Origin of the sequence: Nitrobacter hamburgensis X14 (assembly GCF_000013885.1) — a bacterium.
Classification (GTDB): Bacteria; Pseudomonadota; Alphaproteobacteria; order Rhizobiales; family Xanthobacteraceae; genus Nitrobacter; species Nitrobacter hamburgensis.
The window spans coordinates 3013566-3071236 of sequence record NC_007964.1 but is presented as its reverse complement, the minus strand read 5'-3'; the positions used below and the strand labels follow the sequence as shown (position 1 = coordinate 3071236).

Genomic DNA, 57671 nt, shown 5'->3' with positions numbered 1-57671 from the left:
CGCTGCGATCCAGCGCTGCCAGATCCACAAGGCGCGCAACATCATGGAACGCCTGCCGAAAGAGCATCATGCGGCCACCCGTCGGGTGCTGCGCCAGGCCTGGGAGCTCGATGACGCCGACAAGGCTGAAAAATTGATCCGCAATCTCGCGCGTCGACTCGACCAGCAATGGCCTAGCGTAGCGGCCAGCATCCTCGAAGGCCTCGACGAAATCCTGACCATTGTCCGGTTGAAGCTGCCGAAGGAGCTTCGTCGATCGCTCGCCTGTACCAACATCGCCGAGAACATGATGGGCACCATTCGCCGCGTCACCCGCAACGTCAAACGCTGGCGGGATGCCGGTATGGCCTTGCGATGGGTCGCGGCCGGCATGATCGAGGCCAACAAGGGCTTCCGACGATTGAAGGCGCACAAACAACTATCGGTACTACGAGCGGCCCTTCAAGCTCACCACGATCGCATGACGATCAAACCAGTTGCCCACGTCACGAGGGCTGCGTAACATTCATTCCGCCAACGTCGGCCCGACGTAGTTCAACAGCGATCGGGACATCCCCCACTTCATCGCAAGTCGCCGGCAAATCCACCCTCGCCACGCGGCTCTGCCGCGACAGGGCTCGATCGGAAGCCCCCTCAAGCTGAACCGGGATGAACGCCGGGCGTGAAGACGGCGGCAGCGACCTGGTCGCGGTCTGCTTCTTGATCCATTTCCGAAGCAGGTTCGCATTGACCCCATGCTCGAGCGCAAGCCTCGATACCGAAACGCCAGGCTCAAGGCAGGCCGCGACAAGACGCTCCTTCGATACCGGGTCGTATCGTCGGCGACCGTTCCGACCAACAAGCCTGACCCGCAGTTTCTGATCATCGTCTGCCATCACAAGGTGTCCACCTATTTTGGTGGACACCTCATGCATCAGAGCACTCAACAGCAAAAGGTGCCGCGAAATTCGCGCTTACGGATTAACGACGGGGCGACCACTAAGCAGTCGTAACCGAGCGAACGGATCAACCGATATAGGCCATAACCGGTGGGACCAGCCTCATAACAAAAATATACGTGGTCAAATCTTGAGGCGATTCGCTGGATCGCCCGGCGCATACTCGCGTCCGATGACTCGACTTCACCGAAATAACGGATCTCTCCGTTTCGGCCGCCGTCTGCAACCGCGACCGCATTCTTCAGTTTGGCAACATCGATCCCGACAAAAGCTTATCTATAATCCTGCACGGCTCGTCCTCCTGTGGTGAGGATCGGCTCGGCCTGCCCGAGCAACCCTCGGACGCGCAGTGTAGGGCGAGCCACCTCACCATCGAAGACGGACATACGGTCTTACAGTTCAGGCGCGTCGCAACCCGCTACGACAAACTGCTCGCCAACTTCATGGACTTCGTCAAGCTCGTCGCCATCGCCATCTGGCTTAAATAGTTAAATCGTCGCTACGGCCTAGCTAAGCAGGGCCTGGACCATGTTTCCACAGATTAGGCGATTCGGCTCCCGCATCGAAGCTCAGCTTCGCCGATAGTCATCCTCGATGCGGATAATGTCGTCGTCGCCAAGATAGCTACCGGTCTGCACTTCGATCAGTTCCAGTGGAATCTTGCCGGGGTTTTCCAGCCGGTGGGTGGCTCCGATCGGAATATAGATCGATTCGTTCTCGTGCACGGTCTTGACGAGGTCATCGACCGTCACCTTCGCGGTGCCCCGGACCACGACCCAGTGCTCCGAGCGATGATGGTGTTTTTGCAGCGACAACCGCTCGCCGGCCGTCACCGTGATGTGCTTGACCTGATGCCGCTCGCCCCTGTCGATCGACTGATAGGCGCCCCAGGGCCGATGGACCCGGAGATGCTCTTCCGTGACCTGCGGCGCCAGCGCCTTCAACTTTATGACCAGGCGTTTCAGCCCGTTGGCGTCCTTCTGGCGCGAAACCAGCACGGCATCCTGCGTCGCCACCACCACGAGATCGTCGACGCCTTCCAGCGCGACCAGCGCCTTGTCGGTCGAAACATTGCAGTTGCGGGAATCCTCGAACACTGCGGTCCCTTGCGCCGCATTGCCCTGACCGTCCTTGTCCGACAACTCCCATACCGCGTGCCACGATCCGACGTCCGACCAGCCACAATCGACCGGAACCACGGCGGCATGTGCGGTCTTTTCCATCACCGCGTAATCGATCGAAATCGCCCGCGCCTTCGAAAAGGCGTCCGGGTCGAGCGTGACAAAGCCGAGATCCCGGCCGGCCTGGACCACCGCATCGGTCACCGCCCGAACGCTTTCGGGATCGACGCTACGGTATTCATCGAGCAGCATCGCCGCACGGAACATGAAGTTGCCGCTGTTCCAGAGATACCCCGCCTCGACGTAGCCCGAGGCGGTTTGCGAATCGGGCTTCTCGACGAACGTCGCCACCGCGCGCACATCGCCCGCAACCGCCGCACCCAGGCTGATATAGCCGTATTCGGTTGCCGCCCGCTCCGGCCTGACGCCGAAGGTCACGATGCGGCCGGCATTCGCTGCAGCCAATCCCTGACGGCAGGCTGAGACGAACGCATCCGTGTCGCGCACCACGTGATCCGCCGCAAGCGCGAGAACAACGGCCGCGTTGTCACGCATCTGCGCGAAGGCGGCTCCCGCGGCGATCGCCGGTCCGGAGTCGCGCCGTGCCGGCTCCAGCAGAATGTCCGCTTCAAGTCCGATCTCCGCGAGCTGTTCAAACACCATGAACCGGTACGCGGCGTTGGTGACCACGATCGGCCGCTCGAACAGCGCGGGATCGGAAACCCGCCTCAGCGTATCCTGAAACGTCGAACGCGGCCCGAACAGCGGCAGAAACTGCTTCGGGCGGTCCTCCCGCGAGGCCGGCCACAGCCGGGTTCCAGCACCGCCACACATGACGAGCGGAATGATACGCTCACTCACAAGACAATCTCCACATGCTGATCTGTCCATTAGAGTCTGATTCAACTGCGCTGAATTCAGACTCTAGCCTTAATCCTTTCGATTGAGCATGATCTTATCCGAAAACCGGTTTCCACTTTTCGGGATCATGCTCTAGCTCCCGATTCCGACGTTCGCATTTCCTTGCAGCCACCTTGATGCGAACCCGGATCATAGGGATACTCAAAACCTTATGATCATGACGTGTTTGGACTGAGACGTTCGTTTGACGGGGCGGGATCGGGTCATGAGGCAATCCTAAGAGCCGGACCACTAGCCGACCCGATGATAACGACAATACCACGCTGCAAAACGATGGATACCGTCTTCCAGAAGCGATGGATACCGTCTTCCAGAGAGGGGCGCGAAGCCGCGCGGCTCGATCCTCCGGAACCAGGTCGACCTGATTGACTAAAGACCGGAAGATCTCGGAAGTGCACGGCTTCGTCTCCTCGCCGTTAAGTTCTCGGCAAAGGGAAATGATTGATGAACTCGCTTTTCGGTTTCTTAGCCAGTCACTCAGTCTCGTGCAGCACGGCGACGGCAATCGTCGAGGACCGCACGCAGTGTGTCATCAAGGGTATATTCAGGGCGCCACCCCAGAAGTTCGCGGGCACGGGTGGCATCGCCAATGATGCGTGGCAGGTCGCTCGGGCGCCTTCTTTCCGGGTCATGCTCGATCGTGATCGGCACGGTGCTTTGCGTCAGGAGTTTTAGCAGAAGATCACCGATGCGGCGGGGAATGCCGGACGCAACATTCAAAATGAGGCCTGGTTCGAGGGAATCGGAGCGCTGGACGGTCAGTGCGTAAGCGCGCGCAACGTCGCGCACATCGAGGAAGTCGCGTTCGGCGTCAAGGTTGCCAACTCTCAGGACGGGTTCGATCTGCCCGGCTTCAATCCGCGCAATCTGCATCGCGAACGCAGGGATCACAAAGGCTTCGGTCTGGCGGGCCCCTGTATGATTAAACGGCCGCAGCCGTATCACCTTCAGCCCTCGCCGTACCAACGCCCCGAGTGCAAGATCGGCCGCGGCTTTGGTGACGCCGTAGTCATCGACAGGAGCCGGCACGGCGCTTTCGTCAAGCAGCCGACCGGACTTGGCTGTTTCGCCATAGATCAGGCCGGATCCGACATTGAGCAGCCAACAACGTGGCGCGTGATCAAGCAGCGCCTGCGCAAGATTGCGCGTCCCGCCGACATGCACAGCCCATGCTGTCCCGGGATCGGTGGAGGCTGCACCAACAGCGGCGATTGCCGCAAGATGCAGCACATGGGTGGGGTCGTTTCGGGCGATGGTCGCATGCACGGCGGCTGCGTCGGTGACATCGAGCGCTTGCATTTCCCCCAGCTGAGGATGCACGCCACCAGCCTTCGAGGTTGCGACGATCTCAGTCTCCGCACCGCAGATTCTGCGCAAGGCTTTCTCGATATGAGGGCCGACAAAGCCATCCGACCCCGTCATTAAAACCCGTATGGTCATGTTGTGCGCAGCATTACAGATGCTGATGGCGTTTAAGGCGCGCGAGATCGGCTTCAATCATTTCAGCAACCAAGTCTTCAAGGCGCGTTTCCGCCACCCAGCCAAGTCTGTCGCGCGCCTTGTCGGCATTGCCGAGCAGAACATCTACTTCAGCAGGCCGCATATAGCGCGGGTCTGTGACGACATGATCCTCCATATTCAGGCCGACATGATTGAAAGCCAACTTACAGAAATCTCGCACTGAGACGGTGCGACCGGTGGCAACGACATAGTCATCCGGCGTGTCTTGTTGCAACATTAGCCACATCGCTTTGACATAGTCGCGTGCATGGCCCCAGTCGCGCTTGGCATCGAGATTGCCCAGCGCCAACGTTGTTTCCAGACCCAGCTTGATCTGCGCAACGCCATCTGTGATCTTGCGGGTGACAAACTCGATCCCGCGCAACGGCGATTCATGGTTAAACAGGATGCCACTTGAAGCATGTAGCCCAAAGCTCTCGCGATAGTTGACCGTCATCCAGTGAGCATAGAGCTTCGCGGCCGCATAGGGCGAGCGTGGATAAAACGGCGTTGTTTCGGACTGTCGCGGCTCCTGGATTAATCCGAACATCTCTGAAGAGGATGCTTGATAAAATCGTGCCTTGGGGCAGGCGATCCGAACCGCCTCCAGCATATGGGCTGCACCAAGTCCCGTCACGGTGCTAGTCAGAAGGGGCTGTTGCCAAGATGATTTGACGAACGACTGCGCTCCCAGATTGTAAACCTCAGCCGGCTGCACATCTTGCAATACCCGGAGGAGTCCGGAGAGGTCGGTCAGGTTACCATCGTGCAGCGTGATCTTTCCAGCGACGCCGAGCCATTTCAACCGCGCATCGACCACGTCGGCCGACGCGCTACGACGCAGCAACCCGTGAACATCATAACCCTTCTCGAGCAGAAATTTTGAAAGATACGCTCCGTCTTGTCCGGTCACTCCCGTAATCAGCGCTCGTCTCGCTTGCATCGTTTACACTCGCTGTGGATTGATTCTCTCGAACTAGATAACGGAGCCGTTCACCAACGTCCTCTGTCCAACGCCGTTATGACGGTTCGAGGGGCCGCAAGCACTGTGGAAAATTGTCCCCGCTAAGGCAACTGCCGGTCTGCATCTCGTCCACCATCGCCGATGTGCGCGGCGTCTAAATCGGAATCTGGATCGACTCGTTCTCTGTGGTTCTCAAGGAGAAGATATCTGCGGCCTCGATAACAACTATCCCAAGAATAATCCATTTCAATTTTAGCCTACCATCATCGCTCAAACAGTGTCGCGAGACGTGACCTCAGCATAGGCGTCAAGAGTTTGGGCGAGTTCACCCTCGAACCTAACCTCGCCCTTGTGCATCAGAACACCCTTGTTACACCAGCGTTTTAGGACCTCGGCGCTATGTGATGCCAGGACGAGAATGCTCGCCTTCTCGACGAATGTCTCGACGCGGTGCTGGGCCTTGGACAAAAAGGCCGCATCGCCCGCCATGATCCATTCGTCCATCAACAAGATCTCCGGCTCAAAGCACGTCGCGACGGCGAACGTCAGGCGCGTCATCATGCCGGATGAATAGGTTCGGACTGGAATATCGAGATAGTCGCCCAACTCGGTGAATTCGACGATATCCGCCATGCGCTCCTCGATCTCTTCTGGACTTAACCCTAGAATAAGTCCGCGGAGACGGATGTTGTCATAGCCACTGATTTCACTGTCTATGCCCAGACTGATGTCGAACATCGGCGAGATCCGTCCGCGCGTACGGGCAGTGCCGCTCACAGGTTCATACACGCCTGCCATAACCCGCAAAAGCGTCGTCTTACCAGCGCCATTCGATCCGATGAGCGCCACGCGATCACCAACCTCAAATTGCAACGAAACATGTCGCAGTGCTTCGACTGTAATGCGATCGTTGGCATCTGTGGCAAGCTGGCCACCCGAGCCGCGAAACAGCAGGCTCTTCTTCAAGGACCGCGATCCGCCGTGATATATCGGAAACGAAACGCTGACGTTTTCAAGCGACAACGCCGCTCCTAGCGATGCTTCGATCGATGCTTTGGACATACAAATTCAGACCCAATAAGAAATCCGCGAGCGAAAGCGTGCAAAAAATGCTCCCGTGACCGCGGTGTTGATGAGGGTGATCAAGAGAATCGCCAAATAGCTTTTGCTGGAAGGCACTAACCCCAGCAGCGGTGCTCGGACGATTTCCACTAAATGATAAAACGGATTGAAATCCAAAACGAATGTGCGTCCCTGCAGCAGGCTTGGCATCCAGAAAATCGGTGTGACAAAAAATACGATCTGTACGAACGAAGCGATGAGCTGAGGTATATCGCGGAACCGCGCTGATACCATCCCGATGAAAAGGCTAATGATCGCGCCGTTTAACAGTACGAGTATCAGGCCAGGAATCGCCAGCAGCGAAACTGCGCCCGGCCAAATCTTGAAATAAAGAATCACGCCCAGATAAATGACGGCATTGTGCGCGAAGATGATCAGCTTGCTCCAGCAAGATCGATAGACATATACGGAGTAGGGCAGCCGTATTTGCTTGATATAGGATTCGGAGCCGGTGAAGAGCGTTCCTGCTTCGACTAGAAAACTTGCAATCAGCGTCCAGACCAAAAAGCCGACGCACAAAAACGGCAGAAGGTTGTCGACCGGGGTTTTGAAGAGTTTTGCATACAGGATGCCAAGCGCAACCACCATGATGGCCATGCTAGCCGTTAGCCATAATGGCCCAAGCAGCGAGCGACGGTAACGTTGCAGAATATCATTCCAGCCGAGCCGCGCCCAAAGCCGCCACAGCAGAGCGCCGGAAACGATGTCGGTGACCGCAACAGCCGTTGCATTGCCAAGGCCGCCTTGCGTTACGATTTGGGGCGGTGATGGCTTCCTGCTAGTATTGTCAAGAGCAAATGTCATGAGGCTAAACTATCCGACTGTGTTCGATCGATTGCGTTGGCAAGACTGAGTGACCTCGTCGTAGACTACCTTCATACGAGAAAGAAACCGATCATTGCTGTATTCTGTCCGCGCACGGAGATGTCCTGCTTCTCCAAGTCGCCCAGCCAGCGTCGGCTCGTCGAGGATTCGCCTAATCGCTGCAGCCAACGCGTGGGAATCATGGTGCGGAACGGTCAGCGACTCCTTTTCGTGGCGCGCGATATGCGGGACCGCGGTCGTCAGTGCTGTGTTGACGATCGGAAGGCCTGCGGCCATGGCTTCGAGTTGGACGATGCCAAACGCCTCCGCGCTCGTGACCGAGGGAAATGCCAGCACGCGTGCGGCGTGAAGATAGGTCTTCATGTCGCTCCGTGCCAATCGCCCGGCAAACGTGACGCGCGCTGTGAGTCCGGTGTCCGACGCCGTTCGTTTAAGGTCCATTTCGAGCGGTCCCTCGCCGATGATAATCAGTTGTGCATCCAGCTCCTGCATCGCGCGAAGAAGAACGTCGAGCCCCTTATACGGCACAAGCCGCCCAATCGTCAGGACCATGCGCGGATACTGGTCCCGAAGCCTCAAGGCCGTGTTGCGCTCCATTGCGCTAGGGGTATTCCAAAAGTCCACATCCACCCCGTAGGGGACAACTACGCACTTGTCAGCGAAGGGGGATAGAAGGGGAGAGTTGTCGACAATGGTGCGATCGGAAACGACGATGCGGTTGGCACGCCGCAAGGTCCTTTTGATCACCGGAGTCATCAATGTTTTCAACCACGAATGGCCTACGATATCTGCGTGCCAGTAAACGATCAGCGCGACGTCATCAGGTAAAAAGCTTGACACCATATCCGCGAGCGGGAACGGGGCATGATGGACCACGATGTCAACCGCGCTCGAACGCCTGAGCAGCACAAGCGGAAAAGCAGGGGCTATGGGAGTTGAGAATATCGTGCCCAATGACGAAAGTGCTTCCACCGGAACGTCATCGATCACGTAGCGGCGCGCCTTTCCGACCCGCCTGGCAACCAGAATGCCGTTTGTGACGTCGTTATCGACGAGCCGGCTGAGCGCAGCAATGACAAACGGAATGCCGCCGTCGATATCGGGTCGGTAGACTTTATAGCTATGAAGAATTTTCAACGAGCCCTGCATGAAACGATATCAAATCGGAGAAGACAGTCGGCGCGACCCTGTGAAAACCTGATGGGTCGAGTGTCGCGCTTGTTAACATATAGGGATCCTCAGTCACGATCCGACGGCCGGCTTTGACGAACCGCGCGTCCAATCTGAGTCGACTCCGATTTTGGTAATGCAATATAATGCTAACGGCCGGTACTCAAGCTCAGCCACACCGGGATTCCGACTAGGAGGTTTTCCGAAAACCGTGTCCGAAATGAAGCTTTTTGAAGTTGCTACACGCGATAGGTGTCTTCTACATATAAACGTGGCATAAATGTCACTCTGAGAGAGGTGGCGGTAGCGTGAGGTCTGCTAACCGACCGCATTTTGAATAGCTCGCGGCGAAATCGAGTTTTCTTTTGCCAAGATGCACACATAACGCTGCAACAACGAGCATATACGCGAGATAATGATGATTTCTGCAAAAGCTACGGTGGCGGAGCCTGGAGGGGCGGTCAGGGTAGGTATCGACAGCGACATTCTTTATTCTGGCATGACCGGGGTCGGGAATTATTGTTTCCATCTTCTCAAGGCATTATTGCGCGATGACGAGGACCTTTCCTTCTCCGGGTTCACCGGCATAAGGTGGCAGGCGGTTCGACTCGGCGATCTCGATGAGATCGAGCGCCTCCAAGGCAAGAGTTTCGTAGCGGTGCAAGCTAGAATTGACCGCTCATCTCAGCGCCTTTGGAGAGCGAAAAACATCCTCCAGACGAAACTGGCGCGGATCGACGCGGCACGGGTTATCTATCGCCACGTGCGTGCCGCACGTTTCGGCGTGCGTGGTCCCAACACCCCGCTCGATCTATTCCACGCCTTCAAATACCTTCCTGTTGGGGAACTTGCTGTGCCGACGCTGCCGGTCGTTTACGATCTGTCGTTCGTGCGATATCCAGAGGCGCATCCGCGGCAGCGGCTGCGGGATCTCGAGGGGTTGCCGGCTGCCATTGCGCGTGCGCCACTGGTTCATACAATCTCAGAGTTCAGTAAATCCGAGATTGCCAGCGTCTATGGTACTTCGCCGGACAAGATCTTTGTTGCCTCTCCGGCCGCCAGCAACATCTTTCAGCCGTTAGGAGATGGCATCACGCGCGCCGATCTCACGCCATTTGGGCTATCCCTGCATGGTTATCTTCTTGCGGTGGGGACGTTGGAGCCCCGAAAAAACCTGAGAACTCTAATTTCGGCCTACGCACAACTTACGCCAGCAGAGCGCGCTCGTGCCCCTCTGGTGCTCGTCGGCAAATCCGGCTGGGGCGATCTGGATTTGCCACGTGAAACCGACGCATTGAAGAGCGATGGCACATTACGTTTTCTAGGTACCGTTTCCGATATTCAACTTCGCAGCCTATATGAGGGCGCGATCGCCTTGTTGTTTCCCTCTATTTATGAGGGCTTCGGCATGCCGGTAGTTGAGGCGCTTGCGTGCGGCACGCAGGTGGCGCACAGCGCCGCCACCTCAATGGACGAAATCACTGATGGCACCGCCACGCTGCGCGCGCCCGCAACTGACGTCGCAGCCTGGTATGTCATCATAAAAGAACTGACTAGTAATTTGCAACGAATCTCACAAGACCGCGACGCTCGCGTCGCACGCTCGCGGAGGTTCGATTGGCAGCGAAGTGCGCAGGCCGTGAGGGCGGCCTACTCGCAGATCGTTGTGTGAATGCATGGTTTCCACCGAGCCATTGAGTGCCACGTTTAGAGTCCCCTTTCTGGGATCAGTAAACCCCTCGCCTTTAGGCGACGGGATGCATTAGCATCCGGCGATGCAAACGGCGAAGTCTGGCAGTCATACGGTGTGGGACTGCAAATACCATATTGTGTGGGTGCAGATTCCGATGAAGTCGCCCGGGCATTCCGAGATGATGCCGCCCATGGATTCCGACATGATGTCGCCCAGGGCGCGTGCCTCGCTGGCTGCTAAAGTTGTGCCATTGCTTGTTGTGAATGGTCAATCTTTTTTGGTGGACCTTTCGCGGGTGCGGCGCAGGCTGTCTCCAGTGAGATCGACGCGGTGAGCGTTGTGGACGAGGCGGTCGAGGATGGCGTCGGCGTAGGTTGGTGAGAGCGGCGGTGCAAAATTAGTCCACGGTAGCGGCGGGATGGTCCCGCTTCGGGCGGCGTAAAAGCCGGCCACCTATTTTCCTTCTGCGACGAATGCAGGAGGGTTGGGGATCTATACCGTGGAATTATATCTGAAGGTTCGTCTGGCCTGTTCTGAAGGAATGAGTCGGCGTCAGGCTGCAAAGCATTTCAACATATCGCGCGATAGCGTGGCCAAGATGATGTCGTATTCGACGCCGCCGGGCTATCAGCGTCAGTCACCGATCCGGCGGCCTAAGCTGGATGCATTTGTTTCGACGATCGATCACTGGCTTGACGAGGACATGAAGGTGCCGCGCAAGCAGCGCCATACGGCCAAGCGGGTGTTCGACCGTCTTCAGGGCGAGTGCGGGTTCACGGGCGGCTACACGATCATCAAGGATTACATGCGCGAGCGGGATCAGCGTCGCCAGGAGGTGACCCCCGCTCGGGCTACGCCCTTGTATGGGAGTTGTTCTGTCAAGGCTTCTCGCGTCGGTTCTCCTGATATTTTCTGAACCGAGTGGAGCTCGCCATTGGGCGCAGTGCATCGCGCCGCAACCTTGTATTCGGTTGGGTCCTCGCAGGATCCAAACCATGAAGCAGGCATTCGCTTCGGGGGCGAGGCTCCGAAGCGGCAGGCCCATTCTCCCTACGGCGTCGAAGCCAGGGCGTAGCTCGGGTCACCGCCACCTCGGATCAGCATTGACCGCCTGTCGCAACGTTGTAACCGGCCGTCAAAGGACGTGTCTCCTGTGGACCTATTGGAGCTGCTGCTCACATTCCCGGTCGCAGCACGACACCGGTCGGGACTTCGCCGACTGTCACCATGCGCCAGAGCGCGATCAGCAGCTTTCTGGCGAGCGCCACGATCATCGTCGTCTTGCGCGCACCCTGACCAGTTCGAGCCCGGTACCATTGCGCCAGCCCGCTATCCTTTTGGAACATCAAGAATCGCCAAGCGAGCTGGATTAACCCACGGCGCACTCGGGCATTGCCCGCCTTGGCAAGCCCCTTTTCCCGTCGCCTCGAGCCACTCTCGTCAGGAGAGCCCGTCAAGCCGGCATAGCGGGCCACCGCCCGACGATCGCGCAGGTTGCGGTTCAACACCTCCTGAACCAACATATCGGCCGTTTCCAATCCGACTCCGATAACCCTGGCCAGGAGCGTTGTCATCGCGTTCGGTCGCGACGTGGGTGCCTGCTGCAATCGTACAAGTCGCGCTTGTTCGATGGCCACGATCTGCTCGCGGATCAAGGAGAGCCGCGTCATCTCGCGCCTCATCTCTTCCAGCAGATTCGAGGGAAGCAGCTCCCCTTCCGGTGTAAGCAACGCGCTCAGTTTTTCTGGAGCTCGCCGCAGTTCCGGCTTGAATCCGCGAATCCCCAACCGTGCCAGGGCGCCCTTCATTCGATTGATGATCCGCGTCCGTTCGCCAACCAGACTTTCTCGCTCTCTGCTCGGCCGCTTGGCGTCTTCCTCCTCGTAGGTCGGAATCGCGACCATTCGGCAATGACCGCGTTCGCCACGTAGCCAACCGAGAAAGACGCGCAACAGCATCGCCGTATCCAGCCGGTCGGTCTTCGCCCGTCGGTGCTCGCGCGTGACCGCGACGCTCGTCGAATGGATCACATACGCCTCGATGCCACGCTCTCGCAGCCATCGCGCCAGCCAGAACCCGTCGCGGCCCGCCTCGAAGGCGAGCACGACCCGCTCGATCCGCCGCTCCTTCCTCTCCGCTTCGCAGCGCCAGCGACTGACCAGGTTGAGCAAAGCCACCGGATCGGGATCGAGCTTCTTTACCGGATGACGCTCAATGCCTGGCACCATCCCGGCGACGAGCCAACTCGACTTGCTCAGTTCGATAACCGTCATCAACGTGCTATCTTGAGCCAACGCGGTGAGGGAACGACTCAAATCATCGACTGCGGGCATGAGCTACATCCATCTTTGGTTGTCCAAGCGCCGATGGTGCCTCAACCTCGCCGCTTCCCATAGCTTCTCCCGGCGGTCTCCTGCGTTCGCAAACCGTGGCCGACTATTACTCCGGCGCGTGGCCGGATTTTACTCCGCCGTTGACAGCGATACTCGTAGAGGCTTGCCCCACCATCCCGCACCTTCTTGTAGCATTTCGATCTCCACAAATTTGCCACCGCGATCAAGCCAACCTGATGATACGTCGACTGCCATGTACAGGTAATCGCCCGGCCCAACGACGAAAGGAATCGAAGTGACCGGATTTTCGTATTGGAGCGTCGAGCCATCATCACGAAGAATATGATGGCCCAGTTGTACGGCAAGCTTCGTGCCGTCAGCACTTGCACTCGCCCAACTGACATTTGACAAATTAGAAAGCTTGACGACAATTCGCAGTGTCTTGCCGTCGCTTGCCGGCGATGGCCGCTGCACAAGCTCAAGTCGACAAACCCGTTCCAGCTCACTGAGCGGGCGACGCATAACCACTTCGCCTATCCCCAGCACAGCCTCTGCCGATCGGCCCTGCACCGGCTGATAGTTATGATACCAGTTTCCGCCGGTCACCACATCGGCCAGTTGACGAGCGCTCTCAGTCCACGTGATCCAACGTGTCCCCTTATTCCTAAATGCGAGAGTTTGGTCGAGTTGCCTCGAAAAGGCGTCAATGCATGCCGCAAGCGCCTCAGTAGATCCAACATCGAAGAAGACAGCACTCTGATTTTCGCCAACAACTTCGCGGAAAACCGGAATATCGCTAGCTATCACGGGTTTATTGTATTCAGCCGCCTCGACGATCGGCAGACCAAAGCCTTCCACATATGACGCGGCAATCAGGGCATCACAGGATGCGTAGTGTCGCTGCAATTCCTCATCGCTTGCGCGTTCGATCCAATGGAGTTTTCGTCCATTCTCCGGGTGGCACCGAACGCGTGAAATAAAATGGTCCATATTCCAGCCGCGTTTCCCCACAAGGATCAACGATCCTGCAAAACCCTGCGCCCATAGTGCGTCGAACGCATCCAGAGCGACAACGTACCCTTTGCGCGGCTCGATGGTGCCAACCATCAAAAACCGAGGTGAAGGCGCTTCAAATTTCCGATGCACCACACCGGCAGGACTGAACGTAAAATCCGCCCCGAGATGCCAGTAGCCAATCTTCATCGGCCGAGGAAATTGAACCGCATGAAGCAGTTGAACGAACTCGTCCGCGACGGCTTTCGAGATGCAAACCACCCCTGTTGAGAAAGCCAGAGCCACTTTCAGCCAGTCGGAAAAAATGGGCGGAATACCTGGATGGCAAAATGCAGAGACTTTTATCGGGACCAGATCATAGAGGGTCGTTATAACCTCGGCGCCACGCAGTCGGGCGGCGCGAAAAACGGAGCGGTGTGATTCGTGAAACTCCCAAGAGCTATCAAGCATCAACACGACGTCGCCCGCATTTGGTAAGACTTTGGTCGCGAATGTTCTGCCGCCAAAGCTGAGCTTACCGTCGGACGACCTTCCTGCCTCGAAGAACCCATCCGCTGTATCGCAATATACCAACGATGTGCCGCCAGGCACGCGAGCGTCCCGTGCAGTAGTAAGTGCGGCTGCCATCTTCTTGACCACACGCTGGATGCCGGTTTCATGATCAAGCTTTGTCGTTGCTGTAACATCGACCAGAAGACGCCGCCCAACTGACTTGACCGGCTCGGCAATCGCCAGAGCCCGGCTGCTAACGACCGAGTCTACGGAAATTTCGCGAACATTGTCGAGACAAAGGGCGCGGAGTTCATCCAGGCTTCCGTATTTGACCCCTTTGTGAAATTGCTGGAGCGCTGCGACCGTCAGATCAGCCGAACGCTTCCAACTGTATTTCTTCGTTTGCACGAGGCCATGTTCGGCAAATGAATCCGCCAAAGCTCTGTCAGTACAAACCTCCACGATTCGGCGTGAGATGTCTTGCGGATCTTCCGGATCGAACAATGCCTCCGGTATGCCTATCATTTCCGGCAAAGCCCCTGCCGACGCTGCTATGACAGGTGTGCCACAACTCATTGCCTCCAATGCCGTGAGGCCGAACCCCTCCATTAGTGAAGGCTGGATCACCGCGCGCGCTCCCACGTAAAGATCAATCAACGCAGCATCCGAAATATGGCCCAATATTTTTAAGTTCCGCTCGGGCAGCGCACACTTTTTCCAAAGCTCAGAAATATCCGCCCTCATCTGCGCGGGTGCATCACCCGCTAGATAAAATTGCAAATCCTGCTTCAGATGGCCCGGCAGCAGCGCAAACGCTTCAACAACACGAGCTACATTTTTTCTCCAGTCCAATCCGCCTACGTAGAACAGATAATCCTCCGTCGACGCACGACCGGCGGCTCCCCCCTGCGCTAACCGCAAAAAATCTTCACCGATACCAGCATGGATTGCCATAACCGGAACGTCAGGAATGAGATCGCCGGCTTCCCGCCGCGAAAATTCCGAGATGGCGAGCATGAAATCGAACTTGCAATGTAACGACAGTCTACGGTCGTAACATCGGCTAAGGCCATCATAGTTCAGATATTTCGACGGAAATCGGTAGGGTATCGCATCATAAAATATGCAGCCCACCGAAAAGTTCTGAGAAGATACCGGCAACAGCGGGACGGCCCGATCGCGCGCCCCTTCAAAAGGGCTCGCCGATAGCGCTACATCGGGCTGCAAGCAGGCGACATGATGCGCGAGCGCCAACTCGCTGAGTTGACGTCGGGCGGTATAGCCATGAAGAGCCTCTCCAACCTCAGCAATCCCTTGCCAAATAAGAATGCTTGTTGGCTTAATCCATGCGGCAAGAGCATCGCGGGCTACGATGGCCTCATCTGCCAACGCCGCATTGAACGAGATAGATATATCGACTTCCGGGTGATTTCTAACCAATCCCCGAATAAGTTCGTGCACATAGCGGCCAATGCCGCGCAATCTACTCGAGGTTTGCAGGCATTGCCCGTCGATCCAAATGTGCATGTTCGATTTTCAGTGAGAAGGTTTGTTGGGCGTAGCACCGAGCAATGTCTGCCAGGCGAGCAAAGCGGCCGGGTCCGGCTGAACCATCCATTGAATGTCGTTCATGGCTGGCTCGTCATCACGCCGACTGCGAGCCTGAACGAAGACCTGGAGTTTTGCTTCCAGCCACGGGAAATGCGCCGTTATACGACGAATGCGAGGCACCCATCGCGGATTTTGGTTTACGATACGCAATCCCATTTCAAGACATCGAGGCACGATAAAACGCCACAATTTGAACAACTCCGAAAAATCCCATTTAGCAACCGCTTACTATCTCGAAGAGCAGCCGCGCTCCATGCGCTTGGAATACATTCTTGGCCAGATCGAGCCCGACGATGCTAACGTTCTCCATGGACACCCCTCCTGTTGTCGTGGTCTTCAACAACCACGACCTTGGCACATTGATGCCGTCGGAGGGGCGTCCACCCCATCGGCATGGTACTATGGAAAGCCCAAACTCCGGAGTTGAACTGGCTGACCCCAGAAGGCCATCGCCTCATAGTCGGGATAGGGATAGACGCCTCTGTTCAGGCGGATAGTCTTCGAGTTGGCGGTGAGGTGGCGCTGGATGAGATCGAATACCGAGATTGGATGTCCGCTGCAGCAATTGATCACACCGGAAACTGCCTTCTGGCCGATCACGCGGGCAAAGCGGTCGGCGACCCCCTCTATTGGCAGATAGTCCCGCAACTGGTCGCCTTGCGACATGTCGAAGGTTTCGCGCGCCTCCGCGAGAGCGCGGTCGAGCTGGGAGAGCAGGCTCTGCTCGGATTGTCCGGGTCCGTACATGTAGAAGAGGCGCATCCACTGCAGTGTGAAGGGCTGCGTCGCCTGCATGAGCTGGAGGGTCTTGCGCAGCGTGTCCTTGGCGAGACCGTAGGGTGTGGTCGGCCGGGTCTCACCGTCCTCAGCAAGAGGCCCGAATTGCAGGCCGTATTCGAGGCAGGTGCCCGCAACGACCAGGTGTGGTACCCCCCATTCGAGAAGGTGCCGGAACAGGGCGATCTCGGCCACGAGATTCTCGGTGAGATTGAATAGACCGCGATAGTTCGGCAGTCCTGGCCATGCGAGGTGCACGAAGACATGCGGGCATTCCATGCGCGCCGTGAGCGCGCCTGGATTGCGATATAGGTCGTAGGGCACGAACGTTACGCGATCGGCCCACGGCATCGCCGCACCCTTCCCAGAATCGCGGGCGATAGCTACGATATCGTGGCCATCACCGAGGAGCCGTTCAACGACGTGCCGGCCTACGAAGCCCGTCGCTCCGGAAACTGCGATTTTCACGACAAGACGGTCAGTTTCGGGATGGCGACCACGAAGCGCGCGCCCCAATCGCGAACAGCCGCCTGAGCTTCAACGATCTCAGGAGCGATGTTCCACGGCAGAATGATGACCCAGTCAGGCTTGCGCCTTGCGAGTTCGTTTGGATGCAGGATCGGAATGTGGCTCCCAGGCATGAACTTGCCCTGCTTCGACGGGGCCGCATCGCAGACGAATGCGATGAGGTCCGTCTTGAGACCGGCATAGTTCATAAGTGTGTTGCCCTTGGCCGCTGCACCATAAGCAGCCACCGATTTGCCGTTCCGCTTTTGCTCTAGGAGGAATGACAGGATGTCGTTCTTGATGATGTCTGCCTTTTCTTGGAAGCCGCGGTAGGTATCGAGCTTCGTCAGTCCGAATGTCTCCTCCTGCGTTAAAAGCACTGCGACACGCGACGACGTCGTGCGTGGATCGTCCGTATGGCATCCATAGACGCGCAGGCTACCACCATGTGTTGGGATCTCGTCTACATCGAAAATGCGCAGGCCGGCGCGCTCGAAGATCCGCTTCACTGCCTGAAGCGAGAGATAAGAGAAATGCTCGTGATACACGGTATCGAACTGGACACTCTCGATGAGACGCATCAGGTGCGGGAACTCGAGGGTGATGGTCCCGCCAGGCTTGAGCGCGATCTCCAGGCCCGCCGTGAAGTCGTTGATGTCGGGTACATGAGCGTAGACGTTGTTGCCGCAGATCAGATCTGCCGATTGCCCTGTGCTCTGCAGTTCACGTGCCGTGTCGGCTTCGAAGAACTTGCGCAGCACCGGCACGCCGACTTTCTCGGCGGCATCGGCGGTGCTGTCAGTCGGCTCGACACCCAGGCACGGGATGCCTTTGGCGACGAAGTTTTTGAGGAGATAGCCGTCATTCGAAGCGACCTCGATGACGAAGCTCGATGGCGTCAGGCCGAGTCGGTCCTCGATCATGTCGCAATAGCCCTGCGCATGGCGTAACCAGCTCTGAGAAGTCGACGAGAAATATGCATAGTCGCGGCCAAAAAGGTCATCGGCCTTCTTGTAGTCATCGGTCTGGACGAGCCAGCACTTCTCGCAGACGAACAGGCGCAGCGGGTTGTAGATTTCCGATTGCGTGAGCTGGCACGCATCCAGATAGTCGTTCGATGCCGGAGCGTGGCCCAGGTCCAAGAAGACGATCTTGAGCTCGTTTCCGCAATGGCGGCACTTCATAGGGAAACTCCTTGGAAACTTTCATCGAGAGGGGGATGGCTAGCATCCCGCACGGAGAGATTGGTCGGCGGCAGCGGCCATGCGATGGCCACGCGCGGATCGTCATGACGCACGCCGGCCTCATGTTCTGGTGAGTAGAATTCGGTATGAAAGTAGAGAAGGCTGGAATTGGGCTCGAGCACCTGGAAGCCGTGCGCGCATCCCTCGGGAATGATGAAGGCCATACCGTTTTCCTGGGACAGCTCGGCACCATGCCAGTGCAGAAAGGTTGGAGAGCCCCGCCGCAGATCGACAGCGACATCGAATACCCGTCCCTGGATGCAGCGGACGATCTTCATTTCGGCGCGCGGCGCGTGCTGGTAATGCATGCCGCGAATCGCGCCCACCACTGCAGTCGATGAAACATTCGCTTGACGGATCGTGCGCGCCCCGACGGCGGCGGCGAGTTCGCGCTCGCAGAAGATGCGCGAGAACTTCCCACGTGCATCACCGAGCGCGAGACTTTCGGTGACGAACAGGCCAGAAATCGGCGTCTGCGAAAGTTTCATTGGCGGTCCCTCGACCAGGGTACGCCGCGCGCAACCGCCTTCTCGCAGTAATCCTGCAGTTGGCGGACTGACGGTATGACTCCGCTTCCGATGAATTCGCGATACCAAGCGATGGTCATATCGATGGATTCATCGAAAGAGAGGATCGGACGCCAACCCAGTAGATCGCGCGCCTTGCTGCTATCGAGATAGAGCAGATTGGCCTCGTGAGGCTGCTGCGCGACCGATTGGTACCATTTGATCGCGGGCCAATGCGACTTCATTGTTTCTAGCACTTGCAGAACGGGGCGATTGCCATCTTTATCCGGCCCGAAATTCCAGGCGCTCGCCGCCTCCGCGTCGCCTTCGAGCAGCGACTGTCCTAGCATGAGATAGCCGGCGAGACACTCGAGCACATGCTGCCAGGGGCGCGTGGCATAGGGCGAGCGAATCTCGAGCTGCTGCCCTGCAGTCATTGCGCAAATAAGGTCGGGAATCAGTCGGTCTTCGGACCAGTCGCCGCCGCCGATGACATTGCCGGCCCGTGCGGTCGCGAGCAGCCGACCCGCTTGAGCAAAAAAGGACTGACGGTAGCTCGCAGCCGCAATCTCGGCTGCTGCCTTGGATGAGCTGTAGGGGTCGTGACCACCCAAACGGTCTGTCTCGCGATAACCCCAGATCCATTCCTGGTTTTCGTAGCACTTGTCCGTCGTGACGCAGACGATGGCCTTCACGGTCTCGCTCGCGCGGCACGCGTCCAGCACGTTGACCGTTCCGGTCACGTTCACGTCCCAAGTGTCGGTCGGCTCGCGATAGGAGCGGCGGACGAGAGGTTGCGCCGCCATGTGGAACATTATCTCGGCACCACTCGACGCGATGATCTTGCGTACTGCGTGTCGATCCCGGATGTCGACGATATGCGAAGGCATGTCGATACCGAGCAGGTTCCAGTGGTTGGGCATCTCCGGGGCTAGGGCGAGGCCGATCGGCTCGGCGCCAAGCGCACGAAGCCAAAGGCACAGCCAGCTTCCCTTGAAGCCGGTATGTCCCGTCACGAAGACCTTCCGGCCAGTATAAGCTCCACTAAACATGGTTCACCAGCTTTTCCACGGTGCCTTTCCGGAGCCCCATAGATCTTCGAGCAGGCTCTTTTCGCGCAGAGTGTCCATGGGCTGCCAGAAGCCGGTATGTTGGTATGCGGACAGCTGGTTTTCGTGGGCGAGCCGCCGCAGAGGCTCCTGCTCCCATACCGTGAGATCGGAGTCGATATAATCAATGGCGGCCAGCTCCAGCACAAAGAAGCCGCCATTAATCCACGTCCCGTCACCCGCCGGCTTTTCCTGGAATTGCTTGACGGCGCCGTCATCGATCACGAGCGCCCCGTAGCGGCCCGGAGGTTGGACCGCAGTGACTGTGGCCTTGCGGCCGGCTGCACGATGATGTGCAATAAGCGCCGTGATGTCGATATCGGAAACCCCGTCGCCATAGGTGAAGCAGAATGTGCCGTCAGCGAGATAGGGGGCGACGCGTTTCAGGCGGCCGCCCGTCATCGACTTCTCGCCGGTGTCGACGAGTGTGACATTCCACGGTTCGACGCTGTGCTGGTGGATGTCGATCTGGTTCGACTGCATCCGGAATGTGACATCCGACATGTGCAAGAAGTAATTCGAGAAATACTCCTTGATGACGTAGCCCTTGTAGCCGAGACAGATCACGAAATCATTGATCCCGTGGCGGGAATACATCTTCATAATGTGCCACAGGATCGGCTTGCCACCGATCTCGATCATCGGCTTTGGCCGCAAGTGCGATTCCTCGCTGATACGCGTACCAAAACCGCCCGCCAGAATTACTGCCTTCATGGAAGCCATCTGTCTATCTTGATCGTAATTTCGCTTTGAAACGTGGCCTCAGGAGGAAGGGCGCTCGGCGGACCATTTCCGCAACTGCTTGATTACCCCGTGGAGCTTGAAGATGCCATCGATGAGTTTCGGGCACCGGGAAAGCTTCAGAACTAGCAATTGCTCACGGGAGTGCGCGATCGCCGGCGAGGATTGCACATGCGGTGTCGCTCCTCCGCTTACGGGCGAACGCTGCTTCATCCAAAGTGGCGTGAAGGGATAAGCTGTACGAAGAAATTCCGATTGGTCGGCGATCTCGTCAAAGTTATCCGCCGCCCGGAGTTCCTCCGGCGTCCGCCGTAACACCCCACCTAAGCGCCGGAGGAAAAAAACCGGTGCTCTGGCCACGAGTTTGAGCGTGAAAATCCGTTCCGTGAGTGCGCCGTAGAGATGGTCATCAATCACAGATCTGACCACGTCAGCCGGCATGGCGAGGGAGACTAATGGAATGACGCCGCCTGAAACTAAATCATCCGCGGCCTCAGTCTTCCAACTCGGGATCAACTGCTCGTCACCGTTTATCGTCCCTCGGTCATTTTGCGATTCCCGCACCGCATAGTCGAAGTCCAGCGCGGCAATCACTCTACTTACGCCGATGCCCCAGACGTGGAACCGGCGGATATCGCGGACGTAGTTTGGAAACAGGATCGTTCCGCAGTTCAAAAATGCGACAACGGCTCGCTCCGGCAATGCGCCCCTGATTGAATTGCCGCATCCCATAAGAACATCTCCGGCGGAGAGGCTGGTATCATGCTCGGGCGAGACAACGACGAGGTCGACGAAGTTGCCGAAATAGCGCAATACCTCTTCAAGAGTCGCGCGTAAGCGATTTGGGCACAATACAAGTACACGCGAGGGTTTCTCGAACTGTCCGCACACGCTGAGCAGTGTTTCGCGAGCCGCCGCCTTGTCGTCGCTGTCAATGCGCAGGATGAAAACAAGATCTGGCGCTGCCCGATGCCCAAAGCGACGCGACAGGGTCGGTTCGACATCGTGCTTGTAGAAATCGCGCGTCGTGCCGGGCTCCGCATTGAGAGCGATCGGCCCCATCGACGTCATGATCGTTTTGTTGCCATAGATTTCGCCAAGCACCTGTCCGAGGGTGGCTGACCTTTCCTCCCACTCGGGCACATTGCCTTTGCCGAGATGGCGAAGAGGAAGGTTGATCGTGAAAACCGGCAAGCCCTGCGCCCATGAGCGAATGCAGAGCAAAGTATCGTAGTGGTGGAAGCCGCGGTAGCTCGGATCGAAGTTGAAACAGAGATCTTTGTGGATGACGAGAAGATGGCCATCAAGATGAACTGCCGGCAAGGGCTGCGCGAAAGGATAAAGAATCCCATGGTAGTCCACCATATTTCGCACGATCTTGAAATAGGGATAAGTGACGCCGGCAGGACCCAGCACTCCCCATGCGACGCCGGCGCCTTCGATCAAGGCGATCTGCTCCAAAAGGCGATGCAGGAAATCTTCGGAAAAATAGATGTCGCCGTGCATAACAACGAGGTGCTTGCCCGGATGGCGAGCTTTAATTTGCTCGAGGAAGGTAAAATAATCGAGTTGGCTATTATGGTTGGTGACAATATCAAGAAGCATCCACTTGGAAATTTGCCAACGGTCAAGGGATTCCTGCGTTGCGGTTGTCATCTGACTGTCGCCGCGGACAAGGGCGGCGAGAACGAAATCGTCAAATGAAGTTGTTGAGGTCATTTCTTGCCTCCGCGCTTGAGCGCGCGCACAAGGCAGGTGCGAACAAACAGCACGATCCGTTTGACGAGAAAGCGAAGTCCGAAGCGGGCATAAGTATCCTGGAGCACGAAAAGCCGCTTTCGAACGCGGCTGGAATCGATTGCGGAACGGTTGGCCTTGCACCTTGCCGCCACCGATGCAGCGCGCAGGATGGCTTCTTCCAGCCCCCTCGCACTTTTCCCCCAAGAAAAGTCTGCCGCGAAGGCGCGGGTCTTCGAGGCGAGGCTTTCCCGCTTGTTGGCATCGCGTGCCAGCGTCAGTAGCGCCTCGAACATATCCTTTCGATTATCGACTAGAATCCCGGTCACGCCGTCGCAAACGACCTCCGGGTGCGGGCCGTGCCGATATGCGAGCACCGGCGTTCCCTGCCACTGTGCTTCGAGTAGCGGAAGGTTGAAGCCTTCCCACAGCGAGGTGCTCACGAACAGATCGCTACTGGCGAAGGCCGCTCCCATCTGGTTATCCGGCAAATTGAGACGCGGGATAATGCCTCGGATGCGCAGGAAGTGCTCTTCCGCTTCACCGCCCCGGCCCACCACGACGAAGCAAAGGCTGCGCTCCGCCTTAATCGCTCGTTCCGCGAGTTCCACGAAATCGACAAACCCCTTGTATGGTTGCTCGTCGTTCTCAATCTGCACTCGACCTACCCACAGGACTATCACGCCATCATCGAACTTCAGGCTCCTGCGGAATTCCAACACCTGTTCGGTCGTGGGGCGAGCGTAGTGATCGCAGCCGAGATAGTGAATTTCGGAAGATGGGTGAACGCAGTTAGGTAGCCAATTCTGGATGCTGCGGGATATACACAAGATTTGGTCTTGAGCGCGAAGTCGCGTGAAAACATGTTGAAAGCGGTATGCGACCGATGCATCGAGGTTCCGACCGATCTCAGGGCTAAAGAATCGAGATGGTGGGGCACCGTACTCGATCGCGATTGCAGGCTGAAGGAGTAATGGCATGACGTCATAGAAAGGCGAAGTGTTGACAATCCAGACATCGATATTCTGGCTGTTGAAGAAAGTCGCGAAATTCAAGATATAGCGAGACATCGAATTTGCGGGTGTCAGAACCTCAGGCTTCGAGAGATCAACGACTTTGTAAGGTCGTTCGACTGACGTGTCGTGCCTCAGGCAATAGACTTTGACGTCATATCCGCGACCGGCCAGAAATGAGGCATACTGATGGACAACCAAATCGACGCCGAAGCCAAGCAGCAATCGTTCCGTTACAAAGCCAATTTTCAGCGCTGTCGCCATTTTCACTCGCTAAACCGCTACAGGGCCTGCTTATAGACTTGCATTAAACAATCAAGGTGCCGTTCCCATGAAAAGAGCGAGCTTCGCGCTGCGCCATCGGCGCGCATCTTATCTGCCCTACGCCGGTCTTCTGTCGCCATCGCGATAGCTGCGGCGGTACACTCAGTGTCTGACGGCGACACTAGAATTCCGGCTTCACCGATGACCTCTGGCATCGATGAGGTGTTCGAGCAGATCACCGGGCAGCCGGACTTCATCGATTCCAGAATGGGAAGGCCAAATCCTTCGTAAAGCGAGAGATAAAGAAAGCAATCTGCGTGATGGTAAAGTGACGGAAGGTCAGATAATTCGATGAATCCGGTAAATATAACTCGATCTGAAAAGTCACATTGGGCAAGATATTGATTCAATTCATCGTTCTTCCAGCCCCACATCCCGGTGCAAACAAGCACGTGAGGGCTGTCAGGGTTGTTTTTTATGAATCGTCCAAAGGCATCGAGAACCTGACGGAAGTTTTTCCGTGGCTCAATCGTCGAGACGGACAGAACATAGCGGCGTTCGTCCGGAATATTGTATTTTGAGGTAATTGCTTCTCGTGGTGCGTAGTTTCTCTGACCAAAGATGGGGTCGGCATCAATATAGTTTACTATGACTCTCGCGGGATCAATCGACGTCAACCGAAGCAGGTCGTCGCGGGTTGCTTCTGAGATACAGAACACGAAGTCATAATCGTTAAGCCGATCGAGCTTCATGCGTTCTTTGGTAATATTGAGGTTTTCGTGAAACTGAGGGAATAGTGTTGTGGTAAAATCGAAACAAGTAATCACGTTAAGCTTGGCGCGCGGCGACGGCTCAAAGAACCAATCCGTGCAGTGATAGACGTCGAAACCGCGTGTTGCGGTTCTGATTGCGGATCCAAGACCCGGCATATAGTTGCGAAACGAATTCCCGGAAAACTTGCGCCGAATTTTCTCGATCAGTGTTTCGTTGTGCCCCTCAAAGATCGGAACGATGTCGCCGGCTTCCAGAAAAGCTCTGATCTCCTCGGCTGTAACGTTGCGATCCCCCACGAGGATCCGGAAATCGTCATGTGCTAGGCGCTCCCGATACCCGCGCGCTACCGCGAAATTGTAGTTGACGATTCCGGTGCGCGGGAAGCGGAGTGCGTAGCCGTCGAGTGCGAGCTTCATGTTTGGTTCTCAGATCAGATTGGGACGCATGCCAGAATAAAGACCGAGATCAAGGAGTTCAATTCGCGGATGCGCTGTGGTGTAGCGCTGGATACGAGGCTTGATTGTCTCGAAGTCCGCGAATGCCGCTTCCTTGGTGTGGCGGGCAAACCCTTGATTATCCCAGAAAAGCTTCATTTTTGAAGCTAACAGTGCTTCGTCAGCTGAGAAATATTTCCATGTGAGAATGAGATGGCTTAGCGCCATGCAGCTCTCGTGGGTTGGGACGGAATGTGTGTTATAGCGTGCCTCGAATAGACCATGTGTCATGTGTGCGACGACGGCATCGTAACGGTAAAGGCATTGCCCGCCGTCGAGCCAAGCGCGCCAGCTCAAATCGACGTCCTCGCAATAGAGATAGATCGCTTCGTCGAAACCTTTGCAGCGCTCGAAGAAGGCGGCCGAAAGAAGAATGCACGCGCCGCTACACCAATTTACCTCCAAAGTCGCAGCGTCGAAAGCCCGCGGCGGATTCTCAATCGGAAATTGCCGAGCTTCAACGATATTGGCACGGCTGCGGCTCGTAGTGAATGTCGTATGGAGTTTGTCGACGACGTCCGGCATCAATACCATGTCGGGGTTCATCGTTATGAACGCTTCGAATGGAACTGCCAGTTTCTTCGTATAGTTGTTCCAAATCAGATTCTGCTTCTCGCCATATCCACAGGTACGATAAAGTTCAATCAGATTCACTGCGAATCCCTCTATTGCCAGAGCCTTTAGTCTATCGGCCGTTCCTGCGGAGACCGGCTCATAGACCGCCACGTTGACGGTCATCTGGTATTTGTCGCCAACACCATCCTGATGCCGCAGCGACAACGCGCAATCATGAATGTAGCGTTCGAATTCCGAGGCGTTTGACAGGATTTGGACCGGGATATGGATCATAGACATCTCAGCTACCGCTGCCGATCTTAACTCGAAGCCAATCAAAGAAGGTATTCTTCTGCTTTATTGTTTCCACGTCTGAAGTTAGGAGCGCGAGCCTTTCAACTATCTCCTTGTGATTGTTCCCCTGTGCGGTTTCAAGATTGGAGCTCAAGCTTGCGAGAGGCTCGACAATCCAGCTCTGCTGATTCTGTTGCGATTCTGCGATACCGAAACTCACGGCCTGCAATTGCTCGGCCAGTCTCGCGTGATCGACGGAAAGTTTGGAGTTTGCGTTCAAGAGAGCGACAAAAAGGCCAAAGACATGCTTGTTAGTAATAAGATCGAGATCGGAGAACGGATTGCCCCGCTGGTCGTTGCGCGCCGCATGGCTATGATTGTGGGGCGCATTGTCCGCCACAGCGAACTCGGTTCCGCCTATGACACGCTCTCCAAGGAGGACAGCAGATGCGGCCTTCTTCCGTACTATGCTCATCGAATTGCAGAACGTCACGGAAAAGATCGTCTCGAGTACGTCATCACTGATCTCGCAGCTATGATGCTGAAACATATCCGACAGTAGGCGCGTCCGAGGGTAAGAGAGGCCCCAATGTTCGTAGTTGACGACGTCGCTGAGGAGCTTGAAGAAGCTTATGGACGAAAACTGATGCGCGAGCCCTCCCTCGTATTCGTGCCAGTAGCTGCAGTGCAGGTCCTCGGCGATGAAGACGCCGTCCTCCCGCAGGAGCGGAAAATAGCGACAGAACGCAGCAATGATATCTTTCGATCTATGTGAGCCATCATCGATCACGATATCGAAGCTGTCAGATATTTCCTTGATGCGGCCAGCCGTGCCAGCGTCAATCGCATCGCCGATCACCACCGAAATGCGCGGATCCGAGGCCACCAGAGAACCGCATTTCTCGTCGATGTCGCATCCAACGATCTTCACCGCATTCGGGAAATAAGCGGCAAGCACCTCAGTGAACCCGCCATTCTGGATTCCGATCTCGAGAATTGAAATGGGCCGTCCGCGGAAAGGAGCGAATAGGCCCTCATAGACGTCAAGATAGAGCTCCCATTTGTCGGAGGATTTTCGGATGTTGGAGAAAAGTTCGCGCAGCGACGTTTGAATCATCGATAAGGCCTCGGTAATGACCGTGAGTGGGGCGCCTGCTGAACCCCGATAGCAACTAGTCGGAGATTGTGGCGACGATGATGGCGCAGGCTTGTGGTGCGTTGCTTTCCCGTCATCACTGGCGGTCTATCAGACAGCGGCGCGAATGCGATGTCGGCGTTGAACGTATCATTCGCGCGAATTAAAATCGAAATCTCAGACGTGAAAGATAGCACATTTCGCTGAGCAGATCGCGCGGGCACGTATTGTGGTATTAAAGTCCGAAGTGGCGTGGATCGACTAACCGTTAAACGTAACACGACCTTTCATGCCAGGCAATAACTCCAAAAGGGGTTCTCCCATGCGTGGTCTCATGACTCCTCTCATTTTGGCGGACTCAGATGGGCCGCGAATCGCATCCTTACGAGCCACCACCATGAGCCGTCCGATCAAGCGCATTGATTTTGTTCACGACTTTCTCACTGGAATCTTCGCCGATGACCTCCATGCCAAGCGCGTGGCGTCCTTGGCCAATGGTGCGCTCGGCGTCATGACGAGTGCATCGCTCGCAGTGTCGATCATCGGCCACTCGCTGGCCCACGCGCGGTCTGCTTGGCAAGCACGCCATCAAGCAGGTTGACCGGCTGTTGAGCAATCAGGGCATTGTCGTGTGGGACATGTTCGCCGCTTGGGTGACCCAGATCGTCGGACAGCGAAAGGCGATTGTCGTCGCCATGGACTGGACGGATTTTGACGCGGACGATCAGACGACGCTGGCGTTGAATCTCGCTTCCAACCACGGCCGGGCGACGCCGTTGTTATGGCTGACCGTCTTGAAGGACGAACTGAAGGACAGCCGCAACGACTTCGAGGACCTTTGTCTGGCGCGCTTGGCGGAGAGTCTTCCCGATGGTATCGATGGCAGCAAGCCCTCGCTCAACCTTCCTCCAGCCGTCGAGGTGAAGCAGGAGTCACCTCCGGAGTGCACAAGGGGCATTACTGATAGGCCTCGATGAACACGAGACGTTTATTAACACTTGGCGTGCGGCTCCAGGCTGGCGATCAGCGGATTATGTGCGCGTCGAGCGCATCGATCATCAACGCAGTCCCCTTGTAATCGCTCATCTGGAGACCTCTAAAAACCGCTGGGCAAATTGGCGATTGGCTGATTCATTCGATCATGTCGCAAGCGGAGCGCGGGCATGGTCGATCGGTCGCCGGGTTTCTTCGATTTTGACGATCGGCTGGCGGAACTGTCGGCCAAGGGCGACGATCTGGAGCGCGTAAAGGCGCTCGTCGATTTTGACATGTTTCGCCCCGCGCTTGAGGCGGCCGTGCCGCGCGCGGATCGGTCGAAGGGCGGCAGACCGGCCTTTGATCACGTTCTGATGTTCAAGGTGCTCATTCTTCAGGCGATGCGCGCGCTGTCGGACGAGCGCACCGAGTTCCTGATCAAGGATCGACTGTCGTTCATGCGCTTCCTCGGCCTAGGATTGGCTGACAGCGTTCCCGACGCCAATACGATCTGGACGTTCCGCGAGATGCTGAAGAAGGCCGAGGCCATTGACGCCTTGTTCCGGCCGTTCGATGAAGCGCTGCGCTCGGAAGGCTTCCTGGCGATGAGCGGTCAGATCGTCGATGCCACGATTGTGGCTGCGCCCAGGCAGCGTAATACGATCGCGGAGAAGATGACAATCAAGGAAAGCCAAACCGGGCGGCTCGGTTAGCTAGTCGTCCGTGAAGAACGAGATTTCATGAGACCGAGAATGATTGATGGTTGGCATGTGGCCGCATGATCGACACTAACCATGCGCGCAAAAGCAGCCTCAGCCAGGCGAGCAATCGGCGGAAGTTGTACCCGGCGGCGGCGAGCACGGCGTTGATGGCGTCGCCTTCGGAGCCCTTGAGATAATTGCGGTCCATGCGGTGGTCTGATTTTGCGTGACCGATCACAGGCTCGATCGCCGAACGTCGTCGCAGGTCACGCTTGATCGGGTCGGTGACGCCGCGTTTCTGGCCCGAGATGTAAATCCTGAACTTGTATTCTGGCGGAGCATTGTGGCCCCTATAGCCCTTGTCGGCGACGAGCCGATTGATGGTCGCGCCGATTTGATGCTCGACATCGGGGATGATGCCTTCCAGCGTGTGGCCGTCGTAGGGATTTCCCGGAAGCGCCTTCGCGTGCGCAATGAACTGGCCGCCCCTGGAATGGTTGAGCGTCGTGGCGATGGAGACTTTCACGCCGAACTCATAGGGCTTGTGCGATTTGCCCTTGGCGATGCATTCGATCTCCGGCGCGTGCAGGGAATAGATTTTCTTGCCGCGCTGCCTTTGTTGTTGATGACGCACCGCGTGGGCCAGCGACAACAGTTGCGCGAAAGCCGCCTGCCTGTCCGGATCGCCGGCGATCTTGCGCCTGATGTCGCGCATCACGCGGCCGAGATACGTGCGCAATGTCTTCAGCGCCCGGTTGGCGCGCCTGAACTGTTTCGCGTGAGCGTAGCGCTGATGCGCGATCAACGCGTGCTTGCCAACACGCTCGTAGGATTGCCGCAGGACGACGCCGTGCTTTTTGGCCAACCGCGCCAGCTTCTCGCGGGCGCGATGCATGAGTTTGGCATCGGTCGGGAACGCCACCGCCTTCGGCTGCACCGTCGTATCGACGATGATGCTGGTGAAGTCCGACGGCTTGGCCGCGCCAACGCGCGTGGCGACATTCAGGCTCTCCTGAATGAGCGCGACGATCTTGTCTTCGCCCATGCGCTGACGCCAGCGCGTCATCGAGGAGCGGTCGAAGGGAACGTCGTGACGAAAGAACGCCTCGCCACAAAACAATTGATAATAGGGGTTTTCGACCCAGCGTTCGCACAGCGCCTCGTCCGACAGATTGAACGTGTGCTTGAGGATCGCCAACCCCGCCATCAGCCGCGTCGGCAGCGGCGGCCGGCCGGGAACATCGGCGTAGACCGCCCCGAATTTGCCCTCGAGAAATCCCCAGTCGATCTGGCGCGCCAGCTTCGCCAACGCGTGGTTCATGTCGACGATCTGGTCGAGGTGCGACTTGAACAAATCATTCTGTCCGCTGTCTCGCCGCTCCTTCGGAAGCATCGCGATATCTCCGACTCAAACCCAGCCGGAGACATGGAATCACGCCGATTCCGCCAAATCAAATTGCAAGGAAATCGATATCGACATCCCCAAAACCGGCGATATCGAATACTTGCAAAACCCGCGAAATCATTCCGCCAGAACGGCTTCTGCATTTTTCACGGGCGACTAGCTATGGCGGTCTTGTGCTGATAGACGTGCGCGAGGCCGGCACCTACCGGGTGGCGCTCGATTCGGCCGCCTGGATCGACCTTGTGCGCGGCAGGCAGGCCGTGATCTCGATCGCGCACGGGCATGGGCCGGCCTGCACCGGGATCCGCAAGATAGTGGATTTCCCTCTCGCCCCCGGCCTTTACACGCTGCAGATCGCGGCAAATGGCCAGCCGCAGAGACGGTACTGGCCGCGCGCCTGCCCTGATCCCGTGCGGACCTGGCGCCTTTCACTCCTGTTGCTGTCAGCCGAGCTCCTGCCGATGTTGCCGTCAGCCTAGCTCTTGCTGACAACGGCAGCCCCGCATGGCGCTGGACGCTGCCTGCCGAGGTTCCGGCACCGCCGATCCCGGCCGACAATCCCATGACCGCTGTCAAGGTCGAGCTTGGCCGGCGCCTGTTCTATGATGCCGATCTCTCGGCCGACGGCACCATGTGCTGCGCCACCTGCCATGAGCAGAAGCACGCTTTTGCCGATGGCAACCGCACCCATCCCGGCGTTACCGACGAGCCCGGGCGACGCAATGTTCCCGGGCTGGCCAATGTTGCCTGGTTGACGCCGCTGACATTCGCGGATCCAGCGGCCACTACGCTTGAGACGCAGGTGACGGCTCCGATACTCGGCAACCATCCGGTCGAGATGGGCATGGCAGGGCGCGATGCCGAGATCGGCAGGCGGCTCGGCCGCGACAATTGCTGCCAGACGATGTTCGCACGCGCCTTTCCGGAAAATGGCGGCCGCATCGACTTTGCCAATGTGGCGCGCGCACTGGCGAGCTTCGAGCGCACGCTGGTCTCCCATGGCAGCGCCTGGGACCGGCAGCAGTTGGATCCGGACGCGCAGGCCGGCTCGGCGCTGTTCGCCCGCGATTGTGCGAGCTGTCATTCGGGGCCGAACTTCACGGACATGGCCATGCACCGGATCGGCGCGGCCGATCCCAGGCTTGCCGATCAGGGTCTGTTCGGGCAGACCGGGATCGACGCCGACCGGGACAAGTTCCGTACGCCTTCGCTGCGTAATGTCACGCTGACGGGTCCCTGGTGGCACGATGGATCGTCCCGGTCGCTTGATGAAGCCATCGCAAGGCATGGCCTGAGCCACGACGCGGCGAAGGTGACGCTGTTGATCGCTTTCCTCGAGGGACTGTCCGATCCCGAATTCACCCGGCGCAAATCGCTTGCCATGCCTGATCTGGCTTGCGGCAGGCGTCTCTAACGCCCGCTGTCGGAAGCCGATTTGCCGATTATCACGTCGCTGGACTTGATCACTACCGTTACCTTGTCGCCAACCTGAAGGCCAAGCTCGGCAATCGCCTGCTCGGTCACTTTGGGGAAAACGATCTATGTTTTGTCCCGGCCAACGCTGCTGTAGACAAAACCCAGCTCCGCCATCTCATCGGGACGGTAGACGTTGCGCAGATCGACCACGATCGGCCGTTTCATGATCCGTTTCAGGCGCGGCAGGTCGAGCGCGCGGAACTGGACCCATTCGGTCACGATCACCAGCGCGTCGGCGCCTTCCGCGCAGGCATAGGCGTCGTCGCAATAGTCGATATCGGGCAGCTCGCGCCGCGCCTCCTTCATGCTCGCCGGATCGAAGGCGCGAACGTTTGCCCCCATATCGCAAAGACCGGTGATCAACGGGATCGACGGTGCCTCGCGCATGTCGTCGGTGTCGGGCTTGAACGCCAGTCCCAGCACCGCGATCGTCTTGCCCCGCAAGTTGCCACCCAGCGCGTTCGCCACCTTGCGCGCCATCGCGCGCTTGCGATTGTCATTGACGGTGACGACCGACTCCACGATGCGAAGCTGGGCGCCGTGATCTTCCGCGATCTTCACCAGCGCGCGGGTGTCCTTGGGAAAACAGGAGCCGCCATAGCCGGGGCCGGCGTGCAGGAATTTGGTGCCGATGCGATTGTCGAGACCGATTCCGCGCGCGACCTCCTGGATATCGGCGCCGACCTTTTCGGACAGGTCCGCGATTTCGTTGATGAAGGTGATCTTGGTCGCAAGGAAGGCGTTGGCCGCGTATTTGATCAGTTCGGCGGTACGGCGCGCGGTGAACATCAGCGGCGCCTGGTTGAGGGACAGCGGCCGGTATATGTCGCCGAGCGCCTTGCGGCCGCGTTCCTCGGAGGTCCCGACCACGATGCGGTCGGGAAACTTGAAATCGCGGATCGCGGCGCCCTCGCGTAAAAACTCGGGATTGGACGCCACCACGACGTCGGCCCACGGATTGGCCTCGCGGATCAGGCGTTCCACCTCGTCGCCGGTTCCGACCGGTACCGTCGACTTGGTGACGACGACGGTGAATCCGCGGACGGAGGCAGCGATCTCGCGTGCCGCGGCATAGACGTAGCTGAGGTCGGCATGACCGTCGCCGCGGCGTGAGGGGGTACCGACGGCGATGAACACCGCCTCTGCCTCCGCCACCGGGCCGGCGAGGTCCGTGGTAAAATCGAGCCGCGACGCTGTCACGTTGGCCGCAACCAGCGCCTCAAGGCCCGGCTCGAAGATCGGGATCTCGCCACGGCGCAGCGCCGCGATCTTGCCCGCATCCTTGTCGACGCAGGTGACCTGATGCCCGAAATCGGCAAAGCAGGCTCCGGACACCAAGCCTACATAGCCCGTGCCGATCATGGCAATGCGCATCGAACAAACCTATCGGCTGGTGATTACCCGGGGGACTTTGAACCGCGTCTTAAAGCCTGATCCCGAAAAAGTGGAAACCGGTTTTCGGACAAGATCATGCTCAATCAAAAGGATAAGGCTAGAGTTTGATCAACACAGTCGGATCAGGCTCTAGCAGACCGCCGTTGGGCTGACGAGGCATCCGCGACCGTCATTATAAAGGGTTGAAGGGAAAACAGGGATAGGCGGCGATGCCGACAGTACGCCGGGTTTCAACGGTGGGCAGATGATGATAAGATGAGCCGCTTTTATCTCGTTGCCCATATGTCCGGCCCCATAACCAACCGCTATGACAAACGACCAACTGCTGAGCCAGATTTCCGACTATTGCCGTCGGGCCGCAATGGCGGAATCGACCTTTGGCCGGCGTGCCGTCAATGACGGCAAACTCGTGCACCGGCTGCGCGAGGGCAAGCGCATCACCATCGACACCCTGAACCGGATCGAGGCCTATATCGCCTCGGGTTCTCCGGATGGTGCGGCGCCGGTCCGCAGGCCGGAGCCGATCGAGCGACGCGATCCCCGCGCCAATTTCCGCTTCTTCGAAAACCGGCAGAAATATCTGCTGTTCGTCCATACCTGCAGCGAGAAACGCGTCATCGCCGACCGCGTCGCACTGGAGTTCGGCAGCATCCACCCGCGCCCGCCGGCGCTGCGGGTTTTTGACGCGGGCGTCGGCGACGGGACCGTGCTGGCGCGGGTGATGCGCTCCATGCACGATCGCTTTCCCCACATGCCGTTCTACGTCGCGGGCAAGGAACTCAGCCTCGAAGACATCAAGCTGACGCTCGACAAGGCGCCGGATCGACTGTTTGAGCACCCGGCGACCGTCTTGGTGCTGACCAACATGAATTATGCGGAGGCGCCCTGGTTGGCGCCCCGGTCACCTCAGGCTGCGGCCGGCATGGTGTGGCGCGAGGTGCCGCTGCACGGGGCATCCTCGGGCGAGTTCGAGGCCCAAATCCGGGATTTATGGCCGTTTCTGGAAGAAAACTGGCGGGCGAGCGTCAGTCCGGTCACGGGGATGCCGATCTACGAGCGCCCCGTCGTGCTGGTGATCTACCGGGAGGACCATCAGTTCCTGCTCGATTCGGTGATTCCGCGGGCCGGGCGGGTCGAGGCCAACTTCGACCTGGTGATCGCATCGCAGCCTTACCGGGCCAAATCTTCCCTCAATTTCAGGGCCAGACGAATAATCGCCCCCCTGGCCCGGGGGTTACGGCCGGGAGGGCGTTTGATAGGAATACATTCTCACGGACAGGACCCCGGACTGGAGATCGTCCAGGCGGTCTGGCCCGGAGAAAACCCTTTCGCCGTGAGCCGTCATGAGTTATTGCGCGCTGTGAGATACGAGCTCGGTTCGGTGGGACGCGACCTTAATTTTAACGCATATGCTGACCACCGTTCGATCTTTCGCTATGATATGGAAGCGCTGCCCAACGAGGTCACGGGATTGATCGGAACCTCGACAGCGTTTGCAGCGTGGAATGCGGCGGTTTACGTTGCCCAAGTCGAAGACGACCGGTTGACGGAGATGACCCAAAGCGGCCGCTATCTGGATGCCACCAGAGAGGTTCTGCGCAAGCATAACGGTCTCTGGTTCTACGACGAATCCTACGTCATCTCGCGTCGCCGGGACTGACATTCCAGGATAACAGCTCGAAAGGACCGCCACCTCTGGCGGATGAAGGGACGATTGATGCGCGGATCTTACTTGTTCACGAGTGAATCGGTTTCGGAGGGGCATCCCGACAAGGTGTGCGACCGGATCTCGGACGAGATCGTCGATCTGTTTTTCAGCGAGGGTCCGAAAGCCGGCGTCGATCCGTGGGCGATCCGCGCTGCGTGCGAGACGCTGGCCACCACGAACAAGGTGGTGATCGCCGGAGAAACCCGCGGACCCGAATCCGTTACCAAGGAGAAGATCGAAAGCGTGGTGCGCGCCGCGATCAAGGACATCGGCTACGAGCAGGACGGGTTTCACTGGAAGACCGCCGACATCGATATCCTGCTGCATCCGCAGTCGGCCGACATCGCGCAGGGTGTTGACGCCTTGCAGCCCGGTGCCAACAAGGAAGAGGGCGCCGGCGACCAGGGCATCATGTTCGGCTACGCCTGCAACGAGACGCCGGACCTGATGCCGGCGCCGATTTTCTACGCGCACAAGATTCTGCGGCTGATTTCCGAGGCTCGCCATTCCGGCAAGGAAAAGGTGCTGGGTCCGGACTCCAAGAGCCAGGTCACGGTGCAATACGAGAACGGCAAGCCGGTCGGCGTGCGCGAAATCGTGGTGTCGCACCAGCATCTGATCGAGGACATGAGTTCCGATCAGGTCCGCGAGCGCGTCGAGCCCTATGTGCGCGAGGCGCTGCCGAAGGCATGGGTCACCGACAAGACCATCTGGCATATCAATCCGACCGGCAAGTTCTTCATCGGCGGTCCCGACGGCGACGCCGGCCTGACCGGCCGCAAGATCATTGTCGATACCTATGGCGGCGCGGCACCGCATGGCGGCGGCGCGTTCTCCGGCAAGGATCCCACCAAGGTCGATCGCTCGGCGGCCTATGCCGCGCGCTACCTCGCCAAGAACATCGTCGCCGCCGGTCTCGCCGACCGCTGCACCTTGCAACTCGCCTACGCCATCGGCGTGGCGCGTCCGCTGTCGATCTACATCGATACGCACGGCACCGGAAAGGCTCCGGAAGACACGCTCGAGCGGATCGTCTCAGAAGCGATGGACCTGACGCCGCGCGGCATCCGCAAGCATCTCGATCTGAACCGGCCGATCTACGCGCGCACCTCGTCCTACGGCCATTTCGGCCGCACGCCGGACAATGAGGGTGGGTTCTCCTGGGAGAAGACCGATCTCGCCGAGGTGCTCAAGCGCGCGGTGTGATGTTTTTCCCTCTCCCCACCAGCGGAGAGAGGTCGCCGCGTCTTCGCGGCGGGTGAGGAACTGCGCAGCATCGCACAGACTGCTCTCTCCCCTTGCGGGGGAGAGGTGGAGAGGGGGCCTCCGATCGCTGCGATCGTGATGTGCGTCCATCCCCTCCCAAACCCTTCTCCACAAGGGGCAGGGAACAGCGAACGGACCGTTCGGAAGAGAATTCGCGAACCAAAGGACTAACACTCATGACCACCGCGACCGCCAAGCAGCCCACCGGCTTCACGGACTACATCGTCGCAGACATCGGCCTTGCCGATTTCGGCCGCAAGGAAATCTCGCTCGCGGAGACCGAGATGCCCGGGCTGATGGCGACGCGCGAGGAATACGGCCCTAAGCACCCCTTGAAGGGCGCGCGCATCGCCGGCTCGCTGCACATGACGATCCAGACCGCGGTGCTGATCGAGACGTTGAAGGCATTGGGCGCCGACATCCGCTGGGTCTCCTGTAACATCTATTCGACGCAGGACCACGCCGCCGCCGCGATCGCCGCCGCCGGCATTCCGGTGTTCGCGGTCAAGGGCGAGACGCTGAAGGACTACTGGGATTACACCGCAAAGCTGTTCGACTGGCACGGGGGTGGCCATCCCAACATGATCCTCGATGACGGCGGCGACGCCACCATGTACGTCCACCTCGGCCTGCGCGCCGAGAAGGGAGACACCGCGTTCCTCGACAAACCCGGCTCCGAGGAAGAGGAAGTGTTTTTCGCGCTGCTCAAGAAGCAGCTCAAGGAGAAGCCCAAGGGCTACTTCGCCGGTATCGCCAAATCCATTCAGGGCGTCTCGGAGGAGACCACCACCGGCGTGCATCGCCTCTACGACATGCAGAAGGTCGGCACGCTGCTGTGGCCCGCCATCAACGTCAACGACAGCGTCACCAAGTCGAAGTTCGACAACCTCTATGGTTGCCGCGAGTCGCTGGTCGACGGCATCCGCCGTGGCACCGACGTGATGATGAGCGGCAAGGTCGCGATGGTCGCGGGCTTCGGCGACGTCGGCAAGGGGTCGGCGGCCTCGCTGCGTCAGGCCGGCTGCCGCGTCATGGTTTCCGAGATCGATCCGATCTGCGCGCTGCAGGCGGCGATGGAAGGCTACGAGGTCGTGACCATGGAAGACGCCGCGCCCCGCGCCGACATCTTCGTCACCGCCACCGGCAACAGGGACATCATCACCATCGATCACATGCGCGCGATGAAGGATCGCGCTATCGTCTGCAACATCGGCCACTTCGACAACGAGATCCAGGTGGGTGCGTTGAAGAATCTGAAGTGGGACAACATCAAGCCGCAGGTGGACGAGATCACCTTCGCGGACGGCAAGCGCATGATCCTTTTGTCGGAAGGCCGCCTCGTGAATCTCGGCAATGCCATGGGGCATCCGTCGTTCGTCATGTCCGCGTCGTTCACCAACCAGACGCTGGCGCAGATCGAACTGTTCGCCAACAACACCGACGGCAAGTACAAGAAAGAGGTCTACGTGCTGCCGAAGACGCTGGACGAGAAGGTGGCGCGGCTGCATCTCAACAAGATCGGCGTCAAGCTCACCGAGCTGCGCAAGGACCAGGCCGACTATATCGGCGTCAAGATTGCTGGCCCGTTCAAGAGCGATCACTACCGGTATTGATCTTCTTCCCTTCACCTCTCGCCGCGCCATTGCGCGGCGGGTGAGGGGATCACGAAACAGAAAAGCCCGGATCGATCCGGGCTTTTTTTACATTGCGTTCGTCATTCACGCTCGTCCGACGCGGCCATGATTTTAAATTAATGCGTTTTCTTCTCGCGAAACCGGTACCCATCCTCGGGTCAAGCCCGAGGACATGCTTCGGTCGAAAACGCTCTAATCCGCGTCACGTCGTCCGGCCGGTACTCTTCTGCGACGTGAGGAAATCCGACAGCGTGCCGGCGGCGCGTTTGGCCGTAGCCTTCTTCCGGGCCGGCGCCTTCACCGGCTTCGGCTGCGCCGCCTCTTCGGCTTCCCTCGCCATCCGCAGCGCGCGCAGGCGCTCCATATTCTTGCGCACGGCGACGTCGCGGGCCTCGATATCGGAACGGGCTTTTGCGCCCTCGATGGCGGCCAGGCGCATCCGCTCATTGCGGGCCAATTGCGAGGGGCTCGGCGGGGACTTGGTCATGGAACTTATATAGGCATTCTCCGCCAAAATGCCAGAGGGCCCGAGATTTGCTATTCCCGCGCCGAATTGCTATAGGGCCGCCATTCGATTGCTGGCATTGGTTTTGTTAAGCGCCGCCAGGCTCCTTTCCAAAGACTTCGCTGAGATTGGATATATCGCGTAATCGTGCGCGAAAATGCGCATCTGCGCACTTTGGAACAAGGACGACTCTATGACGACAGGTACAGTGAAGTGGTTTAACGGCCAGAAGGGTTTTGGCTTTATCCAGCCGAACGACGGCGGCAGCGACGTATTCGTACACATCAGCGCGGTGGAGCGCGCGGGCCTTACCGGCCTCGCCGAGGGCCAGAAGGTCAACTTCGAGCTGAAGACCGACAAGATGCGCGGCAAGGTCAGCGCGGAAAATCTTTCGCTCGCATAAGATCCATGGCTGCGCCGTCTGTCATCCTGATGTGATGATGGCGGCGCATCATGTAACGGAATCGCAAAGCGCCGTGACCTGCGGATGTACCGGGACGCGCTTTCAGGTTTCACGCTTCGTTTCACGAATGTACTGAAACGGGCGTTCAGGGAGCCTCGTCAGCAATGACGGGGCTTTTTTGTTGCGCGGGCAATCCGACGAGACGATGCATGTTCGCGCCGCCGCCTGGAACTCCGCTCCGAGGCCCGCGTTTTCTCCGTTCCATTTCGCAAGCGGTCGTCCACAATATCAGGCGAGGCCCCGATGGAACACCTGCAATATCCGAACGAGAGCGGAGCCTATCGCACTGCTCGCAACGCGCTGTTAGAGGAGGAGATCAAGCTGCGCGCGCAGATCGAGGCCGTGGCCGAAAAGCGTCGCGCGCTGCCGATGGGTGGCGAGGTGCCGCAGGATTACGTGTTCGAGCGCATCGGGAAAAACGCCATGCCCGAGAAAGTGAGGATGTCCGAACTGTTCGGACCGCACGACACCCTGATCCTCTACAGTTTCATGTACGGCCCCGAGCGCAAATCTCCGTGCCCCGGCTGCACGCATCTGCTCGACAGCATCGACGGCGCCGCGCGGCATCTTGGCCAGCGCGCGGCGTTTCACGTCGTGGCGAAATCGCCGATCGCGCGGCTCGCCGCATGGGCACACGCGCGCGGCTGGGAGCACATGTCGCTGATTTCCACCGCGGGCAACAGCTACGACGCGGATTATTTCGGCGACACTTCGAAATTCTCAAAAGGCATAAGGGCGCAGCACAAGGTGCCCGACGGTGAGGACTGGGACGAGACCATCTTCAACGTGTTCAGGATGAGCGACGGAAAAGTCCGCCACTTCTGGGGCTCGGAAATGGCATTCGCGCCGCCCGCGCCAAACCAGCACCACCGCGCTGGCGATCTCGCCGATCCCTTGTGGAATCTTCTCGACATGACGCCGGAGGGGCGAGGCGACGATTGGTTTCCGAAGGTGAAGTATTAGGCGGTGAGACCAAAAGCTGCAGCAATATCCGGGGCTTTCTGTAATTATAGTGCTTCAGTGAAATGGTAGTCGTAGCTTATTGGAAGCGGAGCCAAAAATGGGCAGACCTGAAGAGCCGTACTATACCGTTATCGTTGAGACATATCGCATTTCGGGATCTGGGTTACACGGCGACATTCATGTCCGACCGGCAGAGGGTGAACAATTCCCACAAACGATGCAGTTCGTTTTCCTCGAGCAGTAAGACAGGCTCATCCCGTAGGAACTCGCTTTCGAGTCTATGCAGAATTGACCACAAAGAGGGTAGCGCGTCATTCCTTCATACCAACCACGCTTGGGATTATAACATTTTGGATGATTGATCGTCCGATTTTCTCGGATTGATGTCCATAATCGCCAAAAAAGCGAGATTGAATTTCGGGTTCTGACCATGTTCCTATCGATTCCGTCCCAATCGAGGGGCGGCAATCGTCACGAACGCGGGGCGGGATGCGGTGGACGCGGCAGAGTCAGACCAGAATGAAGGTAGCAGGGTAAAAGCCCGCAGGGAAAGAGATGCTTTCCCTCCTGCGTGACTTGCAGCGCAAGTCGATCCGGAATCCGGTCCCACGCGAGGTCGCTGGATTCCCCGATGTGCAATTGGCACATCTGAGGTTCGCGATTTCGGCGCGAACGCAAAGCGTTCGTCGCCTCAGCGCGCCCTGGAATAATGAGACCTGTGCGCGGATGGATGTAGAGCGTTGATTTGAAGGATTATTGGCAAACGACTTTGTGCGTGATTTCGCCGGTGCTACGAGTTTGTCGTCACGCTGCTACCGTGACGATGGAAAGCGTGCGCTTGAGGTTATAGGCGATAGCGGTGAGGTGAACCTGGACGGCGGCTTTGGCGAGGCCTCGCCATCGCATTCGGCGCAGGCCGTAACAGCGTTTCCAGGTGCCGAAGATTTTCTCGATGCGCCCGCGGACACGGTGGATCGGTCGGTTCCAGGCAGCGAGGCGAGCGAGCGTTTCGGTCTCGTCTCGCCCCCACATGCCGGTCGCGACAATGCGTGGCGTGCCTCCTTTGGCCCGAACCGCGTCGCCGAAGTGATTTCCCCGATAGGCGCTGTCGGCGAACACCTCGCCTGGATCATCGGGCAGGGCGTCGGGTCCGGCGCGCCCATCGTTGACGTTGGCCGGCGTGATCGCGATCTTCTCGACCAGAGCCGTTGTCGCGTCGGCGCCGATGTGGGCTTTGAAGCCGTGCACCGCGCTCTTTCCCTTGTGCTTGACCCAGCGGCCATCTACATCGTCTTCGCTGGCAGAAGCGATGATCGTCGCATCGACCAGCGTGCCAACCTTGACCGTGACCGCTCTGGCCTTGAGCTGTGCGGCCACCGCATCGAACAGCGCGACATCGAGACCATGCGCGACGAGCGCCCTGCGGTATCGAACGAAGGCAGTGCGCTCAGGTGTCGCCTCACTGCCGGAAAAGCCGCAGAACCGGCGGAAGGACGCCCGGTCATCGAGCGCCTCCGCCAGCTTCACGTCCGACAGGTCGTACCAGATCGACAGCAGCAGCGCCTTGAACATTGCCAGCGGCGGCCAGGCGAGTTCGCCCTTGGTGGCCGAATAAAGCGCGTCGAGAAGAGCCGTGACCGGCTGCCAATCGATCAGCTTGCCGATCTCGTCGAGCGATGAGGCAGTGCGCCTATGATCTGCGAAACCGAGCCGCTCTTGACCTATCACACGATGCGCCACGTCCCGCTCTCCTCTTCGGAAAGCCCATAGAGTCAGCAATTATCGGCCTCGTCTACATCCATCCGCGCACAGGTCTCATAACTGGGTGGAAAAACTTCTTCCAGCGGCAGCGGCTCTGTCGCGGCGTCGAGCCAGACCTTGGTGGCCTCGTCGAGATGCGCGCGCAGCTCGCGGCGGACGCGGACGTGGTAGTCGTTGAGCCAACGCGTTTCGTCGGCGCCGAGGCTGCGATCGATCAGGCGGCGGTCGATCGGCGCCAGCGTCAGGGTCTCGAATCCGTTCATGGGTTTCTCGGCGCCGGGAATCTCGATCGCCGTGACCAGCACCAGATTTTCGATCCGGATGCCGAACGCATCACGCTTGTAGTAGCCGGGCTCGTTGGACAGGATCATGCCGCGCTTGAGCTGTGTGGTCCCGAGTTTCGAAATCCGCGCCGGGCCCTCATGCACCGAGAGATAGCTGCCGACGCCGTGGCCGGTGCCGTGCTCGAAGTCGACGCCGGCCTGCCAGAGAAACTGCCGCGCCAGCGTATCGAGTTGCGCGCCGGTGGTGCCGTCGGGAAATACCGCACGCGCGATGGCGATGTGGCCGCGCAGCACGCGGGTGAAGCGGTCGCGCATCGCGTCGGTCGGATCGCCGATCGCGATGGTGCGGGTGACGTCGGTGGTGCCGTCCTCGTATTGCGCGCCGGAATCGATCAGCAGCAGATCGCTGGGCGCGATGCGGCGGTTGCTCTTGCGGCTGACGCGGTAGTGGACGATGGCGCCGTTCGGCCCGGTGCCGGCGATGGTGGGGAAGGAGACGTCCTTCAGCGCGCCGGTGTCGCGGCGAAAGGTTTCCAGCGCCTCCACGGCATCGATTTCGGTCAGCGTGCCCTTCGGCGCCTCGCGGTCGATCCAGGCGAGAAACCGCGCCAATGCCACGGCGTCGCGCCGATGCGCGGTGCGGGCGCCCGCGATCTCGGTCGGGTTCTTCACGGCCTTGAGCAGCGCGACGGGATCGTTGCCGCGCGCCGGTTTGCCGCCGGCAGACGTGATCAGGCGGGTTAATGCGTCGGCGGCGGTGGCGCTGTCGAGCGCGATGGTCGCGCCGCTGCCGGCGAGGTCGGTGAGCGCCGGCGTCAACGCGTCCGGCTCGCGCACATCGGCATTGCGCTCGATATGACCGCGGCTCAAGTCGGAGAGTTTGCGGTGGTCGACGAAGATCGTGGGGCGGCCGTCTTTCGGCACCAGGGCGTAGGATAGCGGCAGTGGCGTATGCGAGACGTCGGCGCCGCGAATATTGAAGGTCCAGGCGACCGCGTGGGAATCCGATAGCACCAGCGCATCGACGCCGAGTTTTGTCATCTCAGTGCGGATCCGCGTGAGCTTGTCGGCCTCAGGCTCGCCTGCGAACGTCGCGCCATGGATCGTCACCGGGCCAAGCGGCGGTGCGGGACGATCGATCCAGATGCTGTCGACCGGATTGGTCTCGACCGGGACCAGCTCCGCGCCGGCTTTCGTGCAGGCTTTCGCGAGGCGTTCGACTGCTGCCGACGTATGCAGCCATGGATCGTATCCGAGGCGGTCGCCGGCGCGGAGATGCCCTGCCAGCCAGCTTTCCGGGGGCGGATCGACCAGCGAAACGATGCCCCAAGCCTGCGTATCCACCTGCTTCGCCGCCTGCAATGTGTAGCGGCCATCGACAAACACCGCAGCTTGCTTCGCGAGCACGATGGCGAGGCCTGCCGATCCGGTGAAGCCGGTGAGCCATGCCAGCCGCTCCTCGGAGGGCGCGACATATTCGTTCTGCTGCTGGTCGGCGCGCGGAATCACGAATCCGGTCAGTTGCCGTCGCACCAGTTCCTCGCGAAACGTGGCGAGGCGGGAGGTCAGCGCGACGCCGCCTTCGGGGTCCTCGAATGTCTGGAAATGGGCTTCGAACATTATCCGGGTATCCTATCGCGTTTGGCGCGAAGCATGTCCTCGGGCTTGACCCGAGGATGGGCACCGGTTCGCGTCAAGAAAACGCATCAAAACAAAAAGTGACGTCAGCGGCTACCGCAAATTCTGCATCAGCAGGCTGCACCATCCGTCGATCCGCATCTGCCGGATGAGCACTAGCCCCTGCGCGCGATAGGCCGCGATCACGCTGCGGGTCTGATGCGGCAGCAGCCCCGACAGGATCACCATGGCTTCGGGCGCAAGGTGCGTTGCCATGGCCGGCGCCATCTGCCGCAGCGGATTGGCGAGAATATTCGCCAGCACCAGGTCGAACGGTGCGCGTGCGCGAAACAGCGGCGCGGAAAAGCCGGTCGCACAGATCGACCAGACAAGATTGCCGACGCCGTTTAACACGGCATTCTCCCGCGCCACGATCGTCGAACGCGGATCGATGTCGCTGGCCAGCACGTTTCGCCGCAGCGCCTTGGCCGCGGCGATGGCAAGAACGCCGGTGCCGGCGCCGAGATCGAGAACGCGCCGTGGCATCTTGCTGCGCAGCACGTGATCGAGCAGCAGCAGGCAACCCCGCGTGGTGCCGTGGTGCCCGGTGCCGAACGCCAGCGCTGCCTCGATCTCGATGCCGAGCTTGTTCGGCGGGACGCGTGCGCGGTCATGCCGTCCGTGGACGATGAAGCGGCCGGCGGCGACCGGCACCAGGCCTTCGAGGCTGGCCTCGACCCAGTCCCTGGCGGCGATGGTATCGAAGGCGATGGTTTGCGCGATGTCATCGCCGGCGGCCAGCGCGACCAGCGTGCGGATTCGCTCTTCATCCGGCGGGGCGGCGAAGTGTAGCGCCACGACCCAGCGCCCGTCGCTGCGTTCGAATGCGGCGATGGCGGTCTCGCCGTCATCGAGACTCTCGGTCAGGAGATCGACGACCCGCCGCGCGATCTGTTCCTCGCCGATGGCGAAGGCGGCGCGACTGGTCGCCGGCGTGACGGCGTTGGTCATCGGCAATCCGACGTTAAAAGATCCGGGGATCGGGAGCGTCTCAGTTTGACATTCTGGTGATGAGGTAGCCGACGCCGTAGGCCGGTCCCGCCACCAGGAGAATGGCAACCGCCATGAGAAGCCAGCCTTTCAGGACGCCGGCCCAGCCGCCCGTTTGCCAAAGCTGTTGGGGTCCCGGTTGACCGTAGGCCCACAGCGACCATGAGGCGGCCAAGACCAAGTAGATGTCAAAAGTATTCAAGGATGTGCCGACGTAGCCTCCGTATAACGGGATAATGACCGTGAGAAAGACCCTGCCAACGATATTCAGCACATAGACCCCCAATACTTGCCTGCTTTCGTATTTGCTTTAGTGCAAATCGGAAACTTAAACGATGGAAAATGCATGGGCGGGAAGGCGCGGGGCGGCGGGGTTGACGGCAAACAAGCGGTCCGAGATCGCCAGGAAGGCAGCCCGCGCGCGCCGGAGCCAGTAAATCCGCGAACAAAGCGTCGAGCCATCGTGCGGGAATCCGCAAATGATCGGGAAACATACCCGGATTCTTCAACAGGCGCCGGTCTGCTGTTGCAGACTTTTTGAGATTGTTGCCCACTTGTTTTCCACAGAATTATCCACAGACTTTCCCCCAGCCTAATACTAAGTTATCCACAGGATTTCGATAGCCTTATCCACAGACGGGAGGCGGACGATTCGCCGCGAATTGCATCGGTAACCGCGAGGGTTAATCCCCGGTAGCATCTGTGTTCAAATCCCAGCGGAATCGCGGCGAGGTTTTTTAGAGGTTTGTCGCTACCGATGCCTCCAAGCAGAATGCGGGGGCGTCATGGAAACTCAAGGGTTCGATCCGGTCGGGCCGTCCGGAAGCACATCCGGGATCGCGGCCGAGGACATCATGTGGGCGTTTGGCATCAGCGCCGTTGTGCTCGGACTGACGCCGTTAATGGCGGTCTACGTGCTGCTGGTGGCTTGAGCAGCTTTTCGGGCGAAGCATGTCCTCGGGCTTGACCCGGGGATGGATACCGGTTCGCGTGAAGAAAACGCGTCAAATCAAAAACCATAGAGCCCCGCTTCTGATTCCATCAGAAGCGAAGAGGGGTCTAACGGCGGGCGAACAGCGCCCGATGGTCCCGCAGGATGGTGCGTGCGGCGTTATGGCCGGGTGCGCCGGTGACGCCGCCGCCGGGATGCGCGCCGGAGCCGCAGTGATAGAGACCCTTCAGCGGTCCCCGGTAGTCGGCATGGCCTAGCATCGGCCGGGCCGAGAACAGTTGGTTCAGCGTCAGCGCACCGTGAAAGATATCGCCGCCCAGCAGTCCGAATTCGCGCTCGAGATCGAGCGGTGATAAAATCTGCCGGCCGATCACGCTGGCGGCGAAGCCCGGCGCGTAAAGGTCGACGGTCGCTATCATGAGGTCGGCGACCTCGTCGCGATGGTCATCCCAGGACGCGCCATCGGGCAACTGCGGCGCCACATGCTGGCAGAACAGGCTGGCCACATGGCGGCCGGATGGGGCAAGTGAATCATCGATCACCGACGGGATCAAAACCTCCACCACAGGTTCGCGGCTCCAGCCGAACTGTCGCGCGTCCTGCCAGGCACGGTCCATGTAGCCGAGACCGGGCGCGATGATGATGCCAGCACTGAGATGGTCGCCTGCGCCCGGCAAGGCCGAGAACGAGGGCAGAGCTTCGAGCGCCACGTTCATCCGAAACGTCCCGGAGCCGTTACGCCAGGTCTTGATGCGGTTGAGGAAGGCGGCGGGCAGCGCGCCGGCGGGCAGCAGCCGCGTATAGAGCAGCTTCGGGTTCACGTTCGCCGCGACATATTTTGCGCGGATCGTTCGTCCATCGTCGAGCACCACACCGGCCGCGCGGCCGCGCTCGACGATGACTTCGCACACACCGGCATCGGTTTCGATCTCGGCGCCGCGCGCGCGGGCGGCCGCTGCCATCGCCTGGGTGATCGCGCCCATGCCGCCGATGGCATGGCCCCAGACGCCCTTCTTGCCGTTCACTTCTCCGAAAGCATGGTGCAACATCACATAGGCCGAGCCGGCCGCGTAGGGGCTGGCGTAGTTGCCGACGATGGCGTCGAAGCCGAACAGGGCCTTGACCAGATCGATCTCGAAGCGGTCGTCGAGCATGTCCCCGGCGGATCGTGTAAACAGATCGAGCAGGCTGCGCTGCTGCTCCAGCGACAGGCCGCGCAGGATTCCGGCGGAGCCGATCGCGTTGACGATTTCATGCGCGGCGTTGAGGCCAAACCCCTCGACGAGGTTCGGCGGCGCGCGCAGCACGAATTGCCGGATCACGTCGGCGATCTCTTCGAGTTCGCGCATGAAGCCGCCGAGCGCGCCGGCATCCCGTTCGCTCAGGCCAGCGACCGATGCCGCGGTGCGGCCTTCGCCGGTGAGGAGGTAGCGGCCGTCGGGCGCGGGCAAAAAATTCTGGGCGCGGCGTTCGACGATCCGCAGACCATGGTCATGCAGCCGCAAGTCCGCGATGACTTTCGGATTTAGCAGGCTGACGGTGTAGGCCGCGACCGAATTGCGGAAACCGGGCTGGAATTCCTCCGTCACCGCAGCGCCCCCGACCACCTTGCGCCGCTCCACGACCTTGACCCGCAGCCCAGCCATCGCGAGATAGGCCGCGCAGGTCAGGCCGTTGTGGCCCGCTCCGATGATGACGACGTCGGTATCTGACACGATCCGCTTCAAATGATATGGGCCGGCCGTTTCGTTCGGCTGCCGTTCAGGGCGTCTTTATCGGAGACGGCGATGGACGGCACAAGACCGGGCGGATCGATTTGGGGCTCGCTGCCACGGCATAGTCCAACGGTGGCTGCGCGACGATGAGGACCGGTAGCGATCAGTCGTCGAACTCCGTGAACAGGCCGCGCGGCTGATAAGGCCGCGGTGCGTAAACCTGCGGCTGGTAAGGTTGCGCATAACCGTAATCCGCTTGATCGCTATGATACGGCCGCCGCTGGGGAACGGTCTGCGCGCCGTAGATGCGGCGATAGCTGCGCGGGGCGGGATAGCGCTGATCGCTGGAGCTGCCGTCCGCCGGGTAGATATAGCCGTCGTCGCCGCGAACGGTGGCCTGCGGCTGCTGAGCAGGCGCGATATGCCCCGGCGTCAGATCGACCGGATTTCCGGCAGTGTCATAAGACTGGTAGCCCGGCGCCGGGTCGCGACGGGCGACATCGGTTTTGCGCTTGCCGCGAGGATTGCGCGCCAGCGCGACGCGCGACGATCCGGTCAGCGTCACGGTGGTGTTGAGGACGCCTTCCTTCTGCACCAGCGCATAAAGCGTGCTGGCGTGGGCGCGCGAGAGGCGTACGCAGCCGTGCGACACCGGTACGCCGAGGCTGCCCTCGGAGAACGTGCCGTGGATGGCGTGACCCACCTTGGTGAAAAAGATCGAGTGCGGCATCGGGGCGTCGTCGAATTCCTTGGAGAAATGGTTGGCTTCCATTCGGAAGGTCTGGAATTTGCCGTTCGGAGTTTCGTGCGACGGATTCCCGGTCGAGACCGGCCATTGATAGCGCTCGGCGCCGTCGACGGAGACGGTCATTTGCTGATTGTCCTTGTCGACAAGGATCGACACCTTCGCCTCGGCCATGCTGCCGGCGGCAAAAAACATCAGACTGATGATCGGAATAAAAAACGTACGCATTTACCTCGACCTCGAATGCCACCTGCCGTCTCCCCGCTCGATATATGCACATGAAACGGCACCGCTGCCAGTAGCGGGGTCGTGGCATCGTTAATTCGCGAAGCGGCATAACCAAGGCGGTGGGGGGGGAAACCTTGTGAGCGATGGCTTTATAACGGGCCACCGCTACGACGGTGCCGTTGGAACCTATGGAGTGCGATCACGTTATGCTTACCTCCATCCAGCGACCATGGCCTGTTCGCGGCCGAGCCAGCAATAAGGACACAGACACAGATGACGATCAGAACCGGAGCATTGCCGATCAAAGTTTCCATTCGGCTGCAGGTCGCGGTAGCGGCTGTGGCAGCCGCACTGGCCTTCATATCCATTCCGCATCCGGTGCACGCGCAAGGCGTCATCGGAGGCATGGAGCGGGGTGCGAACCAAGGAGCGCGCGAAGGCAATCGTGCAGCCGGTCCGGTCGGCGGCGCGATCGGCGGCGCGCTTGGCGCCGGCGTTGGTGGCGCGGTCGGTGGCGTCAAGGGTGTGCTCGGCATTCCGGATCGCGGGCCACGCCGCGGGCATCGATGCCGCGGCTATTGGAAGCATGGCCATTTCCACTGCTATCGTCGATAAGGAATTTCCTCCACGACTGTGCGGTCCGGATCGAACCGGGCCGCAATTTTTTTAGTTCGTGGCGGCAAACCCTGGAGCGTTTTCGGGCGAAGCATGTCCTCGGGCTTGACCCGAGGATGGGTACCGGTTCGCGTAAAGAAAACGCTTTAATTCAAAATCATAGAGCCTCGCTTCTGATTCCATAAGGCTCTAGTTTTTCAGCCGGTAGCCGGTTCTGAAAATCCACCAGACGAGCAACATGCAGATCGCGAGAAAACCCAGCGTCATGCCGATGCTCACGGACACGCTGACATCGGCGATTTCGTAAAAACTCCAGCGGAAACCGCTGATGAGATACACCACCGGATTGAACAGCGCGATGGTTTGCCAACCGGGTGGCAGCATGCTGATCGAATAAAAGCTTCCCCCAAGGAAGGTCAGCGGCGTAATTATCAAGAGAGGGATCATCTGCAGCTTCTCGAAACCGTCGGCCCAGATGCCGACGATGAAGCCGAACAGGCTGAAAGTCACGGCGGTCATGACCAGAAACGCCAACATCCAGACCGGATGTTGGATGTGCAAAGGCACGAACAAGCCGGCGGTCGCCAGAATGATCAGGCCGAGGATGATAGACTTGGTCGCCGCGGCACCGACATAGCCCAGCACGATCTCGAAATAGGATACCGGCGCCGACAGAATCTCGTAAATGGTGCCGATGAACTTCGGAAAATAGATTCCGAACGACGCGTTGGTGATGCTTTGCGTCAGCACCGACAGCATCACCAGCCCCGGGACGATGAAGGTGCCATAGCTGACGCCTTCAACCTGCGTGATGCGCGACCCGATCGCTGCGCCGAACACCACGAAGTAAAGCGACGTCGAGACCACCGGCGAGACGATGCTTTGCAGCAGCGTGCGCCAGGTTCGCGCCATTTCAAACAGGTAGATCGCCTTCACAGCCTCGAAGTTCATCTCAGGCCCTCACCAGACTGACGAAGATGTCTTCCAGCGAACTCTGGGTGGTATCGAGGTCGGAAAACCTGATGCCGGCAGCACGGAGTTCGCCCAGCAGGCTGGTGATGCCGGTATGTTGGCTCCGGGTGTCGTAGGTGTAGATCAGCTCCGTGCCGCAATCGGCAAGCTCGAGATTGTAGGCCGCCAGCGGCGCAGGTACGGCATCGAGCCTGCCTTGCAGATGAAGCTTCAACCGCTTTTTGCCGAGCTTCTGCATCAGCACCGTCTTTTCCTCGACGAGAATGATTTCGCCCCTGTTGATGACGCCGACCCGGTCGGCCATCTCCTCGGCCTCCTCGATGTAATGCGTCGTCAGGATAATCGTGACGCCAGAGGCTCGCAGCGTCCGCACCACGTCCCACATGGCTTTGCGCAGTTCGACATCGACGCCCGCGGTCGGCTCGTCCAGAAACAGAATCTGCGGCTCGTGCGACAGTGCTTTCGCAATCATCACGCGTCGCTTCATGCCGCCGGACAGCGTGACGATCTTGTTGTCCTTCTTGTCCCACAGCGACAGGTCCTTCAAAACCTTCTCGATATGAGTCGGGTTCTTGCGTTTGCCGAACAGCCCGCGGCTGAAACTGACGGTCGCCCACACCGTTTCGAACGCATCCGTATGCAGTTCTTGCGGCACGAGGCCGATCAGCGAGCGGGTAGCCCGAAAGTCGCGCTGAATGTCGTGACCGTCGACCAGCACCTGTCCGGCCGACGGGTTCGCGATGCCGCAAATGATGCTGATGAGCGTGGTCTTGCCGGCGCCGTTGGGGCCCAGCAATGCAAAAATCTCACCTCGGTTGATATCGAGGTTGATGGCTTTCAGCGCTGTGAAGCCGGACGCGTAGGTCTTCGACAGGCCGGAAACGGAAATGATGGGCGACATGCAGGCCTGACACGCTGTGAGCGGGAGGAGTGAAGGGGACCGGTTATCGCGGCAGGGTGGCAGGACGATGGAGAATGCCGGTCAACACATAGGAATGCGGGCGATGTTCCGCCATCGGCTACACCCGCTCCACAAAACTATCGACCACCTTTTTCTCGCCGGCTTTTTCGAAGGCGATAGTCAGCTTGTTGCCATCGATCCGCGCCACTTTGCCGTAGCCGAATTTCTGGTGAAAGACCCGGTCGCCCGGTGAGAAGCTGGAGGTCGTGCCGGTGGATTTCGCGACCAGTTCACCGTCGATGGTCAATGGCGCGTGCTTCGACTTCGATCGGCTCGCATTGTAGGGCGTGCCGGCCTCATTGAAACCGCCGCGGCCGCGATTGGCCTGCGCGCGTTGCCAGCCGGGCGTCGCATAGCTCGAGCCGAACGACTCGACATTGTCGAAACGCGAAGGGCCATAGCCGCCCGTTCCGCCCCAGCCCGAGCCGCCCTTGGATTCGGTGATCTCGACGTTGTGCGCCGGCAGTTCGTCGAGAAAACGCGACGGGATGGTTGTCGACCACGAGCCGTGAATGCGCCGGTTGGTGGCGAAGTAAAGCTTCGCGCGACGGCGCGCCCGTGTCAGGCCGACATGGGCAAGCCGGCGTTCTTCCTCGAGGCCGGCGCGTCCCTGCTCATCCAGCGCACGCTGATGCGGAAACAGACCCTCCTCCCAGCCGGGCAGGAAAACGTTGTCGAATTCGAGTCCCTTGGCGGAATGCAGCGTCATCACCGAGACGGCGTCCTCGTCTGGGCCGCCGTCGCGATCCATCACCAGCGAGATATGTTCGAGGAAGCCTTGCAGGTTCTCGAACTCCTCCATCGAGCGCACCAGCTCTTTCAGGTTCTCAAGGCGGCCCGCGGCATCGGCCGAACGGTCCTTCTGCCACATCTCGGTGTAACCGCTCTCGTCGAGCACGATCTCGACAAGCTCGGTGTGCGGCATGGTCTCGCGCTGCACGCGCCAGCGGTCGAAACTGTCGAGCAAGGCGCGCAGCGATCCGCGCGCCTTCGGCCTCAGCTCGTCGGTTTCGACGACGGCGCGGGCGGCCTCGCTGAGCGGGATCTGCCGCTTGCGAGCGATCTCGTGCAGCATCTGGACGGTGGCATCGCCCAGGCCGCGTTTAGGCACGTTGACGATGCGTTCGAAGGCGAGATCGTCGGCCGGCGAGTTGATGAGGCGCAGATAGGCGAGCGCATCGCGGATTTCGGCGCGCTCGTAGAAGCGCGGACCGCCGATGACGCGATAGGGCAGGCCAAGGGTCACGAAGCGGTCTTCGAATTCGCGCATCTGGAACGAGGCGCGCACCAGAATTGCGATTTCGTTCAGTTTTTCGCCGGCGCGCTGAAGCTGTTCGATTTCCTCGCCGATGCCGCGGGCTTCTTCTTCGGAATCCCAGCAGCCGGTGACGGTGACCTTCTCGCCATCGACATCCTCGGTGCGCAGCGTCTTGCCGAGCCGGCCCTCGTTATGCGCGATCAGATGCGAGGCGGCGGCGAGGATATGGCCGGTGGAGCGGTAGTTGCGCTCCAGCCGGATCACCTTGGCGCCGGGAAAATCGTGGTCGAAGCGCAGGATGTTGTCCACCTCGGCGCCGCGCCAGCCGTAGATCGACTGGTCGTCATCGCCGACGCAGCAGATGTTTTTGGGCGGGGAGATATTCTTTGTTAGTGCGTCATCACCGGGCCGACGCGACGCGTCGAGACCCGGTGATCCATCTTCCGGAGAAACGACGGATTGCCGGGTCAAGCCCGGCAATGATTGCGACGGCGCTTGCGACAGCAGCCGCAGCCACAGATATTGTGCGACGTTCGTATCCTGATACTCGTCGACGAGGATGAACTTGAAGCGGCCCTGATATTGCCGCAGCACGTCCGGATGCTCGCGGAACAGCCGGATGTTCTCAAGCAGCAGGTCGCCGAAGTCCGCGGCGTTGAGGATCTTCAGCCGCGCCTGGTAGGCGGCATAGAGCTTGCCGCCGCGGCCGTTGCCGAACACGGCGGCTTCGCCGGACGGCACCTGCGCCGGCGTCAGCCCGCGATTTTTCCAGCCGTCGATCAGCCCCGCCAGCATCCGCGCCGGCCAGCGCTTGTCGTCGATGTTGTCGGCCTGCAGAAGCTGTTTGAGCAGGCGGATCTGGTCGTCCACGTCGAGAACGGTGAAGTTGGATTTGAGGTGCACCAGCTCGGCATGAACACGCAGAATCCGGCCGCCGATGGAATGAAAGGTGCCGAGCCACGGCATGCCTTCCACGGCATGTCCAAGCATCTGGCCAAGCCGATGCTTCATCTCGCGTGCGGCCTTGTTGGTGAAGGTTACCGACAGGATTTCACCGGGACGGGCGCGGCCCTGGCTGAGGATATGCGCGATGCGAGTCGTCAGCACGCGGGTCTTGCCGGTACCCGCGCCAGCCAGCACCAGCACCGGCCCGTCCAGCGTTTCCACCGCCTCGCGCTGTTCCGGATTGAGCCCGGCCAGATATTGTGGCGTTGCCGCTGCGCGCGCGCGCGCAGCAATGCCACCGGCGGCAGGCTGGTGCTCGGGAACGTCGCGATGGATCAGTCTGTTCGGTTCGGTCATGCGAATCGTCTTCTCCCCACGATGACACTGCGGGGCGGTGAAGGGGAGCCTTCTTAGCAGGATTAGGAATATATATAGGGACACCGACGCGATTGGCATCAGTTTTAAAGCCCGGCGTGCAAGCGATCCCGGGTCGGCGATCGCGATTTTGTTCCGAAAAACCGGCGATCTTTCAGGACTTCTCACCCTCCCGCGTCGGGGAACCTTTGTTCCGGGGATGGATTGTTTTCTCAGGCCATGCGCGAGACGGGCGCGCTGAGAATGGAGATCAAGTCATGCTGAGCTGGGTCGTGACATTTCTGATTATCGCATTGATTGCTGGTATTCTGGGTTTCGGCGGTCTCGCGGGTGCCTCCGTCGAAATCGCGAAGATCATCTTTTTCATCGCCGTCATCCTGTTTGTCGTGTCGGCGGTGGTCGGGCTGTTGCGCGGACGCACCCGCGTGTAGCGCCGGCTAACGTGACTTCGAGGGCATCGCGACTTTCCGGCCGATGCCCTCGGGGCGCGTGATAAGGCTGTGGGCGCCAACGACGGCCTGAATGCGCGTACGGATATCAGGGGGGAAGGGCGCGACTTTACGAGCGGCCATATCGATGTGAACAGTCATGTTTTCGGAGGTCGCCGAAAGCCATCCTTCGGTGGCGTGCCGCAACTCCTCGAAGGTGTGCAGACGCTTTTCGTCGGCGGCGATCAGCAGGACGGACACCCGCACCGGGTCGTCCAGATGAATTTCCCGCAGGTAGCGCAGATGACACTCGGCGGTGAACGTCGAGCCGGTGCGCGTCTTCACGTAGTCGGGCCCGATTCCCAGTTCGAGCCAGAACTCGTCGGTCGCCCGGTCGAACAGGACGTTGTAGTAGGCCATGTTGAGATGGCCGTTGTAGTCGATCCACTGCGGCTCGATCCGCAGGACCGAACACTGAAAGGGTTCGGGCTTATCGTCCGGGTCGGTGGCGGGCGTGCCTTTCATGCTCTATCCTGAATTTGTCGGATCGCTCGACCACTATACATCCTTTGCCTCGGTCTTTCATCAGGGCGCCCCTTTCAGCCCTGGAAAACGATGGCGACCGCCGCTGCGACTTCGCCACAGTTGCAGATATTATGTTGCATCGGCTCGTTTGGTGCGGCCTTGCAGGCTTGGGATCGATACGGCAGTCTTGAAGGCTCTGGCACGACGTCCGGAGAGCCATACTGAAGCGGATTTCGATTTTGCCGGAACGGTTCAAGGGGAGATACCGTGCAGACCACGCTGCTCGGCCTGGCGATCACATTCATTGTCGCGCTCATCGCCGCGCTGATCGGGCCGTATTTCATCGACTGGAACCGCTTTCGGCCCCAGTTCGAGGCGGAGGCAGCGCGCGTGATCGGCGCGCCGGTGCGGGTCGACGGCGGGCTTGACGCCCGGCTGCTGCCGTCGCCGTCATTGCAGCTTCGCTCAGTTGTGGTCGGAGGGCCGAACGATTCCGGCAAGGTGCGCGCCGACAACCTCGCGGTCGAATTCAGCCTGGGTTCGCTGATGCGCGGAGAATGGCGCGCGACCGAATTGACGATCAACGGCGTCGCGCTCGACCTCGGTCTCGATTCCGGCGGGCGGATTGATTGGCCGCTGTCGTCGCGGTCGCTCGATGTCGCTTCGTTTTCCATTGACCGGCTGAACCTCACGGGCCGCGTCGCGCTTCATGATGCGGCCAGCCGCTCCACGCTTGAATTGAATGACGTCGCTTTCAGCGGCGATGTGCGGTCGTCGGGCGCGTCCGTGCGCGGCGACGGCAATTTCGAGCTGTCAGGAACGCGCTATCCATTCCGGATCTCGTCCGGTCAGGCGGGCGACGGCGATGCCAGCCGTGTTCATGTCGCGATCGATCCCGGAACGCGCGCGGCATTCATCGATCTCGATGGAATTTTGTCATTCGATGAGCGTGCGCCGCATTTCGATGGCGCGCTGACGCTGGCGGGCGCTGCGGAAGCCGATGGTAAAAACTTTTCGAGCGACCCGTCTCAAAGACCATGGCGGGTGTCGGCCAAGGTCAAGGCCGATCCGAAAGGCGCGCGGCTGGAGCAGGTCGAAGCGAGTTATGGCGCGGGCGATGCCGCGCTGAGGCTCGCAGGCGTTGGCGACGTTCGTTTCGGCGCGTCGCCCCGGATTCATGCCGAATTGTTCGCGCGTCAACTCGACGCCGATCGCCTGCTTGGCAAGGATCGGGACACGCCCGCAACGATGTTTCCGGCATTACAAAGCTATCTAACGAAAATTCCGCAACCGTGGCTTGCCGCCGAAATCGGGATCAGCGTGGACCAGATCATGCTGGGCGGCCGCCCGATACAAAATTTCGGTGCTGACTTACGCGGCGACGCCGCATCATGGGCGATCAGCCGGCTGGAATTCCAGGCTCCCGGCGCAACGCGCGTGGCGGTTAACGGTCAGATCGCGCAACCCGGGCCATCCGCACATTTCGACGGTGTGCTCGATGTTGAATCGTCCGATCCGGATGCATTCGTCGGCTGGCTGCAAGCTCGCAGCGACATCGTCCATCAAAGCCAAAAGCCATTGCGTCTGCGTGGCAATTTGACCGTGGATTCAAGCCAGGTCGCCTTCGATCAGCTCAAGGCCGATATCGAGGGTGGCAGCGTCGAAGGGCGGCTGGCGTTCGTCAATTCGACGGCCGAGAATGGCGCGCGGGCCGAGGCGGAACTCAGGGCGAACCGTCTCGACCTCGATGCGGCGGCAGGCCTGGTCCGCGCGATTGCGGGACCGCAAGGCGGTTGGCCGAATGAAGGACAGCTCTCGTTGAATGTCGATAGCGCGATGTCGGCGGGACAGGAATTGCGTCCATTCATCGCCAAACTTGCTTATGGACCAAAGACAATCTCCCTGGAGCAATTGAAAATCGGCTCGCCCGGAGGTTTCATGATGGAGGGCTCCGGCGCATTCGACCGCGTCGACGCCACCGGCCAGCTATCGTTGAATGCGACATCGGACTCGGTTGCGCAGATGACGAGTTTGATCGCTCCGGTCGCGCCGACCGTCGCGGCGCGCCTCGATGCGATGCCGGCGGCCGCGGGAGCAGCGCGGCTCCACCTCGCGCTGAATGTCGATAAAAGTCCTGCCGACAAAAACAAGGCCGATGCCAGCGCGAAGCTCGACGTCGATCTTCCGCAACTGAAAGGCACGCTGTCACTGGCGGCCGTACCTTCGCTCGAAGCCGTGCGCACGGCCGATCTCGATGCATTGGCACAGAGCGAGGCGACGCTCCGGACGAAGCTGACGGCGGAACGAGGCGGAGCCTTGCCGGCCTTGCTGGGTCTCGACCGTGTGATCGCGGTTCGCGACCGGTCCGTGCTGGAGGGGACGGCGACGGGAGTCTGGCATGCTCCGATCCGGCTGAACGCGCGGATGTCGGGAGCCGATCTGGATGCCGAAATAAAAGCAACGTTGGAGCCATGGTCATCGGACCGGAAGGCTGACCTTCATCTCGCAGTGCGCCGCGTCGATCTCGGGCCGCTGCTGCATCTCAAGCCATCCGATTCCCGTGCCCGGAACGTCAGCCTGTCGTCGCATGTCGCGCTGGCCGGCAGCAAGCTGATTGTCAACGATCTCGATGGCATGGCAGCGGGTGCCCGGATGCGCGGGCGCGTTGCGGTGAATTTCGGCAACGAAAATCTCGTCGAGGGCGAAATCGGAATCGACACGCTCGATTTGGCATCGGCGTTTGGACTTGCCGTCGGCGCCGCGGGACATGATACGGCGGAGCCGCTGGGTGTCGGCCTGCCGGAAGGTTGGCGCGGTCAACTCACGTTCGAGGCGCTGCGCGGCGTGCTGCCGGGAGGCATCGAATTGCGGCCCGTCAGCGGCATTGTCAAAGCGGATGGCCATTCCCTGACATTCGATGCGATGAAAGGGAAAATCGGCGATGGCGATGCCACCGCACGCCTCGACATCCGGCAAGCCGCCGACGGTGTTGCCTTGAATGCGAAAGTTCAGCTTACCAACGTCGACGGTTCGGCGTTGCATTACGGTTCACTGGCGATGCCTTCAGGCCACGCTTCGGCGCAGATGACATTTGCAAGCCAGGGCCGCAGCGCGTCTGCGCTGGCCGGAGCGCTGTCCGGCGACGGTCTGGTCACACTCGAGCATGCGCGCATTGCGGGGCTTGATCCGCACATGTTCAATGCAGCGATCGATGCGGGCGATGGCGGAGCATCGGACGACGCCAAATTGCAGCAGATCGTGGAGCGATCTCTGTCCGTGAATCCGTTTGCGGTCGCATCGGCGCAAATTCCGTTCATCGTGAGAGATGGCCGCCTCCATGTGAGCGCGACGGCTCTGGAGGGCGACGGGGCGCAGGCCATCGTCTCCGGTGGCTATGACATCGCGGCGGATCAGGTCGATATCCGCGCCAGCCTTGCTTCAACGTCGGCCGGGTCCGCGAACAATCGTCCGGAAGTTCAGATATTCGCGGTTGGGCCGCCCGACGCGATCCACCGGACCATTGATGTTGCCGCGCTGTCTTCGTGGCTTGCGGTGAGGGCGATCGATCGCGAAACCCGCAGGCTCGACTCGATCGAGCAACGCATGGCGTCGCCGCCCGCGCTGCCTCCTGCCATCCCGCCGCCGGCGACAACATCGCTTCCGGCTGAGCCGTCAGAGGTTTCCGCTGCGCCATTGGCGACGGACGAGGCGCCTGTCGCCAATGCACCTGTCCCGAAGCGCGATCCGCGTTGGTCTCCCGCAAAACCGGGGATGGCCATCCCATCGCCGGCGATGGCATCGCTTCCGGCCGAACCGTCAGAGGTTTCCGCTGCGCCACCGACGACGAACGATCCGCCCGTCGCCAATGTGCCCGTTCCGAAGCGCGATCCGCGGC

At 59.6% G+C, this 57671-nt stretch carries 48 protein-coding genes and 7 pseudogenes (2 of these 55 cut by a window edge); 19 read left to right on the top strand and 36 right to left on the bottom strand.

The genetic code is table 11. From position 1 onward, the window contains the following. A protein-coding gene (locus tag NHAM_RS14255; RefSeq protein ID WP_011511226.1) for an IS256-like element ISNha10 family transposase crosses the window boundary here: on the top strand, nt 1-502 show its 3' portion. The gene continues 773 nt to the left of window position 1, outside the view; only the last 502 of its 1275 coding nucleotides appear in the window; its start codon lies off the left edge, out of view; its stop codon occupies nt 500-502. 58 nt (nt 503-560) lie between these two features. Here the strand turns inward: NHAM_RS14255 and tnpA are convergent. Together tnpA and NHAM_RS28245 are read right to left on the bottom strand one after the other, a co-directional pair. Next, a pseudogene (gene tnpA, locus NHAM_RS25010) lies at nt 561-875 on the bottom strand (IS66-like element accessory protein TnpA); the annotation flags it as partial. A 74-nt stretch (nt 876-949) separates the two neighbouring features. Next, nucleotides 950-1198, bottom strand: a pseudogene (locus NHAM_RS28245) (IS110 family transposase); the annotation flags it as partial. Nucleotides 1199-1333: 135 nt separating this feature from the next. Here NHAM_RS28245 and NHAM_RS26770 point away from each other — a divergent pair. Further along, nucleotides 1334-1426: pseudogene (locus NHAM_RS26770) on the top strand (IS5/IS1182 family transposase); the annotation flags it as partial. 81 nt (nt 1427-1507) lie between these two features. On the opposite strand, the gene NHAM_RS14245 reads toward NHAM_RS26770, so the two are convergent. The 6 genes from NHAM_RS14245 to NHAM_RS14220 all read right to left on the bottom strand — a co-directional run bounded on the left by NHAM_RS14245 (nt 1508) and on the right by NHAM_RS14220 (nt 8540). After that, nucleotides 1508-2920 carry a mannose-1-phosphate guanylyltransferase/mannose-6-phosphate isomerase gene (locus NHAM_RS14245; protein ID WP_011511225.1) on the bottom strand — a complete coding sequence of 471 codons (1413 nt, stop codon included), beginning with the start codon at nt 2918-2920 and terminating at the stop codon, nt 1508-1510. A gap of 537 nt (nt 2921-3457) precedes the next feature. After that, nucleotides 3458-4477: a GDP-mannose 4,6-dehydratase gene (locus NHAM_RS14240; RefSeq protein ID WP_245269894.1), complete on the bottom strand. Its 1020-nt coding sequence runs from the start codon at nt 4475-4477 to the stop codon at nt 3458-3460. Then, on the bottom strand, nt 4434-5423 hold the full coding sequence (gene gmd / locus NHAM_RS14235) for a GDP-mannose 4,6-dehydratase (RefSeq protein ID WP_011511223.1): 990 nt from the start codon (nt 5421-5423) through the stop codon (nt 4434-4436). Before gmd ends, NHAM_RS14240 begins: the two co-directional genes overlap by 44 nt. Nucleotides 5424-5714: 291 nt before the next feature. Next, complete coding sequence (locus NHAM_RS14230; RefSeq protein WP_011511222.1) at nt 5715-6506, bottom strand: ABC transporter ATP-binding protein; 792 nt, start codon at nt 6504-6506, stop codon at nt 5715-5717. A 6-nt stretch (nt 6507-6512) separates the two neighbouring features. Next, a complete protein-coding gene (locus tag NHAM_RS14225) occupies nt 6513-7370 on the bottom strand; it encodes an ABC transporter permease (protein WP_011511221.1) in 858 nt (285 codons plus the stop codon). A gap of 9 nt (nt 7371-7379) precedes the next feature. Next, complete coding sequence (locus tag NHAM_RS14220) at nt 7380-8540, bottom strand: glycosyltransferase (RefSeq protein WP_245269893.1); 1161 nt, start codon at nt 8538-8540, stop codon at nt 7380-7382. Between the two features lie 436 nt (nt 8541-8976). On the opposite strand from NHAM_RS14220, the gene NHAM_RS14215 reads away from it, so the two are divergent. Both NHAM_RS14215 and NHAM_RS29300 read left to right on the top strand, forming a co-directional pair. Beyond that, the gene (locus tag NHAM_RS14215; protein WP_011511219.1) at nt 8977-10233 is read left to right on the top strand and encodes a glycosyltransferase family 4 protein; all 1257 of its coding nucleotides are present in this window, start codon (nt 8977-8979) and stop codon (nt 10231-10233) included. A 103-nt stretch (nt 10234-10336) separates the two neighbouring features. Next, nucleotides 10337-10399 (top strand): annotated as a pseudogene (locus tag NHAM_RS29300) (IS200/IS605 family transposase); the annotation flags it as partial. Nucleotides 10400-10521: 122 nt separating this feature from the next. On the opposite strand, the pseudogene NHAM_RS26765 reads toward NHAM_RS29300, so the two are convergent. Further along, nucleotides 10522-10632 (bottom strand): annotated as a pseudogene (locus NHAM_RS26765) (ATP-binding protein); the annotation flags it as partial. Between the two features lie 121 nt (nt 10633-10753). Here NHAM_RS26765 and NHAM_RS14210 point away from each other — a divergent pair. Further along, nucleotides 10754-11113: pseudogene (locus NHAM_RS14210) on the top strand (IS21 family transposase); the annotation flags it as partial. 316 nt (nt 11114-11429) lie between these two features. On the opposite strand, the gene NHAM_RS14205 reads toward NHAM_RS14210, so the two are convergent. The 13 genes from NHAM_RS14205 to NHAM_RS24060 all read right to left on the bottom strand — a co-directional run bounded on the left by NHAM_RS14205 (nt 11430) and on the right by NHAM_RS24060 (nt 26836). After that, a complete protein-coding gene (locus NHAM_RS14205; protein ID WP_011511217.1) occupies nt 11430-12587 on the bottom strand; it encodes an IS110 family transposase in 1158 nt (385 codons plus the stop codon). 129 nt (nt 12588-12716) lie between these two features. Then, complete coding sequence (locus tag NHAM_RS14200) at nt 12717-15620, bottom strand: glycosyltransferase family 4 protein (RefSeq protein ID WP_011511216.1); 2904 nt, start codon at nt 15618-15620, stop codon at nt 12717-12719. A 9-nt stretch (nt 15621-15629) separates the two neighbouring features. After that, the gene (locus NHAM_RS26760) at nt 15630-15860 is read right to left on the bottom strand and encodes a hypothetical protein (RefSeq protein ID WP_157043636.1); all 231 of its coding nucleotides are present in this window, start codon (nt 15858-15860) and stop codon (nt 15630-15632) included. A gap of 243 nt (nt 15861-16103) precedes the next feature. After that, nucleotides 16104-16949 carry an NAD-dependent epimerase/dehydratase family protein gene (locus NHAM_RS14195; RefSeq protein WP_011511215.1) on the bottom strand — a complete coding sequence of 282 codons (846 nt, stop codon included), beginning with the start codon at nt 16947-16949 and terminating at the stop codon, nt 16104-16106. Continuing rightward, nucleotides 16946-18172: a class I SAM-dependent methyltransferase gene (locus NHAM_RS14190; protein WP_011511214.1), complete on the bottom strand. Its 1227-nt coding sequence runs from the start codon at nt 18170-18172 to the stop codon at nt 16946-16948. Before NHAM_RS14190 ends, NHAM_RS14195 begins: the two co-directional genes overlap by 4 nt. Further along, on the bottom strand, nt 18169-18720 hold the full coding sequence (locus NHAM_RS14185; RefSeq protein WP_011511213.1) for a dTDP-4-dehydrorhamnose 3,5-epimerase family protein: 552 nt from the start codon (nt 18718-18720) through the stop codon (nt 18169-18171). The genes NHAM_RS14190 and NHAM_RS14185 overlap by 4 nt, the downstream gene beginning before the upstream one ends. Further along, nucleotides 18717-19754 carry a CDP-glucose 4,6-dehydratase gene (gene rfbG, locus NHAM_RS14180; RefSeq protein ID WP_245269891.1) on the bottom strand — a complete coding sequence of 346 codons (1038 nt, stop codon included), beginning with the start codon at nt 19752-19754 and terminating at the stop codon, nt 18717-18719. The genes NHAM_RS14185 and rfbG overlap by 4 nt, the downstream gene beginning before the upstream one ends. A gap of 39 nt (nt 19755-19793) precedes the next feature. After that, nucleotides 19794-20561 carry a glucose-1-phosphate cytidylyltransferase gene (rfbF, locus tag NHAM_RS14175; RefSeq protein ID WP_041359023.1) on the bottom strand — a complete coding sequence of 256 codons (768 nt, stop codon included), beginning with the start codon at nt 20559-20561 and terminating at the stop codon, nt 19794-19796. A 48-nt stretch (nt 20562-20609) separates the two neighbouring features. After that, entirely contained in the window at nt 20610-22307 is a 1698-nt protein-coding gene (locus NHAM_RS14170) for a hypothetical protein (protein ID WP_011511210.1), read from the bottom strand. Next, on the bottom strand, nt 22304-23602 hold the full coding sequence (locus tag NHAM_RS14165; RefSeq protein WP_011511209.1) for a glycosyltransferase family 4 protein: 1299 nt from the start codon (nt 23600-23602) through the stop codon (nt 22304-22306). The genes NHAM_RS14170 and NHAM_RS14165 overlap by 4 nt, the downstream gene beginning before the upstream one ends. Nucleotides 23603-23619: 17 nt before the next feature. After that, nucleotides 23620-24792 (bottom strand): glycosyltransferase family 4 protein, encoded by a 1173-nt coding sequence (locus NHAM_RS24070; protein ID WP_011511208.1) that lies wholly within the window; start codon nt 24790-24792, stop codon nt 23620-23622. A 9-nt stretch (nt 24793-24801) separates the two neighbouring features. Next, the gene (locus NHAM_RS24065; RefSeq protein WP_157043635.1) at nt 24802-25719 is read right to left on the bottom strand and encodes a hypothetical protein; all 918 of its coding nucleotides are present in this window, start codon (nt 25717-25719) and stop codon (nt 24802-24804) included. A 7-nt stretch (nt 25720-25726) separates the two neighbouring features. Beyond that, nucleotides 25727-26836 (bottom strand): class I SAM-dependent methyltransferase, encoded by a 1110-nt coding sequence (locus tag NHAM_RS24060; protein WP_011511206.1) that lies wholly within the window; start codon nt 26834-26836, stop codon nt 25727-25729. Between the two features lie 415 nt (nt 26837-27251). Between NHAM_RS24060 and NHAM_RS14145 the strand changes: the two genes are divergently transcribed. The 3 genes and pseudogenes from NHAM_RS14145 to NHAM_RS14135 all read left to right on the top strand — a co-directional run. Continuing rightward, nucleotides 27252-27455 (top strand): hypothetical protein, encoded by a 204-nt coding sequence (locus tag NHAM_RS14145; protein ID WP_041358169.1) that lies wholly within the window; start codon nt 27252-27254, stop codon nt 27453-27455. Nucleotides 27456-27462: 7 nt separating this feature from the next. Then, nucleotides 27463-27831 (top strand): hypothetical protein, encoded by a 369-nt coding sequence (locus tag NHAM_RS14140; protein WP_157043634.1) that lies wholly within the window; start codon nt 27463-27465, stop codon nt 27829-27831. Between the two features lie 186 nt (nt 27832-28017). After that, a pseudogene (locus tag NHAM_RS14135) lies at nt 28018-28515 on the top strand (transposase); the annotation flags it as partial. 52 nt (nt 28516-28567) lie between these two features. On the opposite strand, the gene NHAM_RS14130 reads toward NHAM_RS14135, so the two are convergent. Continuing rightward, nucleotides 28568-29923: an IS5-like element ISNha6 family transposase gene (locus NHAM_RS14130; RefSeq protein ID WP_011511202.1), complete on the bottom strand. Its 1356-nt coding sequence runs from the start codon at nt 29921-29923 to the stop codon at nt 28568-28570. 185 nt (nt 29924-30108) lie between these two features. On the opposite strand from NHAM_RS14130, the gene NHAM_RS14125 reads away from it, so the two are divergent. Next, a complete protein-coding gene (locus NHAM_RS14125) occupies nt 30109-30414 on the top strand; it encodes a hypothetical protein (protein WP_011511201.1) in 306 nt (101 codons plus the stop codon). An 83-nt stretch (nt 30415-30497) separates the two neighbouring features. Next, nucleotides 30498-31349 (top strand): cytochrome-c peroxidase, encoded by an 852-nt coding sequence (locus NHAM_RS14120; RefSeq protein WP_198136933.1) that lies wholly within the window; start codon nt 30498-30500, stop codon nt 31347-31349. On the opposite strand, the gene NHAM_RS25000 is transcribed toward NHAM_RS14120, so the two are convergent. Both NHAM_RS25000 and NHAM_RS14115 read right to left on the bottom strand, forming a co-directional pair. Beyond that, nucleotides 31346-31459 carry a TOBE domain-containing protein gene (locus NHAM_RS25000; RefSeq protein WP_245269890.1) on the bottom strand — a complete coding sequence of 38 codons (114 nt, stop codon included), beginning with the start codon at nt 31457-31459 and terminating at the stop codon, nt 31346-31348. The two genes, NHAM_RS14120 and NHAM_RS25000, sit on opposite strands and share 4 nt — an antisense overlap. Nucleotides 31460-31474: 15 nt before the next feature. Then, entirely contained in the window at nt 31475-32785 is a 1311-nt protein-coding gene (locus NHAM_RS14115) for a UDP-glucose dehydrogenase family protein (RefSeq protein ID WP_011511200.1), read from the bottom strand. 328 nt (nt 32786-33113) lie between these two features. Here NHAM_RS14115 and NHAM_RS14110 point away from each other — a divergent pair, with 328 nt between their 5' ends. The 3 genes from NHAM_RS14110 to ahcY all read left to right on the top strand — a co-directional run bounded on the left by NHAM_RS14110 (nt 33114) and on the right by ahcY (nt 37393). Beyond that, entirely contained in the window at nt 33114-34466 is a 1353-nt protein-coding gene (locus NHAM_RS14110; RefSeq protein WP_011511199.1) for a hypothetical protein, read from the top strand. Nucleotides 34467-34523: 57 nt separating this feature from the next. Next, entirely contained in the window at nt 34524-35720 is a 1197-nt protein-coding gene (gene metK, locus NHAM_RS14105; protein WP_011511198.1) for a methionine adenosyltransferase, read from the top strand. Between the two features lie 236 nt (nt 35721-35956). After that, nucleotides 35957-37393, top strand: a complete 1437-nt coding sequence (gene ahcY / locus NHAM_RS14100; protein ID WP_011511197.1) for an adenosylhomocysteinase — start codon at nt 35957-35959, stop codon at nt 37391-37393. A 223-nt stretch (nt 37394-37616) separates the two neighbouring features. Here the strand turns inward: ahcY and NHAM_RS14095 are convergent, their stop codons facing one another. Continuing rightward, entirely contained in the window at nt 37617-37901 is a 285-nt protein-coding gene (locus tag NHAM_RS14095; RefSeq protein WP_011511196.1) for a hypothetical protein, read from the bottom strand. A 211-nt stretch (nt 37902-38112) separates the two neighbouring features. On the opposite strand from NHAM_RS14095, the gene NHAM_RS14090 reads away from it, so the two are divergent. Together NHAM_RS14090 and NHAM_RS14085 are read left to right on the top strand one after the other, a co-directional pair. Continuing rightward, nucleotides 38113-38322 carry a cold-shock protein gene (locus tag NHAM_RS14090; protein WP_011511195.1) on the top strand — a complete coding sequence of 70 codons (210 nt, stop codon included), beginning with the start codon at nt 38113-38115 and terminating at the stop codon, nt 38320-38322. A 303-nt stretch (nt 38323-38625) separates the two neighbouring features. Next, the gene (locus NHAM_RS14085) at nt 38626-39345 is read left to right on the top strand and encodes a DUF899 family protein (protein WP_011511194.1); all 720 of its coding nucleotides are present in this window, start codon (nt 38626-38628) and stop codon (nt 39343-39345) included. Between the two features lie 804 nt (nt 39346-40149). On the opposite strand, the gene NHAM_RS14080 is transcribed toward NHAM_RS14085, so the two are convergent. The 4 genes from NHAM_RS14080 to NHAM_RS14065 all read right to left on the bottom strand — a co-directional run bounded on the left by NHAM_RS14080 (nt 40150) and on the right by NHAM_RS14065 (nt 44343). Further along, nucleotides 40150-41085, bottom strand: coding sequence for an IS5 family transposase (locus tag NHAM_RS14080; protein ID WP_011511193.1), 936 nt, complete (start codon nt 41083-41085; stop codon nt 40150-40152). Nucleotides 41086-41117: 32 nt separating this feature from the next. Continuing rightward, the gene (locus NHAM_RS14075; RefSeq protein ID WP_011511192.1) at nt 41118-43010 is read right to left on the bottom strand and encodes an aminopeptidase P family protein; all 1893 of its coding nucleotides are present in this window, start codon (nt 43008-43010) and stop codon (nt 41118-41120) included. A 111-nt stretch (nt 43011-43121) separates the two neighbouring features. Continuing rightward, on the bottom strand, nt 43122-44018 hold the full coding sequence (locus NHAM_RS14070) for a 50S ribosomal protein L11 methyltransferase (protein WP_011511191.1): 897 nt from the start codon (nt 44016-44018) through the stop codon (nt 43122-43124). Nucleotides 44019-44058: 40 nt separating this feature from the next. Further along, on the bottom strand, nt 44059-44343 hold the full coding sequence (locus tag NHAM_RS14065) for a hypothetical protein (protein ID WP_245269889.1): 285 nt from the start codon (nt 44341-44343) through the stop codon (nt 44059-44061). 499 nt (nt 44344-44842) lie between these two features. On the opposite strand from NHAM_RS14065, the gene NHAM_RS27615 reads away from it, so the two are divergent. Further along, complete coding sequence (locus tag NHAM_RS27615; RefSeq protein WP_198136932.1) at nt 44843-44989, top strand: hypothetical protein; 147 nt, start codon at nt 44843-44845, stop codon at nt 44987-44989. 127 nt (nt 44990-45116) lie between these two features. Here the strand turns inward: NHAM_RS27615 and NHAM_RS14060 are convergent, their stop codons facing one another. Both NHAM_RS14060 and NHAM_RS14055 read right to left on the bottom strand, forming a co-directional pair. Further along, nucleotides 45117-46724 carry a phytoene desaturase family protein gene (locus NHAM_RS14060; RefSeq protein ID WP_011511189.1) on the bottom strand — a complete coding sequence of 536 codons (1608 nt, stop codon included), beginning with the start codon at nt 46722-46724 and terminating at the stop codon, nt 45117-45119. A gap of 163 nt (nt 46725-46887) precedes the next feature. Continuing rightward, nucleotides 46888-47697, bottom strand: a complete 810-nt coding sequence (locus NHAM_RS14055; RefSeq protein ID WP_011511188.1) for a L,D-transpeptidase — start codon at nt 47695-47697, stop codon at nt 46888-46890. 273 nt (nt 47698-47970) lie between these two features. Between NHAM_RS14055 and NHAM_RS28240 the strand changes: the two genes are divergently transcribed. Beyond that, nucleotides 47971-48312, top strand: a complete 342-nt coding sequence (locus NHAM_RS28240; RefSeq protein WP_011511187.1) for a hypothetical protein — start codon at nt 47971-47973, stop codon at nt 48310-48312. Between the two features lie 189 nt (nt 48313-48501). On the opposite strand, the gene NHAM_RS14045 is transcribed toward NHAM_RS28240, so the two are convergent. The 3 genes from NHAM_RS14045 to NHAM_RS14035 form a co-directional block, all read right to left on the bottom strand. Then, nucleotides 48502-49263, bottom strand: a complete 762-nt coding sequence (locus NHAM_RS14045; RefSeq protein WP_011511186.1) for an ABC transporter permease — start codon at nt 49261-49263, stop codon at nt 48502-48504. Between the two features lies 1 nt (nt 49264). Continuing rightward, the gene (locus NHAM_RS14040; RefSeq protein WP_011511185.1) at nt 49265-50185 is read right to left on the bottom strand and encodes an ABC transporter ATP-binding protein; all 921 of its coding nucleotides are present in this window, start codon (nt 50183-50185) and stop codon (nt 49265-49267) included. A 118-nt stretch (nt 50186-50303) separates the two neighbouring features. Then, nucleotides 50304-52805, bottom strand: a complete 2502-nt coding sequence (locus NHAM_RS14035) for an ATP-dependent helicase (protein WP_011511184.1) — start codon at nt 52803-52805, stop codon at nt 50304-50306. Nucleotides 52806-53080: 275 nt separating this feature from the next. On the opposite strand from NHAM_RS14035, the gene NHAM_RS24995 reads away from it, so the two are divergent. Further along, on the top strand, nt 53081-53254 hold the full coding sequence (locus NHAM_RS24995; protein ID WP_011511183.1) for a DUF1328 domain-containing protein: 174 nt from the start codon (nt 53081-53083) through the stop codon (nt 53252-53254). Nucleotides 53255-53260: 6 nt separating this feature from the next. On the opposite strand, the gene NHAM_RS14025 is transcribed toward NHAM_RS24995, so the two are convergent. Next, the gene (locus tag NHAM_RS14025; RefSeq protein WP_011511182.1) at nt 53261-53776 is read right to left on the bottom strand and encodes a thioesterase family protein; all 516 of its coding nucleotides are present in this window, start codon (nt 53774-53776) and stop codon (nt 53261-53263) included. A gap of 267 nt (nt 53777-54043) precedes the next feature. On the opposite strand from NHAM_RS14025, the gene NHAM_RS14020 reads away from it, so the two are divergent. Further along, nucleotides 54044-57671: the 5' portion of an AsmA family protein gene (locus NHAM_RS14020; protein WP_011511181.1), read on the top strand. It continues 200 nt past the right edge of the window; the window shows 3628 of its 3828 coding nt (coding positions 1-3628); its start codon is at nt 54044-54046; the stop codon falls past the right edge of the window.

Bases quoted from the DNA above. Each gene is read 5' to 3' on its own strand.
- gmd (WP_011511223.1), bottom strand. From the start codon at position 5,423: ATGCAAGCGAGACGAGCGCTGATTACGGGAGTGACCGGACAAGACGGA.
- NHAM_RS14230 (WP_011511222.1), bottom strand. From the start codon at position 6,506: ATGTCCAAAGCATCGATCGAAGCATCGCTAGGAGCGGCGTTGTCGCTT.
- NHAM_RS14225 (WP_011511221.1), bottom strand. From the start codon at position 7,370: ATGACATTTGCTCTTGACAATACTAGCAGGAAGCCATCACCGCCCCAA.
- NHAM_RS14220 (WP_245269893.1), bottom strand. From the start codon at position 8,540: ATGCAGGGCTCGTTGAAAATTCTTCATAGCTATAAAGTCTACCGACCC.
- NHAM_RS14215 (WP_011511219.1), top strand. From the start codon at position 8,977: ATGATGATTTCTGCAAAAGCTACGGTGGCGGAGCCTGGAGGGGCGGTC.
- NHAM_RS14205 (WP_011511217.1), bottom strand. From the start codon at position 12,587: ATGCCCGCAGTCGATGATTTGAGTCGTTCCCTCACCGCGTTGGCTCAA.
- NHAM_RS14200 (WP_011511216.1), bottom strand. From the start codon at position 15,620: ATGCACATTTGGATCGACGGGCAATGCCTGCAAACCTCGAGTAGATTG.
- NHAM_RS26760 (WP_157043636.1), bottom strand. From the start codon at position 15,860: ATGGGATTGCGTATCGTAAACCAAAATCCGCGATGGGTGCCTCGCATT.
- NHAM_RS14190 (WP_011511214.1), bottom strand. From the start codon at position 18,172: ATGAAGTGCCGCCATTGCGGAAACGAGCTCAAGATCGTCTTCTTGGAC.
- NHAM_RS14185 (WP_011511213.1), bottom strand. From the start codon at position 18,720: ATGAAACTTTCGCAGACGCCGATTTCTGGCCTGTTCGTCACCGAAAGT.
- rfbF (WP_041359023.1), bottom strand. From the start codon at position 20,561: ATGAAGGCAGTAATTCTGGCGGGCGGTTTTGGTACGCGTATCAGCGAG.
- NHAM_RS14170 (WP_011511210.1), bottom strand. From the start codon at position 22,307: ATGACCTCAACAACTTCATTTGACGATTTCGTTCTCGCCGCCCTTGTC.
- NHAM_RS14165 (WP_011511209.1), bottom strand. From the start codon at position 23,602: ATGGCGACAGCGCTGAAAATTGGCTTTGTAACGGAACGATTGCTGCTT.
- NHAM_RS24070 (WP_011511208.1), bottom strand. From the start codon at position 24,792: ATGAAGCTCGCACTCGACGGCTACGCACTCCGCTTCCCGCGCACCGGA.
- NHAM_RS24065 (WP_157043635.1), bottom strand. From the start codon at position 25,719: ATGATCCATATCCCGGTCCAAATCCTGTCAAACGCCTCGGAATTCGAA.
- NHAM_RS24060 (WP_011511206.1), bottom strand. From the start codon at position 26,836: ATGATTCAAACGTCGCTGCGCGAACTTTTCTCCAACATCCGAAAATCC.
- NHAM_RS14145 (WP_041358169.1), top strand. From the start codon at position 27,252: ATGAGCCGTCCGATCAAGCGCATTGATTTTGTTCACGACTTTCTCACT.
- NHAM_RS14130 (WP_011511202.1), bottom strand. From the start codon at position 29,923: ATGCTTCCGAAGGAGCGGCGAGACAGCGGACAGAATGATTTGTTCAAG.
- NHAM_RS14120 (WP_198136933.1), top strand. From the start codon at position 30,498: ATGACCGCTGTCAAGGTCGAGCTTGGCCGGCGCCTGTTCTATGATGCC.
- NHAM_RS14115 (WP_011511200.1), bottom strand. From the start codon at position 32,785: ATGCGCATTGCCATGATCGGCACGGGCTATGTAGGCTTGGTGTCCGGA.
- NHAM_RS14110 (WP_011511199.1), top strand. From the start codon at position 33,114: ATGACAAACGACCAACTGCTGAGCCAGATTTCCGACTATTGCCGTCGG.
- metK (WP_011511198.1), top strand. From the start codon at position 34,524: ATGCGCGGATCTTACTTGTTCACGAGTGAATCGGTTTCGGAGGGGCAT.
- ahcY (WP_011511197.1), top strand. From the start codon at position 35,957: ATGACCACCGCGACCGCCAAGCAGCCCACCGGCTTCACGGACTACATC.
- NHAM_RS14095 (WP_011511196.1), bottom strand. From the start codon at position 37,901: ATGACCAAGTCCCCGCCGAGCCCCTCGCAATTGGCCCGCAATGAGCGG.
- NHAM_RS14090 (WP_011511195.1), top strand. From the start codon at position 38,113: ATGACGACAGGTACAGTGAAGTGGTTTAACGGCCAGAAGGGTTTTGGC.
- NHAM_RS14085 (WP_011511194.1), top strand. From the start codon at position 38,626: ATGGAACACCTGCAATATCCGAACGAGAGCGGAGCCTATCGCACTGCT.
- NHAM_RS14075 (WP_011511192.1), bottom strand. From the start codon at position 43,010: ATGTTCGAAGCCCATTTCCAGACATTCGAGGACCCCGAAGGCGGCGTC.
- NHAM_RS14070 (WP_011511191.1), bottom strand. From the start codon at position 44,018: ATGACCAACGCCGTCACGCCGGCGACCAGTCGCGCCGCCTTCGCCATC.
- NHAM_RS27615 (WP_198136932.1), top strand. From the start codon at position 44,843: ATGGAAACTCAAGGGTTCGATCCGGTCGGGCCGTCCGGAAGCACATCC.
- NHAM_RS14055 (WP_011511188.1), bottom strand. From the start codon at position 47,697: ATGCGTACGTTTTTTATTCCGATCATCAGTCTGATGTTTTTTGCCGCC.
- NHAM_RS28240 (WP_011511187.1), top strand. From the start codon at position 47,971: ATGACGATCAGAACCGGAGCATTGCCGATCAAAGTTTCCATTCGGCTG.
- NHAM_RS14045 (WP_011511186.1), bottom strand. From the start codon at position 49,263: ATGAACTTCGAGGCTGTGAAGGCGATCTACCTGTTTGAAATGGCGCGA.
- NHAM_RS14040 (WP_011511185.1), bottom strand. From the start codon at position 50,185: ATGTCGCCCATCATTTCCGTTTCCGGCCTGTCGAAGACCTACGCGTCC.
- NHAM_RS14035 (WP_011511184.1), bottom strand. From the start codon at position 52,805: ATGACCGAACCGAACAGACTGATCCATCGCGACGTTCCCGAGCACCAG.
- NHAM_RS24995 (WP_011511183.1), top strand. From the start codon at position 53,081: ATGCTGAGCTGGGTCGTGACATTTCTGATTATCGCATTGATTGCTGGT.
- NHAM_RS14025 (WP_011511182.1), bottom strand. From the start codon at position 53,776: ATGAAAGGCACGCCCGCCACCGACCCGGACGATAAGCCCGAACCCTTT.